This window comes from Burkholderia pyrrocinia (genome assembly GCF_022809715.1).
Lineage (GTDB): Bacteria > Pseudomonadota > Gammaproteobacteria > Burkholderiales > Burkholderiaceae > Burkholderia > Burkholderia pyrrocinia_C.
On the sequence record NZ_CP094459.1, the window covers coordinates 3254592 to 3311222 of the forward strand.

The following is a 56631-nucleotide window of genomic DNA, read 5'->3' on the forward strand; positions in this document are numbered from 1 at the left end:
AGCGCGGTCGGCGCGTGTTCGAGACGGCCCGCGCTCGCATCGACGACGACCTGCGTGCCGTCCGGAATCGCATACAGCGCATCGCCGACCGCGACCAGCGCCGGGATGCCGAGCTGCCGCGCGATGATCGCCGCGTGCGACGTCGCACCGCCGCGCGCCATCACGAGCGCGGTCACGCGCTGGCGATCGAGCGACGACAGGTCCGACGGCGTGAATTCCTCGGCCGCGAGCACGGCCTCGTCGGGCAGCGCACGCGCCGCGCCGTTCGTGTGGCCGAGCGCGCGCAGCACGCGCTTCTCGATGTCGCGCAGGTCGGCCGCGCGTTCGGCGAGCAGCGCGTCGTCGAGCTTCGACAGTGTGTCGATCTGCGTGCGGATCGTCGCGCGCCATGCGAAACCCGCGCTCTTGCCGAGGCTGATCAGGTCGCGTGCCGCGTCGATCAGCGTCGGGTCCTCGAGCAGCACGCGATGCACCGCGAAGATGCCCGCTTCGCCGACCGCGCCGCGCGCCGATGCGCTGCGCACCGTTTCGTCGAGTTCGGCATCGACGGCCTTCAGCGCCTGGTCGAGCTGGCGGCTTTCCGTGGCCGGCGTGCCGGCGGCCTGTTCGGGCGGCACGATTTCCGCATCGTCGAGACGCACCAGCGTGCCGACCGCGATGCCGGGGGCCGCACACACGCCCACGAGCGAGTTCGGGTCGATCGGCGCGCCGACGTTGCGCGCGGCCGTCTGCGGCGCGGGCGACCTCAGCCGCGCCGGCTTTTCCTCGACCTCGCCGTGCGCTTCGCGCAGCAGTTCGTGCTCGACCGCATCGACGGCCTGCTGCGCGTGCGCGCCGCGGCCGACCAGTTCGACCGTCGCGCCTTCGCCGGCGCCGAGGCCGAGCAGGCCGACGACGCTCGCGATCGACGCCTTGCGGCCGTCGAACAGCACGTCGACGGTCGCGTCGAGCCCGCGCACGGCCTCACGCGCACGCGCGGCCGGCCGCGCGTGCAGGCCGCCCGGCTGCGCCAGCACGATTTCGCGGCGCACTTCGTTGTGTGCCGCCGCGCCGGCCTGCGCCGCCTGCGCAGCCGCTTCGCCCTTGCCGCGCAGCGCGAGCAGCGGCGTCTCGCCGGCCGTCGCGAAACCGCTCGCGCGGTCGACGACCTCGAACGCGTCGGAGTTCGCGATCGCGATCACCGACACGAGCGAATGCGCGCTGCGCGCGACCGCGTCCTGGTCGAACTCGATCAGCAGATCGCCCGCTTCGACGCGCGCGCCGGTCTCGACGTGCGCGGTAAAGCCCTGCCCGTTCAGCTCGACGGTGTCGATGCCGATGTGCAACAGCACTTCCGCGCCTTGCGGCGTCGTGATCGTCACCGCGTGGCCCGTGCGCGCGAGATGCGACACGATGCCCGCGCACGGCGCGACGAGCTTGCCCGCGAGCGGGTCGATGCCGATGCCGTCGCCGAACATCCCGCCGGAGAACACCGGATCGGGCACGTCGGCCAGCGGAACGATCGGCCCCGTCAACGGGGCAAGCAGGACGATCTGATCGTGGGTGGGGCTCTTCAACTGGGACTCCTCGGCGCGTCTCATCGGCTGTCTCGGCTATCAGTGCGTTTCGGTGACTTTGTTCAGGTGGCGCGGCGTGTCGGGATTGCGGCCGCGCGCGACGGCGAGATCCGCCGCCATCACGTAGAACGAAAGAATGGCGGCGATCGGGTCGAGCGCCGGATGGGCGGACTGCGCGAGCGGCAGCACCGTGCCCGACAGGCCGGGCGTGCCGGCGGGCGCCGCGAGCAGCACGGCGGCGCCGCGCGCGCGCATGTCTTCCGCGAGTTGCAGCAGGCCGGCCTGTTCGGGCCCCGGCGGCGCGAACACGAGCAGCGGATAGTCGCGATCGATCAGTTCCATCGGGCCGTGACGAACTTCGGCGCTCGAGAACGCCTCGGCCTGGATGCCGGACGTTTCCTTCAGCTTCAGCGCGGCTTCCTGCGCGATCGCGAGACCGAGGCCGCGGCCGATGACGATCATCCGCTCGATGCCCGCGAGCGCGGCAACGGCCTGCGACCAGTCGAGCCGGCCGGCCTGCGCGAGCACGTCGGGCAAGCCGCGCAGCGCGGTCATCAGCGCGGCGTCGCGCTGCCAGTAAGCGACGATCTGCGCGGACAGCGACAGCATCGCGATATAGCTCTTCGTCGCGGCAACCGACAGTTCGGGGCCGGCGAGCAGCGGCAACTGGTGCTCGCACGCATCGGCGAGCGGCGACGGCAGCACGTTCACGGCGGCGACGGTGCGCGCGCCGGCTTCGCGCAGCGCGGCCATCGTGTTGACGAGGTCGGGGCTCTTGCCCGACTGGGAGAATGCGATCGCGAGTTGATCCTGCACCTTCAGCGGCGCCTGCTGCAGCGTCGCGACCGACATCGGCAGCGACGCGACCGGCACGCCGAGGCGGCTCATCGTCAGGCTCGCGAAATAGCTCGCGGCGTGATCCGAGCTGCCGCGCGCGACCGTCAGCGCGACGGCCGGCGGGTGATCGAGCAATTGGCCGGCGAGCGCTTCGACGCGCGTGGTGTCGGCGATTTGCGCGGCGACGACCTGGGCGGACTCGCGCGCTTCCTTAAGCATATTCGACAATCGATTCTCCTTCGACATAGGTCGCGGTGAGGTTCAGGTCGCGATCGAACACCGCGAGGTCGGCCCATGCGCCGCGCTCGAGGCGGCCGCGATCGGCGACGCCGAGGTAGTCGGCCGCATAGCGCGACATCCGGTTCGACACGTCGGCGATCGGCAGGCCGAGCGACACGAGGTTGCGCAGCGCCTGGTCCATCGTCAGCGTGCTGCCGGCGAGCGTGCCGTCGGCGAGCCGCACGCCGCCGAGGCACTTCGTCACGTGCTGGCTGCCGAGCCGGTATTCGCCGTCGGGCATGCCGGTTGCGGACGTGCTGTCGGTCACGACGTACAGGCGCGGGATCGCGCGCAGCGCAGCACGAATCGCGCCCGGGTGCACGTGCAGCAGGTCGGGAATGATTTCCGCGTATTCGGCATGCGCAAGCGCCGCACCCACCAGGCCCGGGTTGCGGTGATGCAGCGGCGACATCGCGTTGAACAGGTGCGTGAAGCCGCATGCGCCGTGCTTGAGCGCGGCGACGGCATCGTCGTAGGTCGCGAGCGAGTGGCCGAGCTGCACGCGCACGCCGCGCGCGGCCATCTCGCCGATGATCTCGATGTGGCCGGCGATTTCCGGCGCGAGCGTGACGACGCGGATCGGTGCGATCGACAGGTACTTCAGCACTTCGTCGAGCACGGCCGACACGGCCGCGTCGGGCTGCGCGCCGAGCTTGCCGGGGTTGATGTACGGCCCTTCGAGGTGCACGCCGAGCACGCGCGCACCACCCGGCGTGCGGGTGCGCGCAACGCTGCCGAGATTGCCGACGACCTTCATCAGTTCGTCGCGCGGCGCGGTCATCGTCGTCGCGAGCAGGCTCGTCGTGCCGAATTGCGCGTGCGTGCGGGCGATCGTCTCGATCGCGTCGCCGCCTTCCATCACGTCGGCGCCGCCGCCGCCGTGCACGTGCAGGTCGATGAAGCCGGGCAGGATGTACGGCGCGTCGTTCTGCGCGGGATCGGCGGGCGTACCGTCGAGCGTGGTGATGCGGCCGTTCTCGCTATCGAGCGAACCGTGAATCCAGCCGTCGGGGGTGAGGATGTTTCCAGTCAGCATGACGTTCTCTTGATGATCTGGTGACGCGGGCATCCGCGTCGTGATTTGCAAATCCGTGTCGTTGCTTCGCGCCCATCGCGTTGCTTGGCGCGCGGGCAGTCTCGCGCGTCAGCGTTTCAGTTCGGCGACGAAGTCGTAATAGTCGTCGCGGCAATACGATTCGGTCACTTCGATCGCGCGCTGGTCGGCGCCGTAGCCGATGCGCGTGATCACGAGCAGTGCCGCACCCGGCTTCACCGCCATCCATTTCGCGATCTCGCGCGTCGCGTTCACCGCGCGAAAGTGCTGCAGTGCGCGCACGACGACCATGCCGCGCGCTTCGAGGTATTCGTACAGCGACGCGCCGAGCGCCTGCGGATCGGGCACCACCGCGGCCGGCAGCGTCGAATGCTCGACGGCCATCACGATGCCGTCCGCGCGGCGCAGCCGTTCGAGCCGCGCAACCGTCGCGCCCGGCGCGAGGCCGAGATGCACGATCTCGTCGCGGCTCGCGGTACGCAACTTGCGCGACAGCCATACCGAATCGGGCATGAAGCCGCGCTGCTGCATCTTCGCGGTGAAGCCGACGAGACGCGACAGCGGATCGGCGACGCGCGGGGTGATGAAGCTGCCCGCACCGCGCGCCCGCGTGATCAGCCCCTGCTCGACCAGCAGCGCGAGTGCGCGGCGGGCCGTGATCCGCGATACGCCGACCGACACCGACAGCAGCCGCTCCGACGGCAGCGCCTCGCCGGCCCGCCACGCGCCGCCGTGAATCGCGCTCGCCAGGTTGCGGGCGAGCTGCAGGTAGAGCGGCGTGTCGCTGAGGGGATCGGGCGCCAGTTCGGACCAGCCGGTTTCCATGTGCCTCCGGGTGTCGGACGACGACCTCGGGCCGTCGAAAGTGAACGCATTATATAACCACAATAATACCAGTCAACGAACTGGTATTAGCTGCGTGAAAATCGCCGAAAGCCTTGCTGCGCAAGCGTTTTAGCGCCGGGAAATCCTTTGTTTACAACGATGTGCGGGATAGGGATTTACCCGAAGTGGTATGCAAAGGGACAGTTCCAGTGCCCGGTTCAGACAGGTTTCGGGTGCGAATATGAGACCGGAATAGAACCAGTTGAGCCGACTGGTATGCATCGTGGGGCGAAGCGCCGCGCGGGCCGGCGGCACGCGTCGGGGGCGTCAGTGGAATTCGCGGCTCGACGTGCGCAGGCCGCCGAGCAGCGGCGTCAGATCCTCGAAATGCTGCGCGACGAGGTGCCTCACGTCGCTCACGACCTGCCACACGCCGGACGCCGCGAGCAGCCGCGAATCGAGGGTTTCGCGGCGCTGCCGCGCGAGCAGTTCGGGCCGGACGATCACGTTCACGCAGCCCGTTTCGTCCTCGAGCGTCATGAACATCACGCCTTTCGCGGTGCCCGGCATCTGCCGCGCGGTCACGAGCCCGCACGCGCGTGCGAGCCGGCCGTCGGGGCGGTCGCGCAGTTCGGCCGCGGACGACAGCCGCTGCGCGCGCAGCGCGGGCCGCAGCAGCGCGACCGGATGGCGGTTCAGCGTGAGGCCGGTGGTGTGATAGTCGGCGAGGATGTCGTCGGCCTCCGACGGCGCACCGAGCGCGGGCTTCTCCGCTTCGTCGATCGGCGCGGCGGCGAGCAGGTCGCGCTCCGGCGCCGCGGCGACGGCCTGCCACAGTGCATCGCGGCGATGGCCGGCGAGCGTCGCGAGCGCATTCGCGGCGGCGAGCGCTTCGAGGTCGCGGCGTTCGAGCTGCGCGCGACGCGCGAGGGTGTCGACGTTCTCGAACGGGCCCGCCGCGCGTGCGGCTTCGATGCGGCGCGCGGCGGCTTCGCCGAGACCGCGCACGAGCGACAGGCCGAGCCGCACGGCAGGCTGGCCGTGCGGCGGCAGCTGGCCGGGCAGCGCTTCGAGCGATGCCTCCCAGTCGCTTTGCGTGACATCGATCGGCAGGACCTGCACACCGTGGCGCTTCGCGTCCTGCACGAGTTGCGACGGCGGGTAGAAACCCATCGGCTGGCTGTTCAGCAATGCGGCGAGGAAGATCGCCGGTTCGTGGCATTTGAGCCAGCTGCTGGCGTAGGCAAGCTTCGCGAAGCTCGCCGCGTGGCTTTCGGGGAAACCGTAATCGCCGAAGCCCTTGATCTGTTCGAAGATCTGTTCGGCGAATTCGGGCGGATAGTCGCGCTCGCGCATCCCGTCGACGATCTTGCGGTGATATTGCTCCAGATTGCCCTTGCGCTTCCACGCGGCCATCGCGCGACGCAACTGGTCGGCTTCGCCGGGCGTGAAGCCGGCCGCGATCATCGCGACCTGCATCACCTGCTCCTGGAAGATCGGCACACCCTGCGTGCGCTCGAGCGCGGGCTTCAGATCTTCCTTCGGGTAACTGACCTTTTCGATGCCCTGCCGCCGCTTCAGATAGGGATGCACCGCTCCGCCCTGAATCGGCCCCGGCCGCACGATCGCCACCTCGATCACCAGATCGTAATAATTGCGCGGCCGCAGGCGCGGCAGCATCGACATCTGCGCGCGCGATTCGATCTGGAACACGCCGACCGTGTCGGCGCGGCAGATCATGTCGTAGGTCGCTTCGTCATCCTGCGGAATGTGTTTCAGCGTGAATGGCTCGCCGCCCGGCTCCGGCGGCCCGCGCCACGCGGTGCGCATGTCGAATGCGCGATGCAGCGCCGACAGCATGCCGAGCGCCAGCACGTCGACCTTCATCAGCCCGAGTGCCTCGAGATCGTCTTTATCCCACTGGATCACGCGCCGCCCGTCCATCGCCGCGTTCTCGACCGGCACGAGCCGCGTGAGCTTGCCGCGGCTGATCACGAAGCCGCCGGAGTGCTGCGACAGGTGGCGCGGGAAATTGAGCAAGCGCCCCGCCAGTTCGGCCCATGCGCGGATCAGCGGCGTTTCGGGATCGAGCCCGGTCGTCGCGAACTTCTGCAGCAGATCGCGGCTGCCGTCGAACCAGCGGTGCCCTTTCGCAACGCGATCGACCAGCATCGGATCGACGCCGAGCGCCTTGCCGGTTTCGCGCAGCACGCCGCGCGGGCGATACGTCGATACGGCAGCGGCGAGCGCGGCGCGATCGTGTCCGTATTTTTCATAGATATGCTGGATCACTTCTTCCCGACGCTGATGCTCGAAGTCGACGTCGATATCGGGCGGCTCGCCGCGTTCCTCGCTGATGAAGCGCTCGAACAGCATCGTGCTCTGTTCGGGGTTCACCTCGGTGATGCCGAGGCAATAACAGACGACCGAGTTCGCTGCCGAGCCTCGGCCCTGACACAGGATGTTCTGGCTGCGCGCGTATTTGACGATGTCGTAGACGGTCAGGAAGAACGGTTCGTAGCTCAGCTTCGCGATCAGGTCGAGTTCATACCGGATCTGTTTCTCCACTTTCTCCGGAATACCCTGCGGATAGCGCTCGGCCGCCCCTGCCTCGGTTTCCTGTTCCAGGTAACTCGCCGGCGTGTGCCCCTTCGGCACGATTTCGTCGGGATACTCGTAGCGCAGCGAATCGAGTTCAAAATGACACGCATCGAGAATCGCGCACGTTTCCGCGATCTCTTCAGGCGAAAACAGTTGCCCGATACGCTGCCGCGAACGCAGGTGCTGTTCGGCATTCGGCGCGAGCGCATAGCCGCATTCCGAAACCGGCATCCCGACGCGGATCGCCGTCATCACGTCCTGCAACGCCTTGCACGAGCGCCGGTGCATCGTCACGTCGCCAAGCGCGACGATGCGCACGCCGCGCCGCGCGCCGGCCGCACGAATCTCCTCGCGCTGCGCACCGTCCAGCGCGCGCTGCAACTGCACGAGCCCTAGCCGCGCACGCTCGCCGAATGTCGTGCGAAACCACGCGACCTGCGCATCGAGTACATCCGCACGCACCGGATATGTGGGCACGAGAATCGCGTAGCAGTCGGGTATTCCGCGCAAGTGCGCAAACTCCTCGGGCGGCACCGACAGCATCCGCGACGTCAGCCGGTACGTGCCCTTCGGCGATGCCATCCGCCGCCACGAAATCAGTTCGGACAGGTTGCCGTAACCCTCGCGGCTCTGCGCGAGCAGCACGAGCCCGAACGCGCCGGGGCCAGGATCGTGGCCCGGCGCGACTTCATCCGGGGTTACTTCGAAATACGAACCGATGACGAGCGACAGCCCTTTCGCCTTCGCCTCGACATGCATGCGCGGCGCGCCTGCGAGCGAGCATTCGTCGGTGATCGCGATCCCGCGATAACCGAGCTCGAACGCGCGCTCGACCAACTCCTCCGCATGCGACGCGCCATGCAGGAACGAGAAGTTCGAGCGGCAAAACAACTCCGCGTAATCGGGCAGCCAACTGAATTCCGCAACCATCACCGTTCACCCGAACAGGCCGTGCAGGAACCAGCGCGGCTCGGACTCGCTCCCCGCCCGCTCCCGGAATACCCAGTAGCACGCACCGGCCTCGTCCTGCGCGACGCAGTAATCGCGCGCAGCGAGCTGACCATCGAACCACCCGGCCTCGATCCGCTCCACCGACGACATCATCCTGAGCGGCGTATGAAATACCGGCCGCTCCCCGCGCATCAGCAACGGCAGCGGCTCGGCCAGCAGCCACGCGGGACGCGGCGGCACGGCCGGCGGACCGGCGGCCGGCTTGCCGGCCTGCGCATCGAGCGGCAGCCAGCGGTTCGCGGCTTCGGGCCGGTGATCGGCAACCGGCGCCGCGCGCAGCACGTTCTCCGCGCCGAGCCGCGCGACCAGCAACTCGAACAGCCGCGCGCGCGTCTCGCGCGTGCCGCCCGGTTCGGGAAACAGATCGTCCGCCGGCGGTGCGACCGATTCGACGCGCGTGGCCTTCAGGCGCACCGCGATCACCGCGGCCGGCAGTTCGACGCGCGCGAGCCGCTCGCCGAGCAGCCGCATGAAGTGCGCCTCGTCGCGTACGGGTGCGGCGAACGCGAGTTCGAGCGGCGTCGGCGGCACGGCCTGGCGGCCGCGCTCGTGCTCGAGATCGAACGTCATTGCGGCCAGCGACAGTTGCCGCGCGGCCAGCCAGCCGCAGAGCTGCACGACGAGCCGCCGCGCGGCGAACAGCACGGCTTCCGCGTATTCGACGCGCTCCGGCAATTCGAGCCGCACGTCGAACACGGGCGGCACCGCCATCCACGCAAGCGGCTCGACCGCGTCGCCGTACGCGCGATCGAGCGCGGCCAGCAGCGCGGGACCGCAGCGGCGCTGCAGCCCCGCGCGCGGCAGGCGGCGCAGATCGGCGAGCGTGCGGCAACCGAGGCCGTCGAACCAGCCCGCATACGGACGCGCATCGGGCAGCAGCACACAGGGCAGCCCGTCGAGCGAGCGGACGAGCGACGCGTGGCCGGCGACGCGGCGCCGGCTGCGCGCGCGCGCCGACGTGCGCGCGAGCAGCCACGCGCCGCGCCCGGTCGGCGCGGCGGACAGGCGCGCCGCATAACCGAGCGCCGCGAGCGTCGCGCGCACCTGGCGGCACAGTGACGGCAAGCCGCCGAACAGGCGCAGGCTCGGGCCGACGTCGACGATCAGCGTGGCTTCGTCGTCGAGCGCGACGCACGGCGAGAAGCGCAGCAACGCGAGCGCGACCGCGCGCTGCGCATCGGCCTCGCGCGCGGGATCGCGTTCGACGAGCTGCGTGTCGGGTGCGAGCGTCAGCACGCCGCCGCGCTTCATGCCCGCACGCACGCCTTGCCGGCGCGCGGCCGCATCGGCGATCAGCACGACGCCTTGCTCGAGCACCGCGCAGCCGGCGCCGCCGGCCGCTGCGTCAGACGGCTGCGGGGCGCACACGTCGAGCGGCAGGCGCGGCAGATGGATGCCGAGCAAGACGCGCATAACGACTCTCCACGATGGGCGACGGCAGGTCGAGCACGAGCGGCTCGCCGCGCGCGGGCCCGCGACGCTTGACGATATCGAGCGACACGCCGCCCGGCACGGGATGCAGCGCGACGCGCAGCACGGCCGGCGACGGCTGCCGCGCGGCCGACAGCGGACGCAGCATCACGAACAGCGTGTCGCCCGTGCGCGCGGCCGCGAGATGCAGGCGCCGCAGCGCATCGGGCCGCGGGTCCTGCCAGAGCAGCAGCGCGCCGCAACAGCCGGTCCTGAGCGCCTGCTCGGCGGCCCACAACGCATCCGTGCGGCTGCCGGCGCGCAGCCACAGCAACGCGTCGGCCGGCACGCCGAGACTGGCGAGCGCGGTCGCATGCGGCGATTGCGGCGGCGCGACGAGCGCGAGCGGACGCCGGGCGCTGACGGTGCGTGCGAGCGCGGGCGCGAGCAGCCGCATCTCGCCGCAGCCCGGCTGCGCGGCCAGCAGTTCGACGAGCCCGCCGACCGGCCAGCCGCCGCCCGGCAGCTCGGCGGACAGCGGCGCGAAGCCGGTATCGATCGTGCGCGGGCCGCCGCACGCGAGCTGCGAGCCGCGCCAGAGCGACGGATGAAGGGATTCGGGAGAAATGGAGGATGCGAGCATGACGCCACCCACAACTGTATGGATATACAGTATATGGCAATGCGCCCGCGTCGCACAGCGCCGGTGCGAAACCGGTTTTTGTCAGAGGAAAAACAGAAGGAAAGCCGGCGCGCCCGTCATGTTACGGTGCGCCGATTCGGGCCGCCCGCACGCCCGCCGCCACGACCATCCGGCCCGATGCGACGCACGCGGGCCGGATCGCCCGGCCGGATCGGCACGCAAACCCTCACGCCAACCGGCACGATGCAACACCGCATCGCGCCGGCTCGCCGCGTGCCGCCCGTCAGGTTAGCTCAGCAACAACGCGTCGTCGTCGAGCTGCTCGTGCCGCACCTTCTCGAACATCTGCAGCAGGTCCGGCACGTCGAGCCCCTTGCGCGCGTCGCCCGACACGTCGAGCACGACCTGCCCCTGGTGCAGCATCACCGTGCGGTCGCCGTAGTCGAGCGCCTGCCGCATGCTGTGCGTGACCATCATCGTCGTCAGCCGGCTCTCGGCGACGATGCGCGCGGTCAGTTCCAGCACGAACGCGGCCGTCTTCGGGTCGAGCGCGGCCGTGTGCTCGTCGAGCAGCAGGATCCGCGACGGCCGCAGCGACGCCATCAGCAGGCTCACGGCCTGCCGCTGGCCGCCCGACAGCAACCCGATCCGGTCGGTCAGCCGGTTTTCGAGGCCGAGGTTCAGCAGCCGCAGCTTGTCGCGGAACAGCTCGCGCGACGGACGGTCGAGCGCGGCCCGGAAGCCGCGCCGCACGCCGCGCGCCGTCGCGAGCGCCATGTTTTCCTCGATCGTCAGCGCCTCGCAGGTGCCGGCCATCGGATCCTGGAACACGCGCGCGACGAGGTGCGCGCGGTCCCACGCGGGCTGGCGCGTGACGTCCGCGCCGTCGATCGCGATGCGCCCCGCATCGACGCGCTGGTCGCCGCTGACCGCATTGAGGAAGGTCGACTTGCCGGCACCGTTCGAGCCGATCACCGCGACGAACTGGCCGTCGGGAATCTCGAGCGACAGCCCGCGCAGCGCGCGCGTCTCGATCGGCGTGCCGGGATTGAACGTGAGTGTCAGGTCTTGTGCGGACAGCATGTCATGCCCCTCCGTTCTTGCGCGCGAACAGCTTCTTGCGCGTCGCCGGCAGCACCAGCGCGATCGTGACGAGCGCGGCCGTCACGAGGTTCAGGTCCTGCGCCTTCAGGCCGATGAATTCGCTGTTCAGCGCGAGCGCGATGAAGAAGCGGTAGACGATCGCGCCGAGCACGACGGCGAGCGTCGTCAGCACCAGCCGGCGCGCGGGCAGCAGCGTCTCGCCGATGATCACCGCGGCCAGCCCGATCACGATCGTGCCGATCCCCATCGAGATGTCCGCGCCGCCCTGCGTCTGCGCGAACAAGGCGCCTGCGAGCGCGACGAGCGCGTTCGACAGCGCCATCCCGGCAAGCGTCGCGCGGCCGGTTGCGATGCCTTGGGCACGCGCCATCCGCGGGTTCGCGCCGGTCGCGCGCATCGCGAGGCCGAGCTGCGACGAGAAGAACCAGTCGAGGCCGAGCTTCGCGACCACGACGACGATCGCGAGCAGCGCCGGGCGCAGCACGTAGTCGGGCATCCAGTCGGGTTGCAGCACGGTGAACAGCGTCGGCTCGGTGATCAGCGGCACGTTCGGCCGGCCCATGATCCGCAGGTTCACCGAATACAGCGCGATCATCATCAGGATGCTGGCGAGCAGATCCATGATCTTCAGGCGCACGTTGAGCCAGCCCGTGATGAAGCCGGCCAGCGCGCCCGCGACGATCGCGAGCACCGTCGCGGAGAACGGGTCGTAGCCGGCCGAGATCAGCGTCGCGGCGACGGCGCCGCCGAGCGGAAAACTGCCGTCGACGGTGAGATCGGGGAAGTTGAGGATGCGAAACGAGATCAGCACCCCGAGGGCGACGAGACTGAAGATCAGGCCGATCTCCAGCGCGCCCAGAAACGAGAACAAAGACATGGTGGGGAAATCCTGTTGCTTCCCGGCCGGACGTGTACGGCCGGGTGAAGCGAACGGGCGGCCCCGGGTGGGAGCCGCCCGTCCGGCGGTGTCGTTCAGGCCCGGATCGGGCCCGCAAGCGCTGCGGTCGGGCCGCGGCTTACTTGATGACCGTCTTCGCGTCCTTCAAGAGATCCGGCGCCAGCGTGACGCCCTGCTTCGCGGCCGCGCCCGTATTCGCGAACAGCTCGAGGTTGCTGCTCGTCTCCGACGCGATCGCGCCCGGCTTCTCGCCCTTCAGGATGCGCGCGACGACCTTGCCCGTCTGGCGGCCGAGGTCGCCGTAGTTGATGCCGAGCGCCGCGATGCCGCCGCGCTTCACGCTGTCGGTGTCGCCGGCGACGAGCGGGATCTTCGCTTCGTTCGCGACCTTCACGAGCGCTTCGTACGCGGACACGACGTTGTTGTCGGTGTTCGTGTAGATCACGTCGACCTTGCCGATCAGGCTCTTCGCGGCCGGGCCGATGTCGACGGTGCGCGGTGCGGCCGCTTCCTTCAGCGTCATCCCCTGCTTCGCGAGGATCTCCTTGAGCTCCTTCACGACGACGACCGAATTCGCCTCGCCCGGGTTGTAGACCATGCCGACCGTCTTCGCATTCGGCACGACGCGCTTGATCAGCGCGACCTGGCGATCGAGCGGCAGCTTGTCGGACACGCCCGTCACGTTGGTGCCCGACGGGCCCCAGCCCTTCACGAGCTGCGCGGCGACCGGATCGGTCACGCCCGAATAGACGACCGGCACGCTCTTCGTCGCCGCGACGACCGACTGCGCGGCCGGCGTCGCGATCGCGACGATCACGTCGGGCTTGTCGCCGACGAACTTGCGCGCGATCTGCGCGGCCGTGCCCGTGTTGCCCTGCGCGCTCTGGTATTCCCACTTGAGCTTGTCGTCGCCGTAGCCTTCCGCCTTCAGTTCGGCGCGCACGCCGTCGCGGATCGCGTCGAGCGCCGGATGGTCGACGATCGACAGCACCTTGACGGTCTGCGCGTGCGCGGCGCCTGCCAGCGCGAGTGCGGCCACGCCGGCCGTGATCGAACGGATCGCGAAAGTCTTGAATCGCTTCATGGGTGAGTCTCCCCCGTATTGTGTCGGTTCTGGATGATGGATTCCCGCCGCCGTCAGGCGGGCACCGCCGCGCGTAAAACTCGGCGGCGGCCGGCCCGCGCGCACCCCGGGAAGGTGCGTAGCGGCGAACGCACGAGGATACCATTTCCGCAGACCACCACCTGACTCCGCCCTTTCACGCGGCGCGCCGGATTGCGCTGCCCGCCGGTGCCCGCGACCGCGCGCGAAGCCCGGCCGGCGGCGGCTCCCGCCGGCATCGGCGCAACGCGTCAGCCGCGTTGACGGCTTTACGTTATGCTGTCGGCCGACCCAGGCGACACCATCGGAGGGCACATGAAACGGGGAGTCCGTGCAATCGTATTCGCCGCCGTCGCGCTGGCGCTGCCGGGCGCGGCATTCGCGCTGACCGACGGTTATGCGCAATACGACGAGTGCATGCTCGGCGCGCTGCGCGAAAGCCGCAACGGCGCCGCGGCCCAGCTGATCCAGCGCTCCTGCGACGCGCTGTACCGCAACAACGCGATGCTGCTGCCGCGCGAGCGGCGCTTTCACGAGTGCGTCGTGCAGTCGCTGCCGGGCGTGCGCGACAGCTATGCGATCCAGCAGATCATGGCGATCTGCTCGCGGCGCGGCGACATGTGAGCCGGCGCTGAACGCGGCGCACCACGCGGCCGTCCACCGGCCGCGCCAATGAAAAAAGGCCTGCGCGATGAATTGACCCCCAAGAGTTGGACATCACTCCAACCCTTGGGGGTTTTTTCATGACGAAGTATGACCCGTCGTTCAAGCAACAATTGGTCAAGGCATATCTGAGCGGCGAAGGCAGTTGCGAGTCGCTCGGCCGGAAGTACGGAGTTGGGTATTCAACACTGCGGCGTTGGGTGAGCGCTTTCCGGGTACATGGCAAAGCAGGGCTGCGCAAGAAGCACGAGACGTATAGCACTGACTTCAAGATGTCGGTGCTGCAACACATGTGGCGCCATGAGCTGTCATACCAGCGCACATGCGCGGTATTCGATTTGCGCGAAGCCAACTGCGTGAGTCGCTGGGAGCGCCAGTATCATGAGGGTGGTTTCGAAGCTCTCATGCCGCGCCGCAAAGGCCGGCCACCCAAGATGTCAAAGCCCAAACAGCCTGCCCAGCCTACTGCCGTGCCCGCAGACGAGCGCTCACGCGAAGACCTTCTTAAAGAGAATGAGTATCTGCGCGCGGAGGTGGCGTACCTAAAAAAGTTGGACGAACTGCTCCGAGCCAAGGAGCAAGCAAAGCCAAAGAAACCGCGCAAATCGTGAACGCCTTGCGTGAGCACCATTCGTTGACGGTCTTGCTCAAGGTTTCAGGCCTGGCGCGTAGTACGTTCTATTACCAAGTGGCAGCGACCAAGGCGGGAGATCGTCACGCCGAGCTCAAGGCGAAGATCGCCGATGTCTTCGCCCAGCATAAGGGGCGTTACGGCTATCGCCGGATCACGCTTGCATTGCGTCGAGCGGGCACTTGGGTCAACCGCAAGACGGTGCAGCGACTGATGTCAGTGCTGCGTCTGAAGTCGCTCGTTCGGCCCAAGAAATATCGGTCCTATCGGGGAGAGCGTGGGCGCATAGCGCCGAATCTACTCAACCGCCAATTCGAAGCCAATAGGCCCAACGAGAAGTGGGTGACGGATGTGACCGAATTCAATGTCGGCGGCAAGAAGCTATATCTGTCGCCGGTTCTGGATTTGTACAACGGCGAGATCATTGCCTGGCAAATGAGCGAGCGCCCTGACTTCGCCATGATCAAAGCCATGCTGGACAAGGCATTCAAGCGGCTGGCACCTGATGAGGCACCGATGCTGCATTCGGATCAAGGCTGGGCTTATCAAATGCGAGAATACTGCGAACAGCTTGCTGAGCGAGGCATGCCGCAGAGCATGTCACGCAAGGGCAACTGCTTGGATAATGCCGCGATGGAAAGCTTCTTCGGCACACTCAAATCCGAGTGCTTCCGGTTGACACACTTCGCAGACGTCCAGAAATTGCGTCGCGCCATTGCCGACTACATCCACTATTACAATCACGACCGCATCAAGCTCAAGCTAAAAGGGCTGAGTCCCGTGCAGTACAGAACTCAGCCCTTGGCGGCCTAATTTACCCGTCCAACTTTACGGGGTCAGCTCACGATGCAGGCCCTTTTCGTTCAGCGGTCCGACCGGTGTGCGGCGTTCAGAACGACGCGACCATCGAGCCCTTGAACTGCTTCTTGATGAATTCCCGCACTTCCGGCGACTGGTACGCCTTGACCAGCTTCTTCACCCACGGCTGATCCTTGTCCTTCGCGCGCACGGCGATCAGGTTCGCGTACGGGCTCGTCAGCGCTTCGAGTGCGATCGCGTCCTTGGTCGGCTGCAGGTTCGCGGCCAGCGCGTAGTTCGTGTTGATCACGGCCGCGTCGACGTCCGACAGCACGCGCGGCAGTTGCGCGGCGTCGAGTTCGGAGATCTTCAGCTTCTTCGGGTTCTCGGCGATGTCGAGCACCGTCGCGTTGTTGCCGCCCGTGCCGGCGCCCGACTTCAGCTTGATCACGCCTTGCGTCTGGAGCAGCAGCAGCGCGCGGTTCTCGTTCGACGGATCGTTCGGCACCGCGAGCTTCGCGCCTTGCGGCAGGTCCTTCAGCGACTTGAACTTCTTCGAGTACACGCCGATCGGCGAGATGTAGGTCAGGCCCGCGCTGACGATCTTGTAGCCGCGCTGCTTCACCTGGCTGTCGAGGTAGGGCTGGTGCTGGAAGCTGTTCGCGTCGAGGTCGCCCGAATCGAGCGCCGCGTTCGGCTGCACGTAGTCGTTGAACTCGATGACCTTCACGTTCAGGCCTTCCTTCTCCTTCGCGACCTTCTGCACGAGCTGCCACACTTCCGCATCCGGGCCGGCAACCGTGCCGACCTTGATCACCTTGTCCTCGGCGTGCGCGCCCGCCGACAGCGTCAGCGCTGCACCGGCAGCCAGCACGGAAAATACCTTCAGGAGACTGCGACGCTTCATCTGTTTCTCGCTTTCTTGCTTACTGGAAATGGGGCGCGATACGGGTATCCCCCGACTCGCTGGAAGGGGCAAATGGTGTCACAGGATCGGCGGGAAGTGAAATACATCCCGCTCATATGGGTATGCACCGCAGCAGTGCTGGCGGCGGATGCGCGGCTTGGCCGTTAGTTGCGTTTGCGTGTGACGCGCATCCGCCAAGTCCGCGTCACGCCACCGCTGCGTCGCCGGCCGCCTTCGTGCCGAACGCGGGTTCGGCCGCCCGCTCGCCGGCCCGCCGCGACGATATGCCGCCTGCATCGCCGACCCGGAACGCGCCGACCGCGTCGCGCAGCCGCGCGGCCTGTTCCTGCAGCGACCCAGCGGCGGCCGCAGCCTCCTCGACGAGCGCCGCGTTCTGCTGCGTCACCTGATCCATCTGCGTGACCGCGCGCCCGACCTGCGTGATGCCGCTCGCCTGCTCCTCGGACGCGGCCGCGATCTCGCCCATGATGTCGGTCACGCGCGCGACGGCCTGCAGGATCTCGCCCATCGTCGTGCCGGCCTGGCCGACCAGCGTCGAACCGTTGCGCACGCGCTCGACCGAATCGACGATCAGCGCGCGGATCTCCTTCGCTGCCGTCGCGCTGCGCTGCGCGAGCGAGCGCACCTCGCCCGCGACCACCGCGAAGCCGCGACCCTGCTCGCCCGCGCGCGCGGCCTCGACCGCCGCGTTCAGCGCGAGGATGTTGGTCTGGAATGCGATGCCCTCGATCACGCCGATGATGTCGGCGATCTTGCGCGAGCTGTCGTCGATCTCGCCCATCGTGCCGATCACGCGGTTCACGACGTCGCTCCCCGTGCGCGCGATGTCCGACGCGTTGTTCGCGAGCCCGCTCGCCTGCCGCGCGTTGTCGGCGTTCTGCTTCACCGTCGCGGTCAGCTGCTCCATGCTCGCGGCCGTTTCCTCCAGCGACGCGGCCTGCTCCTCGGTGCGCTGCGACAGGTCGTCGTTGCCGGCCGAGATCTCGCGGCTCGCCGACGCGATCGATTCGGCCGACTGGCGAATCCCGCCGATCGTCGCCCGCAGCCGAGCCTGCATGTCGCGCATCGCGGCCATCATGCTCGTGCGGTCACCCGCGCGCACGGGCACCGGCTGCGTGAGGTCGCCCTGCGCAATGCGCGTCGCGAGCGCGGCCGCTTCGTCGGGCTCGCCGCCGAGGCTGGCGCGCACGTTGCGGATGATTACCAGCATCGCCGCGCTGATCACGAAGCCGATCACGAACACGACCGCGAGGTGGCCGAGCAGCGTGCGGTAGTAGATGGTGTCGATGTCCTTCAGGAACACGCCGCTCGAGATGTTCCAGTCCCACGGCGCGAAACGCGTGACGTAGCTGATCTTCGGCACGGCGGTTTCGCTGTGCGGCAGCCGCCCGCGATATTCGGCGAAGCCGCTGCCGGTCGCCTTCGCGGCGTTCAGGATCGTGACGAACAGCGGCTTGCCGTCCGGATCGAGCGTGTCGCCGACCTGCGTGCCGACCAGCTTCGGCAGCGTCGGATGCATCAGCACGACCGGCTTCGAGTCCATCACGAACACGTAGCCCGAATCTCCGTAGCGCATCGCGGCAAGGCTCGCGAGCGCGTCGCGCTTCGCATCGGCCTCGGGCAGCGTGCCGCTCTGCGCAAGCGCGTGATACGACTTCACGATGCCGGCCGCCGAATCGACGAGATTCGCGATGCCGGCCCGGCGTTCGGCGAGCATCGTCGCGCGCGTCTCGTAGGCGCTCCAGGCGCCGACGCCCAGCAAACCGATCCATACCAGCGCAAGCGCGAGCCACAGCTTGCGGTTCAAACTCATTCTGCTCATCTGCGTGCCTTTATCGATGTCGGTGCACACGATGCGCACGAACGGCCTGCCGCGCGCAAACGGTTGCCCTTGCATTTACGGCAATGAGGCTTACAACTTGAATACACGCCGGAGCGCAACGGACGGCCCCGGCGCGACAGCCCGCATCCGCTGTGCTACAAAGACCGGCTGGCCGGCGCGCGACGCGCCGGCGCCATTCCGGGGCCATCCATGTACGTCATCGACATCCACTACACCGCATCGCTCGAGCGCATCGACGACGCGCTCGAGCGCCACCGTGCGTATCTGCAGCCGCTGTTCGACAAGGGCATCTTCATCGCGGCGGGGCCGAAGGTGCCGCGCGAAGGCGGCGTGATCCTCGCGGCCCGCATCGATCGCGACGAACTCGACGCGATCCTGAAGACCGACCCGTTCGTCACCGAGGGGCTCGCGACGTATCGCGTGACGGAATTCCGGATCACGCGCGCCGCATCCGGCTTCAACGTGCCGGCGCTGCCGTAACGCGGCATCTGCGCGGCACGCGCGCGTGCCGACGCGCCGCGCGGCGGGCGGCGGGCGGCGCATGCAAACGAAAAGGGAAAAGAGAAAGCGTGACGGCGCGAAACGGCCGTCACACGATCGCCGGGCCGGGCGCTCGGCGAATGCCGGTCACTCGACCAGCAGCTTCAGGTCGTGGACCCACGGGCCGGGGCCCTGGCCGTCGCGCACGAACAGGCGCAGCTTGCCGTCGCGATCGAACACATAGCTCGCGGCGGTGTGATCCATCGTGTAGCTGCCGGGCGTCTTGCCGGGCACTTTCGCGTAGTACACGCGGAAATCCTTCGTGACCTTCTTCAGCGCCGCTTCGTCGGCCGGCCGCAGGCCGACGAACGACGGATCGAACGCGGGCACGTACTGGCCGAGCAGCGCCGGCGTGTCGCGTTCCGGGTCGACGGTGACGAACAGCACCTGCACGCGCTTCGCGGCATCGGGCCCGAGCTGCTTCAGCGCCTCGGACAGTTCGGCCATCGTCGTCGGGCACACGTCCGGGCAGTGCGTATAGCCGAAGAACATTACGACGGCCTTGCCCTTGAAGTCGGCGAGCGTGCGCACCTTGCCGGCCGTATCGGGCAGCGAGAAGTCGTTGCCGAACTGCGTGTTGCCGGTGATGTCGAGGTTCTGGAATTTCGGCGCGTTGTCGCATCCGGCGAGCAGCAGCGCTGCCGTGAATGCGCACGCGAGCATCCAGCCTTGGCGCGCGCGGCGCCCGAACCGTGTATGGAGCATTGCGTTCAAACCGTGCGGTTACACGCCGAGCAGCGGGCGTGCATAGTGATCGACGAGCAGCGCGGCGAACAGCAGCGACAGATAGACGATCGAATAGCGGAAGGCCTTGCGGGCGAGTTCGTCCGAATAATCGCGGTAGATCTTCCACGCATACGCGAGGAACACCGCGCCGAGCAGCACCGCGCTCGTCAGGTAGACAGCCCCGCTCATCCCGGAGATGAACGGCATCAGCGTGACCGCGAACAGGATCACCGTGTACAGCAGGATGTGCAGCCGCGTGAACTTCTCGCCGTGCGTGACGGGCAGCATCGGCAGCCCCGCGCTCTCGTAATCCTTGCGGCGATAGAGCGCGAGCACCCAGAAATGCGGCGGCGTCCACACGAAGATGATCAGCACGAGGATCCACGCGTCGCCGGGCACCGCGCCGGTGACCGCGGCCCACCCGAGCGCCGGCGGCATCGCGCCCGACGCGCCGCCGATCACGATGTTCTGCGGCGTCATCGGCTTGAGCAGCAGCGTGTAGATCACCGCGTAGCCGACGAACGTCGCGATCGTCAGCCACATCGTCAGCGGGTTCGTGAACGTGTAGAGCGTCCATGCGCCGGCGCTGCCGAGCACGGCCGAGAACACCAGGATCTGCGGCGTCGTGATCTCGCCGCGCGCGGACGGGCGCCATGCGGTACGCCGCATCATCGCGTCGATCTTCTGTTCGACGAGGCAGTTGATCGCGAATGCGGCACCGGCCAGCAGCCAGATACCGACCGTGCCGCCGATCAGCACATGCCACGGCACCATGCCCGGTGTCGCGAGGAACATGCCGATCACCGCGCAGAACACCGCGAGCTGCGTGACACGCGGCTTCGTCAGCGCCATGTACTGGGAAAAGCGGCTACCGGGCGATTGGGAGAGGGTGCTTTGCATGGGGGCGGTCACGCCGGGGCGGCGTCGCGCGCAGGCTGCGCGACACGGCCGGGGCGGCTTGAAAGGATGCGAAAGTTTAACATGACGACGAGCAGCAGCAGGATCGCGGCACCGCCGTTGTGCGCGACGGCGACCGGCAGCGGCCACTGCAGCACGATGTTGGTCAGGCCCGTCACGAACTGCAGCAGGACGACCAGCAGCACGCCGTTCGCGGGCCGCCGCAGCGATTCGAAGCGGCGCATCTTCAGCGCGAACGCGACCAGGTACGCGACCACGACGAACGCGAACGTGCGGTGCGTCCAGTGGATCGCGACCAGCGCATCCTGCGTGATCGCGTCGCCGTCCTTCGTCATCCCGAGCGCGCGCCACAGGTGGAAGCCGTGCCCGAAGTCCATCGGCGGAATCCACTGGCCGTTGCAGGTCGGGAAATCGGTGCACGCGAGCACCGCGTAGTTGGTGCTCACCCAGCCGCCGAGCGCGATCTGCACGACCAGCAGCACGAGCGCCGCGAGCGCGGCCGCGCGATAGCGCCCGGCCTCCGGGTCGTGAGACGGCAGCGGCGTCTGCCGCGCCGCGAGCCAGCCGAGTGTGCCGAGCAGCGCGAGGCCGAGCAGCAGGTGGGTCGTGACGATCACGGGCTGCAGCTTCATCGTGACCGTCCATGCGCCGAACACGCCCTGCACGACGATCAGCAGCAGCAGGCTCGTCGGCCACCACGGCGACACGTGCAGCGGGCGGCGACGCAGCCGCGCGGCCCATGCGATCACAACCTGCGCGATGATCAGCACGCCGATCGCCATCGCGAAATAGCGGTGGATCATCTCGATCCACGCCTTCGTCATGCTGACGGGGCCCGTCGGCATCGCCTGGTGCGCGGCCGTGATCGCGGCATGCGCGATGAACGGCGACGACGTGCCGTAGCAGCCGGGCCAGTCGGGGCAGCCGAGCCCCGAATCGGTCAGCCGCGTGAAGCCGCCGAACATCACCAGGTCGAGGGTCAGGAACGTGGTGATCCACACGAGCTTGCGGAACTTGTTGTCGTCGGCCTTCACCCACACGTACGACAGCGGCAGCAGCGCGATGCAGAAGCCGATCAGGCCGAGTTGCAGTAGATACGACATCGGAATGGTGCCTCGCTCTCTTGCCTTAACCGATGCTCGACCACTTCAGCAGCTTCGTCACGTCCGCCTTGATCTTGCTGGGATTCGGGTCTTTCGGGAAACGCATCATCAGGTTGCCGTTCGGATCGACCATGTAGATGTGGTCGCTGTCCTTCGTGCCGGCGTCGGCCGGCAGCCACGCGGCCACCGCGGCCGGATCGGCGACGAGCCGGCGCGTGTCCGGATAGGCTTCCAGCACCTTCTGCGGCATCGCGCCCGCATCGCTGCGCAGCCACACCATCGTGAGCCGGTGCCGTTCGCCGGCCTGCGTGACGCGGATCTGGCGCATGAAATAGAGCTTCTGCGCGCATGCGTCGTCGCACGCGCTGCGGTCCGTCATCACGAACAGCCAGACGCCGCGCAGCGACGACAGCGGCACCGTCTTGCCGGTTTCGTCGGTGACCTGCAGATCGGCCGGGATCGGCCGCTGCGGCTCGATCAGCGTGCCGTAGTTCGTCGAACCGCCCTTCGGCTTGATCACGTAATAGGTGAAGTACGACGCGAGCATCGGCGCCGCGCACACGAGACCCAGCAACACGAGCATCCAGCGGCCGCGCTTGCGGGCCGCCGGCGAGATCGGCGCAGCGGCCGGACCCTGACGGGAAGATTGCATGGACAAATCAGACCTCTCGAAACGAACCCGCGGCGCGTGCGCCGCGTCCTGGCATGGCGCTCACGCGCCGGCCGACTTCTTCGCCGCACGCCGCGCGGCGTACAGGCCGAAGCCGAGCGCGGCCGCCGCCATGGCCCACCACTGAAACATGTAACCGTAATTGCGCTCGACGCCGGTCGCCGCCGCCGGCCAGTCGCGCACGAGCTTGTCGCCGTCGTCGCTCGTCTGCTGGATCACGAACGGCTGCAGCGGCAGCCCCGTTTCCTTCGCATACGCGGCGACGTCCAGGTTCTGCCGGATCTTCTGGTGCGCCGCCGATCCGCCTTCGCCGAGCTCGAACGCACGCGACGCGTCCGCGCGCGCGATGCCCACGATCTCGACGTCGCCCGCGGGCGTCGCGAACGACTCGATCGCCGTGCGATCGGCGATGTTGCGCGGCAGCCAGCCGCGGTTGACGAGCACGACACCGCCGCCCGTGAGTTTAAACGGCATCACGACGTAAAAACCCGGCTGGTCGTTATACGGCCGATTGTCGAGAAACACCGCTTGCTCGGGCAGGAAGCGGCCCTTCGCACGCACGCGATGAAACTCGATCGACGCGAGCGGAATCGGCTGCGCGCCGACCTCGACCGGCGCCGCATGCTCGTAGCGCTCGATGCTCGCCTGCAGCGCTTCCTTCTGGTGCGCGCGGTCGCGCTGCCAGAAACCGAGACGGATCGTGACCGCGACGACGACGAGAATCAGCAGCGCAGGCAGCCAGCGAATCTTCATCGTGCGGCCCGCCGGGCACATTCGCGAAAACGAAGTGCGATAATTATCCTCTTCCTTCCGAATTGCCGTCGTCCGGTTCGCGTCATGCACATACTCGTTCCCATCGCCTTCGTCCTCATCATCGCCAGCATGGGCTCGGCGCTCTACTTCATGATGCACGACCGCGGCCACACGAAACGCATGGTCTGGTCGCTCGCCACCCGCGTCGGGCTATCGGTCTCGCTGTTCCTGTTCATCCTGCTCGCGAACTGGATGGGCTGGATCCATTCGACCGGCCTGCCGATCGGGCGTTGACGCATTTGCCGCCGCGGCCCGCTGCAACCGATGTGACCGCTGTGACATTTAGCCGCACGGCCGCGCCACCAAGTAAAAGCGCCGCCTGACTGAGTCGCGGCGGCGCCAAGGGTGTCGGCTCGCAACTGCCGGGCCGACACCAATGAAAACGGCCCGCGCATTGCTGCGCGGGCCGTTTTTCCATTTACAGCCAGTAGACGACGACGTACAGGCCGAGCCAGACGACGTCGACGAAGTGCCAGTACCACGCGGCGCCTTCGAATGCAAAGTGGTGATCGGGCTTGAAGTGGCCGCGGATCATCCGCACCAGCACCACCGCGAGCATCGTGCCGCCGAGGAACACGTGGAAGCCGTGGAAGCCGGTCAGCAGGAAGAACGTCGAACCGTACACACCCGAGTTCAGCGTCAGGTTCAGTTCGTTGTACGCGTGGAAGTACTCGAAACCCTGCAGGAACAGGAAGCAGATACCGAACGCGAGCGTCGCGGCCAGCCATGCGATCGCCTTCTTGCGATGATCGTCGCGCAGTGCGTGGTGCGAGATCGTCAGCGTCACGCCCGACGACAGCAGGAATGCCGTGTTGATCGTCGGGACCGGCCACGGGCCCATCGTCTTGAAGTGACCGGCAAGCGCGGCGGGGCCTTCGTTCGGCCACACGGCGGAGAAGTCCGGCCAGATCAGCTTGTAGTCGAGGCTGCCGAGCTGGTGCAGCGCGATTTCACGCGCATAGAACAGCGCGCCGAAGAACGCGCCGAAGAACATGACTTCGGAGAAGATGAACCAGCTCATGCTCCAGCGGTACGACTTGTCGACGTTCTTGCCGTAATGACCGCCTTCCGATTCGGCGATCGCGTCGCCGAACCAGTGATACAGCGTGAAGAGCAACCACAGCAGGCCGAGCAGCGCCGTAAACGGCGCCCAGTCGTGACCGTTGATCCACAGCGCCACCGATCCGAGCATGACCAGCAGGCCGACGGCCGCGCTGATCGGATGCTGCGACGGATGCGGCACGAAATAGTACGGGGTCTGGTTTTGACCGCTCATGCTTGATTCTCCACTTCAGTCCAATTTGTGTACCGGAAACCGCTCCGGCTTTATTTCTTGCGCGGCGCGACCGCCACCGCTCTTTCCTGCACGCAGCGCCGCGGCGCTGCGTACTGCATTCTCTCGTGGCCGCGGGCCTCAGCCCACGACCGCACGCACGATCAGGATCAGCACGCCGATGAACACGCCGGCCGCGATCAACGCGACGATCAGCACGTGCAGCGGATTGAGTTGCGTCGCATCGGCTTCCAGGTCGCGCCGCTTGCGCACCCCGAAGAACGACCACAGCACCGCTTTCACCGCCTGGCCGAACGACCCGCCCCGCTTACCCTCCGTCATCGCCCCGTCTCCGTCGTCATGCATCCGGCTTCGCCGCGCCCTGCGCCGCGGTACTGCGCGTCGCCGGCGCCGGCGCCGGCGCGGCCGGCGTATTCAGCTCGAAGAACGTGTACGACAGCGTGATCGTCTTCACGTCCTTCGGCAGTTTCGGATCGATCACGAACACCACCGGCATCTTGCGCGACTCGTGCGCGGCCAGCGTCTGCTGCGTGAAGCAAAAGCATTCGATCTTCTTGAAGAACTCCGTCGCCTGCTTCGGCGCGTAGCTCGGAATCGCCTGTGCAACGACCGGCCGGCCCTGCCCGTTCGTCACGTCGTATACGATCGTCGTCAGCTCGCCCGGATGCACGTCGAGACTGTTGTGCTCCGGCTTGAAACCGAGCGGGCCGCGCGCGTTCGCATCGAACTCGACCGACACCGTGCGGCTGGTGTCGACCTGCGAGTTCTTCACCTCGCGCTCGCTGACGTCGCGCTGCACCAGGTTGTTGATGCCGGTGATCTGGCAGATCGCCCGATACATCGGGATCAGCGCGAAGCCGAAACCGAACATCAGCCCGGCCACGACGAAGAGCTTCACCAGCATCGAACGATTGAACGCGCGATCGACGGCGCCCTCTTCCGGCTTCGACATACGACAACTTCCTCGCTACTGCGTCAGTTACTGCATCAGTGAGTGGACAGCCACCACTGCTTGATCACGACACCCACAAAAAAAACGGCGGCGATGACGAGCAGGATGAGGCCGAGCCGCTTGTTGCCCGCGCGGATCTGCTCGGGCGTTCGTCTTTCTTGTGGATTCCGGTTCATCTGACACTTCGGTTCGGCGCCCGCCGCGCCTGCCTGCGCGGCAGGCAGCGGCTAAGCGCACTGTGAAACTTACTCGACGTGCGGCGGTTGCTCGAACGTGTGGAACGGAGCCGGGCTCGGCACCGTCCACTCGAGGCCCGTCGCGCCGTCCCACGGCTTGTCCGACGCCTTTTCCAGATCGCCGCCGCCACGGTAGGCCGGCAGCGCGACCGCGAACAGGAAGTACACCTGCGCGAGGCCGAAGCCGAATGCGCCGATCGTCGCCACCTGGTTGAAGTCCGTGAACTGCGCCGGGTAGTCCGCATAACGACGCGGCATGCCCGCGAGGCCGACGAAGTGCATCGGGAAGAACGTCAGGTTGAAGAAGATCATCGACGCCCAGAAGTGGATCTTGCCGCGCGTCTCGTTGTACATCCAGCCCGTCCACTTCGGTGCCCAGTAGTACCAGCCCGAGAACAGCGCGAACAGCGAGCCGGCCACCAGCACGTAGTGGAAGTGCGCCACCACGAAGTAGGTGCCGTGATACTGGATGTCGAGCGGCGCCATCGCGAGCATCAGGCCCGTCAGGCCGCCGAACGTGAACACGAACAGGAAGCCGATCGCGAACAGCATCGGGGTTTCGAGCGTCATCGAGCCGCGCCACATCGTCGCGAGCCAGTTGAACACCTTCACGCCCGTCGGCACGGCGATCAGCATCGTCGCGTACATGAAGAACAGCTGACCGGTGACCGGCATGCCCGTGGCGAACATGTGGTGTGCCCAGACCATGAACGACAGGATCGCGATCGAAGCCGTCGCATACACCATCGAGCTATAGCCGAACAGCGTCTTGCGCGAGAACGCCGGGATCACCTGCGACACGATCCCGAACGCCGGCAGAATCATGATGTACACCTCGGGGTGGCCGAAGAACCAGAAGATGTGCTGGTACATCACCGGGTCGCCGCCGCCTGCCGCGTTGAAGAACGACGTGCCGAAGTGGCGGTCGAACAGCACCATCGTGATCGCGCCTGCCAGAACCGGCATCACGGCGATCAGCAGGTAGGCCGTGATCAGCCACGTCCACGCGAACATCGGCATCTTCATCAGCGTCATGCCAGGTGCGCGCATGTTCAGGATCGTCACGACGATGTTGATCCCGCCCATGATCGACGACGCGCCCATGATGTGCACCGCGAAGATCGCGAAGTCCATGCCCGGGCCCATCTGCGTCGACAGCGGCGCGTACAGCGTCCAGCCGGCGGCCGTCGCGCCGCCCGGCGCGAAGAACGAGCCGACCAGCAGCACTGCCGCGACCGGCAGCAGCCAGAAGCTGAAGTTGTTCATCCGCGCGAACGCCATGTCGGACGCGCCGATCTGCAGCGGAATCATCCAGTTCGCGAAGCCGACGAACGCCGGCATGATCGCGCCGAACACCATGATCAGGCCGTGCATCGTCGTGAGTTCGTTGAAGAACTCCGGACGCATGATCTGCAGGCCCGGCTCGAACAGTTCGGCACGGATGCCGAGCGCCATCACGCCGCCCGACAGGAACATGATGAACGAGAACAGCAGGTACAGCGTACCGATGTCCTTGTGGTTGGTGGCGAACAGCCAGCGCCGCCAGCCGTGCGGCATTTCGTGCGCGTGGTCGTCGTGCGCGTGGTCCGCGGCTACGTCGTGCCCGATGCTAGACATGAGAATCTCCTAATGCGAATACGTCGACTAACTCAGCGACACGTCAAGCCGCCGGCCCGATCTCGACACGCCGGGCTTCCTTCGCGTCTGCCCCGCCCGAGATCGTTTCCGGCTTTTTGAGAATAATGTGGTCTTCCGCCACGCCTGCTGCCTTCAGCGCGTCGCGCACGGCTTGTGCGCGGTGCTTCGCCAGTTCGGCGTTCGCGTCGGCCGAGCCCGTCTTGTCGGTGAAGCCCGACAGCGCGAGCTTCGCGTCCGGATGTGCCTTCGCATAGTCGGCCGCGGCGGCGATCGCCGCTTTCGCGTCGGCCGGCAGCACGCTCTTGCCCGTCTCGAAGTAGATCGTCGACAACGCGGCCGATGCCGCTGCCGATGCTGCCGCCGGCTGCTCGGCCGCGCCCGACGCGGCTTGCGCCGGTGCCGAAGCCGCTTCGGCCGACGCCGCTGCGCCCGCCGCGTCTTCCGGCATCTTGCCGTTGCGCGCGTCAGCCACTTGCTTCGGCTGCAGCAGGTCGTTCTTGTGGTTGCCCCACGAATTGCGCTCGTACGTGATGACCGATGCGATGTCGAGGTCCGACAGCGACGCCCACGACGGCATTGCGCCCTTGCCCAGCAGCACGCGCTCGACGTGGCCGGCGATCGGGCCGTTCACGATCGGGCTGCCGTCCATCGCCGGGAATGCGCCGAGGCCCTTGCCGCTCACCTGGTGGCAGGCCGCGCAGTTCGCCTTGTAGACTTCCTCGCCGTGCGCGACGAGTTCGGCCATCGTGTAGACCTTGTTCGGATCGACCGCCGCGCCGGCCAGCTTGGCCTTCTGCGCGGTGACCCACTTCGCGTAGTCGTCTTCCGACAGGACTTCGACGACGACCGGCATGTACGCGTGTTCCTTGCCGCACAGCTCGGTACAGAAACCGCGGAAGGTGCCGACCTTGTCGGCCTTGAACCACGTGTCGCGCACGAAGCCGGGAATCGCATCCTGCTTCACGCCGAACGCGGGCACGTACCACGAGTGGACGACGTCGTTCGCGGTCGTGATGATGCGGATCTTCTTGTTGACCGGCACGACGAGCGGGTTGTCGACTTCCTGCAGATAGGTGTCGGTGATCGGCTTCTTGCCCATCACTTCGTCGCGCGGGGTGGTCAGCGTCGACAGGAAGCCGATGCCCTCGCCCGGGCCCTTCACGTAGTCGTAGCCCCACTTCCACTGGTAGCCGGTGACCTTGATCGTGAGATCGGCGTTGGTCGTGTCCTTCATCGCGACGACGGCCTTCGTCGCCGGCAGCGCCATCAGCACGACGATGACGAACGGCACGATCGTCCAGATGATCTCGACGGTCGTGCTTTCATGGAAATTGGCGGCCTTGTGGCCTTTGGATTTGCGGTGCGCGAAGATCGAATAGAACATCACGCCGAACACGCCGACGAAGATCACCGTACACAGGATCAGCATCATCGTGTGGAGATCGTAGAGCTCCTCGGCGATTTTCGTGACCGGCGGCTGAAAGTTGATCTCGTTGACGCGGGGGCCGCCCGGGCTATCACCGACCGCCAGGGCGGCACCGGCAAAGAGCAATCCGCTGCATGCCAGCACGCCCGTGAGGGCTCGCTTGATTGTTTTCATAGCATCCTTACCCAAAATTTCCATTCAAACCCTCCCCCGTCGCAAGCCGCCGGCCTGTTCCCGGCCGGTGCCCGCGCCTCGTCAGCCGCAGCGCCTGAGCGACATGCGCAGTTCGTCGGCGAACTGCGCACGCTTGTACTGCGCGAGATGCTGCCCGATTACGACGGTCTGCCCGCGCGATACCAGCCGAATCGGATCGCGTGGCGTCGCGCCCGGTTCGACCCGCACCCAGCGCGGGTTGAATTCGATCTGCGTGAGCCGCTCCGCATCCATCCGCTCGATCACGAGCCGGTGCGGGAACAGCCTGATGCGTTCGTAATCGACCGCATGGCGAGCATAGATCGCGAATGCGACACCCACAGCCAGCAACTCGATTCCGGTGAAGGGCATGACGAGCCAAGCCCCCCGCCACATCAGCAACGTCGCGATCACCAGCGAGAAGCCAGCGAGCGACGCGTAAAACAGCACGAACTGGCGCGGCGACGCCGAACAGTTGCGTTTCATGAGCCAGTCTTCGAGGACCGGCTCGCCGTTCGTCGTCTCCGCCAAAACCCTCGCTGCTTCCATCGCCGCCTCACGCGAATGGCATGCGATGCATGCCTGCATCGGACTCGTCGCCCCGTATTGCGGGGACCCCGGGACGACAAGCTGACGCATTATAGGCGGGTTCAATGGCATCCACAAGCAAGCGCCTATCGCCCGCCAAGCCAAGCGCGACAAGCTTTCCGGCCATTTTTGGCGCCAATTCGACCCCGCTTTGCGCCGCTAATTTCGGACATAACAAAACCCCTCTTTACCGCTTTACCGATTCTTCGGACGCCCCTTTCCGATGTCCTCGATGCGCACGATCCCGTGCCCTTCGGCGGTCGTGCGCGGCACGGCCTTCCATGCGTGGCCGTAGATCACCTCGAAGGTCAGCGCAATCGTGCCGTCCGCGCGCCGGCGCGCTTCCAGCGCGTCGCCGAGCGCCGCGCGAAAGCGTCGCGTCGCGCGCTGCGGCGCCGCCCGCTCGAACGGATAGGCGCCCCAGCGGCGCACGTCGGCCAGCAGGGAATCGGGGGATTTGTACGTGACGGTCAGCACTTCCTGATCCATCACGGGAATCTCGAAGCCGCTCTCGACGAGCATGTCGCCGAGGTCGTGCATGTCGACGAAATCGATCACGCGCGCGGCGGGCGGCGCAATGCCGAGCGCCGCTTCGGCGTCCGCGCAGGCCGCGCGCAGCTCGCGCAGCGTGTCGGGGCCGAGCGTGCTGAACATCAACAGCCCGTTCACGCGCAGCACGCGCTGCCATTCGGGCAGCACCGCGTCGGGGCGCGAATGCCAGTGGAGCGCGAGATTCGACCAGATCAGGTCGAACGCGCCGCCCGAAAACGGCAGCGCAGCGAAGTCGGCCTGCGCGACGCGCGGGCCGCGCTGGCCCAGCGCCCGGCCGAGCGAGGCCGGCAGCCAGCGGCGCCAGCTCGCCTGCTCGACCTCGCGCTGACCGGCCCGCGCAAGCATCGCGCCGGACAGGTCGACGCCGAATACGGGCGCTTCAGGAAAGCGCGCGCGCAGCGCCGGCAGATCGTCGCCCGGGCCGCAGCCCGCATCGAGCACAGCCGTGGGGCTCACCTTGATGTATTCGAGACGCTCGTTCATCCGCTGCGCGATCTCGCGCGGCAGGAACGCGACCGCGTCGAACGTGGCGGCACGGCGATCGAAGATCCGCCGCAGGCGCCTGGCGTCATTGGCCGGACGGCCGGTTGAAGTCGAAGCTGGGGACATGTCGGGCACACTGGCGAAGAGCCCGAAGTATACTCGCTCGCCCCGCAGGCTTCATCGAGGCGGGGCCGCCAGGAGTGTTCGCGATGATCCGCAGTTCTGCTCCGCGCACGATGCGCGTCGTTTTGTCGCAGGTTCGCGCGCTGGCTGCGCGCGTCGCCGCGATCGCGCTGCCGAATCGCTGCGCACTGTGCGGCAATTTGTCACACGCCGTGATTTGCATTGCCTGCGACGCCGCGTACTGGAATGAAGCGCGGCTGCGCTGCGACATCTGCGCGCTGCCGCTAAGTGTCGGGCAGCCGCGTTCGCGCCCGCTCCGTGGCGGGCACGGCCGCGCGGCCGCGTACCGTTGCGACGCGTGCCGCACGGCGGCGCCGCCGTTCGACGCGACGCTCGCGCTCGCGGATTACCGCGCGCCGCTCGACGGGCTCGCGCGCGGTCTGAAGTTTCACGCGCGGCTCGCGCTCGGCGCCGAATTCGCGGCCCGGCTCGCCCGGCTGGTCGACGATACGCGCGGCACCGGCGGCTTCGACCTGGTCGCGCCGGTGCCGCTGTCGCACCGGCGGCTCGTCGCACGCGGCTACAACCAGGCATGGGCGATCGCGCGGCCGCTCGCGCGCCGGCTCGGCGTGCGCGCGGATGCGGCACTGCTCGCGCGCGTCGCCGACACCGCGCCGCAGTCGCGGCTCGCCCTGCGCGCGCGGCGCGACAACGTGATGTCGGCGTTCGCGGTGGCCGGCGACGTCACTGGCCGCCACGTCGCGCTCGTCGACGATGTGATGACGTCCGGCGCGACGCTCGCGGCCGCCGCGCACGCACTGAAGGCGGCGGGCGCCGCGCGCGTGACGAATCTGGTTGCGCTGCGCACCGCCAGGGATTAATTAATTAGAGAGGCCGGCCGCCTGCACGCGGCCGCGGCCGTCACGAACCGGCCGGCCGGGAACGAGCGCGCATTGCTCCGCACCGGCCGGCCCAGCCAAACCGAAACATGTTCAACGTCGTCCTCGTCGCTCCCGAAATTCCGCCGAACACCGGCAACGTGATCCGCCTGTGCGCCAACACCGGCGCGCACCTGCACCTGATCGAGCCGCTCGGCTTTCCGCTCGACGACGCACGGATGCGCCGTGCCGGCCTCGACTATCACGAGTATGCGCAGATGCGCGTGCACCGCGACTGGGACGCGTTCGTCGCGGCCGAATCGCCCGATCCCGCGCGGATGTTCGCGTTCACGACACGCGGCTCGGGCCGCTTCCACGATCATGCGTTCCTGCCGGGCGACTGGTTCGTGTTCGGCTCGGAGACGCGCGGCCTGCCCGCCGCGCTGCTCGAACGCTTCCCGAACGAACAGCGCGTGCGCCTGCCGATGCGGCCGGACAACCGCAGCCTGAACCTGTCGAACACGGTCGCGGTGGTCGTGTTCGAGGCGTGGCGCCAGGCCGGCTTCGAAGGCGGCGCGTGATGCGTACGCGGCGCGAGCCGCGTCAGTTGCGCGCGAGCCGCGCGCGATACAGGTCGTGGATGTCGGGGGAAAAGCACGCGAACACCACGCGTGCGAGGCTCGGCGCCTGCGGCAGCATTTCGACGACGGTGCCGACTGCAATGTCGACGGCCTCGCCGGCCGGATAACGATAGATGCCGCAACTGATCGCCGGAAACGCGATCGACGTCGCGGCCACCTCTTCGGCCAGCTCGATCGCGCGCCGGTAGCACGATGCGAGCAGGTCGGGCTCGCCGCGATCGCCGCCGTGCCACACCGGCCCGACCGCATGGATCACGTAGCGCGCCGGCAGCCCGTGGCCGCGCGTGAGCTTCGCGTCGCCCGTATCGCAGCCGCCGAGCGTGCGGCACTCGGCGAGCAGGCCGGGGCCGGCAGCGCGGTGAATCGCGCCGTCGACACCGCCCCCGCCGAGCAGCGAGCCGTTCGCGGCGTTGACGATCGCGTCGACATCGAGCGTCGTGATGTCGACGAGTTGCGCGTCGAGCGTGGTGGATTGGATCTGCAGCATGACAACCTCCCGAAACGCCGGAGACTGTTCAAGCGTAGTGCGCTTTGGCGCCGCGCGCTTGACGCGACCGCACCGGGCGGCGCCCGGCCGCGCTACTCGGCGCGCGCGTCGCGCCGCAGCAGGCCGCTGACGGCGTCGCGCGGCGCGATGCCGTCGAACAGCACGCCGCACACGGCTTCGGTGATCGGCATCTCGATCGATTGCGCGTGCGCGATCGCCAGCACGGCCTGCGCGCAGCGCACGCCTTCGGCCACGTGGCCGAGCGCACCGAGGATGTCGTTCAGCGTGCGGCCGGCCGCCAGTTGCAGGCCGACCGTGCGGTTGCGCGACAGGTCGCCCGTCGCGGTGAGGATCAGGTCGCCGAGGCCCGTGAGGCCGGTGAAGGTTTCCGCGCGGCCGCCGAGCGCGACGCCGAGCCGTGACATTTCGGCGAGGCCGCGCGTGATCAGCGCGGCGCGCGCGTTCAGCCCGAGGCCGAGGCCGTCGGAAATGCCGGTCGCGATCGCGAGCACGTTCTTCACCGCGCCGCCAACCTCGACGCCGACCACGTCGTCGCCCGTATAGATCCGCATCGCGCCGTGATGGAACGCGGCGAGCGTGCGCTCGCGGCATTCGGCGGACGTGCTCGCCACCGTCAGCGCGACGGGCAGCGACTGTCCGACCTCGCGCGCGAAGCTCGGCCCCGACAGCACGCCGTTGCTGCGCTGTTCGGGCAGCTCGGCCGCGATCACCTGATGCGGCAGCAGATGCGTGTCGGCCTCGAAGCCCTTGCAGACCCAGACGATGTGCGCGGGCACGCAGCCTGCGTCGTGCATCGCGTGGCACAGCGTGCGCAGCCCGGCCACGGGCGCGGCGATCACGCACAGCGCGTCGTCCGCGGCGCCATGCGCGAGCGCGGCGCCGAGATCGGCGTCGTAGCGCAATGCGTCAGGCAGCGCGATGCCGTCCAGATAGCGGGAATTTTCGTGCCGGGCCTGCAGCCCGGCGATGAGCGCGGCGTCGCGCGCCCACAGAAGCGTATCGTGCCGCGCGGCCAGATGGCCCGCGAGCGCGGTGCCCCAGGCACCGGCGCCGAGAACGGCTACTTTCATACCCAGCACCGGTCCGTGTGAAACGTCAGTTCAGCGTCGTGCCGTTCGGCGCGCCTGCGGCGCCGGCCTGCTGCTGAAGCTGCGCGAGACGCTGCTCGTACAGCGCCTGGAAGTTGATTTCCGCCAGGTGGATCGGCGGGAAGCCCGCACGCGTGATCGCGTCGGCGATGTTCGAGCGCAGGTACGGGAACAGGATCGTCGGGCAAGCGATGCCGACCAGCGGGTCGAGCTGTTCGTCCGGAATGTTGCGAATGTCGAAAATGCCGGCCTGCTTCGCTTCGATCAGGAACGCGACCTTGTCCTTCACCTTCGCGGTGACGGTACCCGACACGACGACTTCGAACACGCTTTCCGCGAGGCGGTCGGCCTTGACGTCGACTTCGACTTCAACCGACGGCATGTCCTGCTCGAGGAAGATGGCCGGCGAATTCGGCTGCTCGAGCGACATATCCTTCAAGTAGACGCGCTGGATGTTGAAGAACGGTTGGTTTTCGACGTCGGACATGGTGTTTCCCAAAAAAGTGGTGACGGAGCGGCCCGGCTTCTCGCCGGCCGCCACGGATGAATCCTGCGCGCCCAAGCCGCGGCGCGGCCGGCGGCCATTCTGCCCTAATCAGGCCGCTTGCAGAAGCGGCGCAAGCCCGCCTTCGCGATCGAGCTTCGACAGATCGTCGTAGCCGCCGACGTGCGTGTCGCCGATATAGATCTGCGGCACCGTGCGGCGCCCCGTGCGCGTCATCATTTCCTCGCGGCGCGCCGGATCGCGGTCGATCAGCACCTTTTCGATCTGCTCGACACCGCGCAGCTTCAGCAGGCGCTCGGCCTGCATGCAATACGGACACACCTGCGTGCTGTACATCAAAACCTTGTTCACTTCGCCACTCCTTGTTTGACGACCGGCATCCCGGCCTGCTGCCAGGCAGCCACGCCGCCCTCGAGCACGTGCACCTCCGCATAGCCCGCCGCCTCGACCTCGCGCGCCGCCTTCTGCGACTGCTGGCCATTCTGGCAGACGAGCAGCACCGGCGTGCTCTTGTTCTTCGCGACCTGCGCGATCTTCGCGCCGATCTCGCCCGCCGCGACCTGACGCGCCGACGGCAGGTGGCCGGCGGCGAAATCGGACGCGGCGCGCACGTCGATCACGACCGCATTGCGGCGGTTGATGAGCTGGGTGGCCTCCGCGGCCGACAGGCCGCCGCGGCCGCGGCGCAGGGCGGGCCACGCCAGCAGGCCGCCGGATACCAGCAGGATCGCGATGAGGGCCAGGTTCGTGTAATCGGTAAAGAACGTCACGGAATTCCGCCGGAAAAAGAGAAATCGGATGAGGACAATCCCGCCATTATAAAATAACCGCCTTGCGCGATGGCGGGCCCGGGTCGGGTGCCGCGCGACGCGCACCGCTTCCTTCACTACCGACCGCAAGATCCATGTACAAACTCGTTCTCATCCGCCACGGCGAATCGACGTGGAACAAGGAAAACCGCTTCACCGGCTGGGTCGACGTCGACCTGACCGAACAGGGTCGCAACGAGGCCTACCAGGCCGGCGAATTGCTCAAGGAGGCCGGCTACACGTTCGACATCGCGTACACGTCGGTGCTCAAGCGCGCGATCCGCACGCTGTGGCACGTGCAGGACCGGATGGACCTCATGTACCTGCCGGTCGTCCACTCGTGGCGCCTGAACGAGCGCCACTACGGCGCGCTGTCTGGGCTGAACAAGGCGGAAACGGCCGCGAAGTTCGGCGACGACCAGGTGCTCGTCTGGCGCCGCAGCTACGATACGCCGCCGCCCGCGCTCGAACCGACCGACGAGCGCGCGCCGTTCAACGACCCGCGCTATGCGAAGGTGCCGCGCGAGCAACTGCCGCTCACCGAGTGCCTGAAGGACACGGTCGCGCGCGTGCTGCCGCTGTGGAACGAGTCGATCGCGCCCGCGGTCCGCGCCGGCAAGCAGGTACTGATCGCCGCGCACGGCAACTCGCTGCGCGCGCTGATCAAGTACCTCGACGGCATCTCGGACAGCGACATCGTCGGCCTGAACATCCCGAACGGCGTGCCGCTCGTGTATGAACTCGACGAGAACCTGAAGCCGATCCAGCACTATTACCTCGGCGACCAGGACGCGATCGCGCAGGCGCAGGCCGCCGTCGCGAAGCAGGGCAAGGCGGGCTGACGCCCGTCGCGCCGGGCGTGCCGCGTCCGGCGCGGCACGCCGCGCGAACCTTCGCGGCCCCGCTGCGGTCGAACCCGCTTTCGAACCCGCAGCGCGCCCGGCGGCGCCCCGCCGGGCCTGCTCCGGGCCCGGCCCATGGCACCTGTTCGCCGCTTTTCGCGGCGTTCCACTGAGTTATCGGACGAACAGTTATACTTGTCCGCTACATCCCCGCTACCGCCACGCGCTTCCCGACCGCACCAGACTCTCTATGCGAATGAAATTGAAGAACATCGGCCTGATTGCCGCGGGCCTCGCCACGGGCGTGTTCGCCACGCTGCAGATTTCCGCGTCGGCCGAGCAGACCGCCACGGCGCCGCTTCCCCTCGACCAGCTCCGCCTGTTCGCGGAAGTATTCGGCCAGATCAAGCGCGAGTACGTCGAACCGGTCGACGACAAGAAGCTGCTGACGGCGGCGATCAAGGGCATGGTGTCGAGCCTCGATCCGCACTCGTCGTTCCTCGACAAGACCGACTATGACGAGCTGCAGGAGCAGACGAAGGGCCGCTTCGCGGGTCTCGGCATCGAGATCTCGCAGGAAGACGGCCTCGTCAAGGTGATCTCGCCGATCGAGGACACCCCCGCATTCCGCGCCGGCATCCGTCCGGGCGACCTGATCACGCGCATCAACGACAAGCCGGTGCGCGGCATGACGCTCGACAAGGCCGTCAAGCAGATGCGCGGCGAGCCGGGCACCAAGGTCACGCTGACGATCTTCCGCAAGAGCGACGACCGCACGTTCCCGGTCACGGTCACGCGCGCGATCATCAGGGTCCAGAGCGTAAAGATGAAGATGCTCGACCCCGGCTATGCGTATATCCGCATCACGAGCTTCCAGGAGCGCACGACGCCCGATCTCGCCGCGAAGCTGCAGGACATCGCGCGCCAGCAGCCGAACCTGAAGGGCCTGGTCCTCGACCTGCGCAACAACGGCGGCGGCCTGCTGCAGAGCGCGGTCGGCGTGGCCGGCGCGTTCCTGCCGCCCGACTCCGTCGTCGTGTCGACCAACGGCCAGATCCCCGATTCGAAGCAGGTCTACCGCGATACGTACGACAACTATCGCCTGCCGTCCTTCGACGGCGATCCGCTGAAGAACCTGCCGCCGGTCTTCAAGACCGTGCCGATGATCGTGCTGACGAACGCGTATTCGGCGTCCGCGTCGGAAATCGTCGCCGGCGCGCTGCAGGATTCGAAGCGCGCGCAGATCATGGGCAAGACGACGTTCGGCAAGGGCTCGGTGCAGACTGTCCGCCCGATGACGGCCGACACCGCGCTGCGCCTGACGACCGCGTACTACTACACGCCGAGCGGCCGCTCGATCCAGAACAAGGGCATCACGCCCGACGTGCCGGTCGATCAGTACGCGGACGGCGATCCGGACGACGTGCTCGTGACGCGCGAGGTCGACTACACGAACCACCTCGCGAACACGCAGGACCCGAACGAGAAGAAGGAACAGGAAGAGCGCGAGCAGCGCCGGATGGATCAACTGCGCATCCTCGAAGAGCAGAACGACAAGAAGACGCCGGAGCAACGCCAGAAGGACCGCGATCGCAAGCCGATCGAGTTCGGCAGCGCCGACGACTTCATGATGCAGCAGGCGCTCAACAAGCTCGAAGGCAAGACCGTCCAGGCATCGAAGTCGCTGCTCGCCGAGAGCACGACGAAGAGCCCGGCCGGCAAGGCTGCCGCGGTCTCGAAGGCATCGGGCGCGAGCGCGAAGCCGGCTTCCGCACCGAAGCCCGCGTCGGCGCCGAAGTAAGCGCCGGCCGGCATCCGACGGGCCATCGCGGGAAGACCGCGATGGCCCGTTTTTCATGTGCGCCTAGAATACGCAGATACCGTCCGCGGCATGCTTCGCCCGATCTCCCCATGAACGACGATCAACTCCTCCGCTACTCCCGCCACATCCTCGTCGACGAAATCGGCATCGACGCGCAGCAGCGCTTTCTCGACGCGCACGCGATCGTCGTCGGCGCGGGCGGCCTCGGCTCGCCCGCCGCGATGTACCTCGCGGCATCGGGAGTCGGCACGATCACGCTCGTCGACGCCGATACGGTCGACCTCACGAACCTGCAGCGGCAGATCCTGCACGTGACGTCGTCGGTCGGCCGCAGCAAGGTCGAATCGGGGCGCGACGCGCTCGCGCAACTGAACCCCGACGTGAAGGTGAACGCGGTCGCGGAGCGCGTCGACGACGCGTGGCTCGACGCGCACGTGCCGGCCGCGACCGTCGTGCTCGACTGCACCGACAACTTCGCGACGCGGCACGCGATCAACCGCGCGTGCGTCGCGCACGGCGTGCCGCTCGTGTCGGGCGCCGCGCTGCGCTTCGACGGACAGATCAGCACGTTCGATTTCCGCGATGCAACTGCACCCTGCTATGCGTGCGTGTTTCCGGAAGACCAGCCGTTCGAGGAAGTCGCGTGCGCGACGATGGGCGTGTTCGCGCCGACGGTCGGGATCATCGGCGCGATGCAGGCCGCCGAAGCGCTGCGCGTGATCGGCGAAATCGGCACGACGCTCAACGGGCGGCTGATGATGCTCGATTCGCTGCGGATGGAATGGACGACGATGAAAATCGCGCGCCAGGCCGACTGCCCCGTCTGCGGGGGCCGGCACTGACGCGCGTCGGATGCATGCGCCGGCCGGCGCATGCACGACACTTCACGGCAGTTAGCGGCGCCGCGGGCGCCTGAGCGGCATAAGCGACCTAAGCGGCCGCATCCGCGCGCGGCTCGGCGACCGACAGCCGCTTCAGCGCCGCCTGCACTTCCTCCGGCTCGAATGCGGCAAGCACGTCGGCCGTCGGTTTCTCGAGCGCCTTCAGGTGCGCGCGCAGGATCTCCTGCTTCACGACGAGCAGCTGGCTCGGGTGCATCGAGAACTCGGTGAGCCCCATCCCGAGCAACAGGCGCGTGAGCGCCGGATCGCCCGCCATCTCGCCGCACACCGACACGGACACGCCCGCGCGCTTCGCTTCGCGCAACGTATAGGAGATCAGGTGCAGCACGGCCGGATGCAGCGGGTCGTACAGGTGCGCGACCGCGTTGTCCGCGCGATCGATCGCGAGCGTGTACTGGATCAGGTCGTTCGTGCCGATCGACAGGAAATCGAACCGCTTCAGGAACAGCGGCAGCGCGATCGCCGCGGCCGGAATCTCGATCATCGCGCCGATGCGCACGTTCGGATCGTATGCGAGCCCCGCGTCGTCGAGCTGGCGCTTCGCCTCGCGGATCAGGTCGAGCGTCTGGTCGATCTCCTGCGCGTGCGCGAGCATCGGGATCAGGATCTTTACCTGGCCGAACGCGGACGCGCGCAGGATCGCGCGCAACTGCGTGAGGAACATCTGCGGCTCGGACAGGCTCCAGCGGATCGCGCGCAGGCCGAGCGCCGGGTTCGGCGCCGTCTCGTAGCCCTCGTCGAGCGCCTCGAGCGGCTTGTCCGCGCCGACGTCGATCGTGCGGATCGTCACCGGCATGCCCTTCATCCACTCGACGGCCCGCTTGTATGCGGCGAACTGCTCCTCCTCTTCCGGCATCTCCTTCTGATGCATGAACAGGAACTCGGAGCGGAACAGGCCGACGCCGACCGCGCCGGCGTCGACGGCCGCCTTCGCATCGTCGGGCAGCTCGATGTTCGCGTACAGGTCGATCTTGGTGCCGCACAACGTTTGCGTCGGCGAGAATTTCAGGCGCTGCAGCTTGCGTTGCTCGAGCAGCTTCTCGGACTGGCGGTACGAGTATTCCTCGAGGACGATCGGCGCCGGATCGACGATCACGATGCCCTGGTCGCCGTCGACGATGATCAGGTCGTCCTGGCGGATCAGCGCGCTCGCGTGCTGCACGCCGACCGCGGCCGGAATGCCGAGGCTGCGCGCGACGATCGCCGTGTGCGACGTGCGGCCGCCGAGGTCGGTGACGAACGCCTGGAACGACTGCGTCTTGAACTGCATCATGTCGGCCGGCGCGATGTCGTGCGCGACGACGATCATCTCGTTGGTGCCGTTCGCGGCCGCGCGGTCGAGCGCCTGCGACGCGGACGGCGCACCGGCGAGCGCCTTCAGCACGCGCTCGACCACCTGCTCGATGTCGGCCTTGCGCTCGCGCAGGTATTCGTCCTCGATGTCGTCGAAGTGGCGCGTGAGCAGCTCGAGCTGCTCGGTCAGCGCCCACTCGACGTTGTAGCGGCGTGTGCGGATCAGGTCGATGGTTTCCTGCACGAGCATCGCGTCGCTCAGGATCATCATGTGGACGTCGATGAATGCGCCCACTTCGCTCGGCGTGTCGTCGGTCAGGTCGGCGCGCAGCGCTTCGAGTTCGTGATGCACGACGTCGAGCGCCGTGCGGAAACGCTCGACTTCGGCATCGATCTGGTTCGCCTCGATCAGGTAATGGGCGACGTCGAGCGCCGCCGGCGCGATCAAATACGCTCGCCCGATCGCGATACCTCGTGAGACGGGAATGCCTTGCAGCGTGAAGGACACGCGCACCTCCTCTGTACAAGTAAAGCCGCGGCACACTGCTGCGATGCGCTTATGACCCCGGTTAGCGATTATAAATTCCGCGACTCCCTGTTGACTGCATGCAGCGCAACATTGCGCATTCCGCATCAATGCTTTCGACGAAAAAAATGCCGCGAAATCCGCGGCATTCTGGCTGGAAACGGCAACGATCCCGCGCGACGATCACTGGCCTTCGCCGAACTTGTCGGCGATCAGCTTCAGCAGCGCGTCCATCGCTTCCCGCTCGTCGGGCCCTTCGGTCTCGATCGTCACGGTGCTGCCGATGCCCGCCGCCAGCATCATCACGCCCATGATGCTCTTCGCATTGATCTTGCGCCCGTTGCGTGTCATCCAGACTTCCGACTGGAAGTTGCCGGCCAGTTGCGTAAGCTTGGCCGATGCGCGCGCATGGAGCCCCAATTTATTGACGATAGTGGTTTCTTGTTGAAGCATGATTCTCGGTCGGGTCGGTCGGAGCCGCCGGCGGTGCGCGTCGGCGGTGCTGTCTAAAACGAAAAACGCAGTGATCAGTGCGATTCGGTGCGCGGCTGCGGTTCGGGCGGAATCGGCGCGCACTGGCCGCAGCCGGCTTCCGTCGGCGGCGGCGGCGTGCCGGCCGCCACTTCGTGGACGCCCTTCGCGCCGCCGGACAGCGCCTTGTCGACGAGCTTGTCGAGCGGCACGGTGCGATAGCAGACGGCCCGCACGAGCATCGGCAGGTTCACGCCCGCCAGCACGCGCACGTTGTCGATCTTCGCGAGCTGGCCCGCGATGTTCGCGGGCGTCGCGCCGTACATGTCGGTCAGCACGACCACGCCGTTCTCTTCCTTGAGCCGCGCGAGTTCCGCGTGCGCGAACGCCATCACCTGGGTCGGATCGCTGTCCGCCATCACGTCGATACAGCCGATGCGCGCGGGCACGCCGCCGTAGATGTGCGCGATGCAGTCCCGCAGCGCGGTGGCGAGCGGTGCGTGCGCGATGATCAGGATCCCGGCCATGTCAGATCGCTCCCGGCCGCCCCTGGCGGGCCGATACCCCGCGGCGGGGCAAAAAGCGTAGCGAGTGTGGGAAGCGTTTCATGTTCAGCCTTGCAACAGTGTCGGCCCGACCGCCGGGCCTTCGGTGCGCCGATCTCGGCACCGGGCAAGCGGGCATTGTAGCAGGCCGGTCAAGCTGCTCCGGCGACGGGGGACCTGCGCGGGCCGCCGCCGGGGTTGCGCGGGAAAACGGCCTACGCGGCCGCGCGCTCCAGCGCGTCGATGAACATCGCGGCGACGTCGAAGCCGGTCTGCTCCATGATCTCGCGGAAGCACGTCGGACTCGTGACGTTCACCTCGGTCAGCCAGTCGCCGATCGCATCGAGGCCGACCAGCAGCAGCCCGCGCGACGCGAGCACGGGCCCGAGCGTCCCGGCGATCTCGCGATCGCGGGCAGTCAGCGGCTGCGCGACGCCGAGCCCGCCCGCGGCGAGATTGCCGCGCACCTCGCTGCCCTGCGGAATCCGCGCGAGCGAATACGGCACGGGCTCGCCCGCGATCAGCAGGATCCGCTTGTCGCCGGCCTTGATCTCGGGAATGAACTTCTGAATCATCAGCGAGCGCGTGCCGTCGTGGCCGAGCATCTCGATGATCGCGCCGAGATTCATCCCGTCGGCCTTCACGCGGAACACGCCCATCCCGCCCATGCCGTCGAGCGGCTTCACGATCACGTCGCCGTGCTCGGCGTGGAACGCGCGCAACCGCGCGGCATCGCGCGTGACCAGCGTCGGCGCGACGAATTGCGGAAACTCGCCGATCGCCAGCTTCTCCGAATGGTCGCGGATCGACTGCGGCTTGTTGAACACCCGCGCGCCCGCGCGCTCGGCCAGTTCGAGCATCCACGTGGCCGTCACGTACTCCATGTCGAACGGCGGATCCTTGCGCATCAGCACCGCGCCGAACGACGTCATTTGACGGGATTCATGCGCGGCCGCCTCGTACCACGGATGACGATGCAGGTCGGCCGTATCGCCGACGATCGTCACGCGCTGCACGTCCGCCTCGACGCCCGACCCGGTCCACGCAAGCTGGTGCGGCTCGCACGTGTAGATCACGTGCCCGCGCCGCGCGGCCTCCGCCATCATCGCGTAGGTCGAATCCTTGTAGATCTTGAAGCGCTCGAGCGGGTCGGCGATAAAAAGAATGTCCATGCGGGTCCTGTACGTAGCGAAGGTCCGTTACACCTGGATGGCTTCGGGATCGGTCTTTTCCAGTTCGATCGACGACGCGATCAGCGACAGCCGCGCGACGACGCCGTACATGTAGAAACGGTTAGGCGGCGCGGCGCCCGGCTTGGCGCCGGCATCCGGCAGCGCGGTGTGCTCGAAGCCGAGCGGCACGTAGTGCATGCCGGGCGCGTTCAGGTTCTGGTCGCGCTCGCGGCCGCCGTGCGTGCGGTAGAAGCCGCCGACCACATAGCGGTCGATCATGTATACGACGGGCTCGGCCACTTCGTCGCCGACGCGCTCGAACGTATAGACGCCTTCCTGCACGATCACGTCGCGCACCGCGAGGCCGGCCTTCGACTCGGCCATCTGCGCGCGCTCGGCCTTCGACATGCGGCCGATCTCGGCCGCGTCGTGCACGGTCATCACGCCGCGCCCCGCCGTGCCCGCGTCGGCCTTCACGACGACGTACGGCTTTTCGCTGATCCCGTATTCGCGGTACTTGCGCGCGATCTTCTTCAGCACGCCGTCGATCGCGTCGGCGAGCGCCTGCTCGCCTTCATGCGCCTGCCAGTCGACACCCTCGACGTGCGCGAAATACGGATTCACCATCCACGGATCGACGCCGACCATCTTCGCGAACTTCTTCGCGACGTCGTCGTAGCACGAGAAGTGCGTCGACTTGCGGCGCACGGCCCAGCCCGCGTGCAGCGGCGGCAGCAGGTACTGCTCGTGCAGGTTTTCCAGCACGGCCGGGATACCGGCCGACAGGTCGTTGTTCAGCAGGATCGAGCACGGATCGAAATTCTTCAGGCCGAGGCGGCGCTGCGAACGCTCGAGCGGTTCGAGCACGATCTTCTGCCCGTCGGCCAGCGTGATCGGCGTCATGTCGGTGATGCTCGGGTCGAGCGAGCCGAAGCGCACGTTCAGGCCGGCCTGGCGCATGATCGTCGCGAGCCGCGCGACGTTTTCCAGGTAGAACGCGTTGCGGGTCGGCAGCTCGGGGATCACGAGCAGGTTCTTCGCGTCCGGGCAGATCTTCTCGATCGCGGCCATCGCGGCCTGCACGGCGAGCGGCAGCACTTCGGACGGCAGATTGTTGAACGCGCCGGGGAACAGGTTCGCGTCGACGGGCGCCAGCTTGAAGCCGGCGTTGCGCAGGTCCACCGAACAATAGAACGGCGGGGTATGTTCCTGCCATTCGAGCCTGAACCAGCGTTCGATCGCAGGCGTCGCGTCGAGGATCTTCCGCTCGAGTTCGAGCAGTGGACCGTTCAACGCGGTAACGAGGTGGGGAACCATGAATCACTCGCGAGCGGGAGAATGAAGATTGTAGAGCAATTGCCCTGTCCATTTGGGGATTGTTCCCGGCTTCGCAAGGGTTTGGAGGAAGTTTTCGGCTATTGACCCGATAGCGCGAAGGGTTATGCGCTACGGCAGCACGCGGCAGGAGAAAAAAAGCCCGCCGGGTGGGCGGGCCGAAGTCGCTGCGCTCATTCGTGGCGGGCGCCGTCTCCGCGGCGGCCCGCCGTGCATCCTTATGACTTATTCGACATGCTCGCCGTGCAGGATCACGTCGAGGCCTTCGCGCTCTTCCTCTTCGGACACGCGCAAGCCCATCGTCAGGTCGATCAGCTTCAGCAGCACGAAGCTCAGCACGCCGCTGTAGACCAGCGTGATCAGCACGCCCTTCGCCTGCAGCAGCAGGCTGCCGTCGAAGCCGCCGATGTCCTTGACCGCGAACACGCCCGTCAGCAGCGCGCCGAGAATCCCGCCCACGCCGTGCACGCCGAACGCGTCGAGCGAATCGTCGTAGCCGAGCTTCGACTTGAGCCACGTGGCCGACCAGAAGCAGATCACGCCTGCCGCGATGCCGATCACGAGCGCACCGGCGACGCCGACGAAGCCGGCAGCCGGCGTGATCGCCACGAGACCCGCGACCGCGCCCGACACGATACCGAGCACCGACGGCTTGCCCTTCGCGATCCATTCGGCAAACATCCAGCCGAGCGCCGCGCAGGCCGTCGCCACTTGCGTGGTCAGCATCGCGAAGCCGGCACGGCCATCAGCCGCGACCGCCGAGCCCGCGTTGAAGCCGAACCAGCCGACCCACAGCATCGAGCCGCCGATCATCGTCAGCACGAGGTTGTGCGGCGCCATCGATTCGCGACCGTAGCCGACGCGCTTGCCGAGCACCAGGCACGACACGAGGCCCGCGATACCGGCGTTGATGTGCACCACCGTGCCGCCCGCGAAGTCGAGCACGCCGTCGGCCGACAGCCAGCCGGTCGGCTCCCACACCATGTGCGCGATCGGCACATAGACGATCAGCGACCAGAGCGTCATGAACACGAGCATCGCCGAGAACTTCATCCGGTCGGCGAACGCACCGCAGATCAGCGCCGGCGTGATGATCGCGAACGTCATCTGGTAGACGAAGTAGACCGATTCCGGAATCGTCGTCGCCAGGTGGCTGACGGTCAGCGTCGTCGCCTTGTCGCCCTTGATGTAGTTCATCCCGTGCAGGAACACGCGCGACAGGCCGCCGATGAAACCGTTGCCCGGCGTGAACGCGAGGCTGTAGCCGACCACCGTCCACAGCACCGTGATCACCGCGGTGATCGCGAAGCTCTGCATCACGGTCGCGAGCACGTTCTTCTTGCGGACCATGCCCGCGTAGAACAGCGCGAGGCCGGGGATCGTCATGAACAGCACGAGCGCGGTGGAGGTCAGCATCCACGCGGTGTCGCCGGCGCTGATCTTCGACGAATCGACGGAGAACGGCGCGGTCGGCGCGGCGGGTGCGGCCGGCGCGGACGCAGCGGCGGCGGCCGATGCGTCGGCGGCGCCCGAAGCCGGTGCGGCGGCGGCCGCTGCAGCGGATGCGTCAGGCGCGGCGCTTGCCGTCGCGGCGGGTGCCGCGGCAGCCGATGCGTCGGAAGCCGTTGCGGCGGGCGCGGACGCAGCCGCGGCGGACGCCGCGTCGTCGGCGAGCGCGGGGCCGACGCCGGCCGCGATCAGCGAGCCGGCCATCAGCAGGGACATCAGAAGTTTGCGCATCTTGGGTTTCCTCTTGTCGCTTGTCTTGTCTGTTCTGTTACAGCGCGTCAGCGCCCGTCTCCCCGGTGCGAATCCGGATCACTTGTTCGATCGGCGTCACGAAGATCTTGCCGTCGCCGATCTTGCCGGTGCGCGCGGCCCGCTCGATCGCCTCGACCGCCTGGTCGACGAGATCGTCGGACACGGCCGCCTCGATCTTCATCTTCGGCAGGAAATCGACCACGTATTCGGCGCCGCGATACAGCTCGGTATGCCCTTTCTGGCGCCCGAACCCTTTTACCTCCGTCACCGTGATACCCGAGACGCCGAGCGCCGACAGCGCTTCGCGCGTCTCATCGAGCTTGAACGGCTTGATGATTGCGGTAATGAGTTTCATGAAGTCCTCTCGCTGGGTTGTCCCGTCGAATTGGTTGGAATGTTGTAACGGACTCTTCTCAGCAACTCGCATGCCATGTTCGTCCGAGCGCCGTCTCGAAGGGCTCAGTAACGGGGTCGCATCCTGTGATGTAAGGTGCGGAAGCCCGGCCGAATGGCCAACATGGCCCGGTTTGCTGGCGCGGCGAAAGGATCGTTGCTAGAGTGCACGCACGTCCCGGCTCGCCGGGACATTCACCCATGCGGGCGCCATGCCCGGATTTCGCGCTCCGGGCGCACCATTTCCGGTCATGCGTGCATCATGGGCACGTACGCAACTGAAGATGCACAATTTTTGTGCAAGGAAGGGGAATCACATGAAGCAACCCAGCGACGTTTTCCACGATCTGCAGTCGCGCGTCAGCGACCTGCTGAAAAACTCGCCGGCCAAGGACGTCGAGCGCAACGTGAAGGCCATGCTGTCGCAAGGCTTCTCGAAGCTCGATCTCGTCACGCGCGAGGAATTCGACACGCAGGCGCAGGTGCTCGCCCGCACCCGCGTGCGCCTCGAGGAACTCGAAAAGCGCGTCGCGGAGCTCGAGCAGAAGCTCGCGGCACCGCAGGCCTGACGCCCGCCACCCGACCGCAAGGTCCGGGCGCGGGCCGCCTCGCGCGGCCCGCGCCCGCCGCCCCGAAGCCGTACCGCCGTTCTTCGTAGTCCATCGTTCTTCGCAGCTCCCCGCTCTTCGCTGTTCATCGCTCTTCGCAGTCCGTCGTTCCGCAGTCCCTCGTACTTTCCCCGCGCCACGCCGGCAAGCGCGCACCGATTCCTCCGATTCCCGCGGCATGCGGCCCCGAACGGCCGTCGCCCGTCTGTTTACAGGAGCCTCGCCATGTCGCTCGCCGTGGTGCGCAGTCGCGCGCCCGCATCCGGCCGCGCGCCGGACGTTACCGTCGAAGTCCATCTCGCCAACGGGTTGCCGTCGTTCTCGATCGTCGGCCTGCCCGATCTCGAAGTCCGTGAAAGCCGCGAGCGCGTCCGCGCCGCGCTGCAGAACTGCGGCTTCGAGTTCCCCGTGCGCCGCATCACCGTCAACCTCGCGCCGGCCGATCTGCCGAAGGAGTCGGGCCGGTTCGACCTGCCGATCGCGCTCGGCATTCTCGCCGCGAACGGCCAGATTCCGGCCGACGCGCTGGCCGGCCGCGAATTCGCTGGCGAGCTGTCGCTGACCGGCGCGCTGCGGCCGATGCGCGGCGCGTTCGCGATGGCGTGCGGCGCGGCGCGGGACCGGCGCGCGGGCGAAACCGGATCGGGCCTCGGTTCCGGCCCGGGCCCGGATTCGGTCGCCCTGTCCGGCTCCGCGGCAACGGCGCGTCCGCCCGAGCTGTACCTGCCGCTCGACAGCGCGGCCGAGGCGGCGCTCGTGCCGGGCGTCACGGTATTCGGCGCGCCCGACCTGCCCGCGCTGTGCGCACACCTCGCCGATGCGCCCGACGGGCGACTGATGCCGGTCGCGGCGCCCTGCCTCGACGGCCTGCCGGCGCCGGCCGCGCCCGACCTCGCGGACGTGATAGGCCAGCGCGGCGCCCGGCGCGCGCTGGAAGTCGCCGCCGCGGGCGGTCATCACATGCTGATGGTCGGCCCGCCGGGGGCAGGCAAGTCGATGCTGGCCGCGCGGCTGCCTGGCCTCCTGCCGCCGCTGACCGACGACGAGGCGCTGACGTCGGCCGCGCTCCTTTCCGCGAGCCGCCTCGGCTTCTCGCCCGCGCAATGGCGCCGGCGGCCATTCCGCGCGCCGCATCACTCGTCGAGCGCCGCCGCGCTGGTCGGCGGCCGCAACCCGCCGCAGCCGGGCGAAATCACGCTCGCGCACCTCGGCGTGCTGTTCCTCGACGAACTGCCGGAATTCGACCGGCACGTGCTCGAGATGCTGCGCGAGCCGCTGGAAGCCGGCCGCATCACGATCTCGCGCGCGGCGCAGCAGGCCGACTTCCCGGCCGCGTGCCAGTTGATCGCCGCGATGAACCCGTGCCCGTGCGGCTGGCACGGCGATCCGTCCGGGCGCTGCCGCTGCACGCCGGACGTCGCCGCGCGCTACCTGCGCAAGCTGTCTGGGCCGCTCGTCGACCGCATCGACATCCAGATCGACCTGCCCGCGCTGTCGCCGGCCGAACTCGCGTCGCGCGCGTCGGCGCCCGGCGAACCGAGCGCCGCGGTGGCCGCGCGGGTTGCGCAGGCGCGCGCGCTGCAGCTCGGCCGGCAGGGCAAGACGAATCACATGCTGAGCGGCCGCGAGACCGACGACCTGTGCCGGCCGACCGACGAAGGCGAGCGGCTGCTGCGCGAAGCCGGCGAGCGCTTCGGCTGGTCGGCGCGCGCGTATTTTCGCGTGCTGAAGGTCGCGCGGACGATCGCCGACCTGGCCGGCGACCCGCTGCCGACGGCCGCGCAAATCGCCGAGGCGATCCGCTACCGGCGCGTGCTTACGTCGCTCTGAGCGCCCTCGGAGGACAAAATCCGGCTGTCAAGACTTGACTTATGCACAATTTCGCGAATCTGGCCCCGGATCATGGCTCGCCGGGGCTCGCTCATCGCAAAATTCGTATCCCTTTGTTTTTATTGATATTTCCCCAAACCCGGACGAGCGGCAAAACGGGCCGGAGGGCCGCCCGGTGCGGCTCAGCGGGAAATCCGGCCGACTTTTCAACAAAGTTATCCACATGCGCTGTGGATAGCCGAAAAAACCTCGCAAAATCCGGCGACTAGCGCCGAAAGCTGCGAATGAACTTTCAGTTGTCACGCAGTGTCTGAGCGCCCTCTCCGGCCGTCGTCAGTCGAGTTTGAACGAGCCGAAAAACTGGTCGAACTGCTCCTGGGCGAGCGGCCCGTCGGCGATCACGACAGCCTGGTACGCGTGCCGGCCGCGCGCGGCAAGCCGCGCGACGATCGTCTTGCGGGCGCGATCGCCGCCGGCGGCCGCGCCCGCGATGCGCAGCTCGAGCCCGTTCACCGCGCCGCCGGCCGCCAGCGGCACGGGCACCGAAGCCGTCTGCGGCGTACCTTCGAGATTGCGCGACAGCCCGGCGCGCAGGAACTCGAGCGCCGCGCGGCGCGTGTCGTCGCGGTCGTCGGGCAGCGTCAGCGTGCCGACCGCGAACACCGCGCCGTCGACGTGCGCGGCCTGCATCCGCATCGGCATCGACGTGCCGCCGATCGCAACCGGCTGCTCCTCGACGGTCGGCTTCGCCGGCAGGTCGATCGTGTAGCCGGCGTCGTTGTGGAGCGTGCGCCAGTCGTACGACGGCGAGCACGCGGCCAGCACGGCGCTCGCGCAGGCGAGCGCGGCGAAGTGTCGCAGCGGACGAAACAGGGGGCGCAACGAATCGAAGACTTCCTTCGGCATGGCGTGGATCGGGCAGGCAAAAAGGGCCATTATCCGCCGAACGTGAAAACCGGGATGCGTGGCCGCCGCCGGTGCGCGCACCGCATTCGCGCTAAAATGGGCGCCGAATTTCGACGTCCTTTGCATTGATCCGCGTCATCGACCGACTCCGAGAGCACCGCAGATGAACACCACGCCTCCCGCCCGCCGCAGCGCCGGCCCCGCCCGCTACATCGTCGCGGCCGTCGTCGTCGCGGCCATCGCCGTAGCCGGCTTCTTCGCGTTCAACGGCAAGTCCAGCGCGCCGGACGCGACGTTCACGCTGCTGTCGGGCCAGAAGGTCTCGACCTCCGGCGACCTGAAGGGCAAGGTCTATCTCGTGAACTTCTGGGCGACGAGCTGCGCGACCTGCATGCAGGAAATGCCGCAGATGGTCGATACCTATAACCGCTTCAAGGGTCAGGGGCTGGAATTCGTCGCGGTCGCGATGAACTACGATCCGCCGATGTACGTCGCGAACTATGCGCAGACGCGCCAGTTGCCGTTCAAGGTCGCACTCGACGACGGCAGCGTCGCGAAGCAGTTCGGCAACGTGCAGCTCACGCCGACGACCTTCGTCGTCGACAAAAACGGCAAGATCCTGAAGCGCTACGTCGGCGCCCCGCAGTTCGCGGAACTCGACGCGCTGCTCAAGAAGGCGCTCGACGGCAACGCGGCCTGAGCGCCGCCTGATCCGGATCGAAGGGCCGCGCGCAGCGCCCTTCCCCGCCAACGGACCGCACGACCGGCCAGCCCGGTTCCGCGGTCCGTTTGCTTTTCAGCGCTCGGTTTCGCCTTTCGCCGACAGCCCGTAGCGCTTCATCTTCTCGTACAGCGTCGCCTTGCCGACATGCAGCCGGTCGGCCGTCGCGGCGACCGCGCCGCCGGTCTGATTCAGCGCCTCGGCGATCACCGCGCGCTCGAACTGCTCGATGCGCTCCTTCAGCGTCTGCTCGTTGTCGGCAGCGTCGCCGCCCGCGCCCGTTTCCTGCGGCATGTCGGCCACGCCGAGCACGAAGCGGTCGGCCGCGTTGTGCAGCTCGCGCACGTTGCCGGGCCAGTCGCGCTGCATCAGGCTCGCGCGCTGCCGGTCGGTCAGCACGGGCGCGGGCCGCCCGTAGCGCACGGCCGCATCGAGCATGAAGTGCTCGAACAGCGGCACGATGTCCTCGCGGCGCTCGGCGAGCGGCGGCAGCGCGATCGTCACGACGTTGAGCCGGTACAGCAGGTCGCGCCGGAACGTACCGGCCGCGACGAGTTCGCTCATGTCGCCCTTCGCGGCCGCGACGACGCGGCAGTTCACGCGGATCGGCTGGTTCGAGCCGAGCCGCTCCAGCACGCCGTCCTGCAGCACCCGCAGCAGCTTCACCTGCAGTGCGAGCGGCATGCTTTCGATTTCGTCGAGGAACAGCGTGCCGCCGGACGCGTATTCGAGCTTGCCGACGCGCCGCTTCGCGGCGCCGGTGAACGCGCCGGGCTCGTAGCCGAACATCTCCGACTCGAACATCGGCTCGGGCAGCGCGCCGCAATTCACCGCGATGAACGGCTTGTCGCGGCGCGGCGACAGCTCGTGCAGGCTGCGCGCGATCAGTTCCTTGCCGGCACCGGTGTCGCCGTTGATCAGCACCGACGCATCGGTCGGCGCGACGTTCGCGATCAGCTTGCGCACCTGCTCGATCGCGGGGCTGCGGCCGATGATGCGCGGCGCGACGACGTTCTGCCCGGCCAGCTCGCGCCGCAGCGCATGGTTCTCGAGCACGAGCTCGCGCCGCTCGAGCGCGCGGCGCACCGTCTCGATCAGGCGCTCGGCCGCGAACGGCTTTTCGATGAAGTCGTATGCGCCGTCGCGCATCGCCTGCACGGCCATCGAGATGTCGCCGTGCCCGGTGACGAGGATCACGGGCACGTCGGGCACGCGCTCGCGGCACTGCGCGAGCACGTCGAGCCCGCTTGCGCCGGGCAGCCGGATGTCGCTGACGATCGCGCCCGCGGTGTCCGCGACGATCGCCTTCTCGGCCGCTTCGGCCGACTCGAAGCCGGCGACGTCGAAGCCCGCCAGCTGAAGGCTCTGCACGCTCGCCCGGCGAACGAGCGCATCGTCTTCGATATAGATCACTTGCAGCCGGTTGGCCATCGTACTCACTTGCTCCTGACGGGCCGCGCGGCAGTGTTGCGCGCGCGGCGGCGTTGATGCCGGTCGTTCGCCGACCGGGCCTAGTGCGAGCCCGCCGGCTCGGACACGGAGTCCGGATGATGCGTGCGCGCGCGCCGCAGCGTCAAGACGAACAGCGCGCCGCCCGACGGCGCGTTGCGCGCGGTCAGCGCACCGCCCGCGTCGCTCGCGATCGACGACGAGATCGCGAGGCCGAGCCCGAGCCCGCGCCCCATTTCCTTGGTCGTGAAGAACGGCTCGAACAGGCGCGGCAACAGGTCGGGCGCGATGCCGGGGCCGTTGTCGCGCACCTCGACCGCGAGCGTCGCGGCCGACACCACGATCGTCACTTCGATCGCGGGCGCCGCGATGCCCGCGACCGCGTCGAGTGCGTTGCCGAGCAGGTTGATCAGCACCTGCTCGAGGCGCAGGTCCTCGCAACGTGCGACAAGCTCGGGGTAGTCGCGCGCCAGATCGAGCGGCACGCCGTGCGCGGGCGATACGGTCGCGTCCTGCAGCGTCAGCGTGAGTGCGACGCCGCGCAGGCGATCGCCGAGCAGCGACAGTACGCTGCGCAGCGCACGCACGACGAGCGCCCGCTCGTTGCGCGGCTTCGCACGGCCGACGAACAGCTTCAACTGGTTCGTGATCTTGCCCATCCGCTCGGTGAGCGCGGCGATCGCCTCGAGGTTCTCGCGCGCGGCCGCCTGCTCGCCGCGATCGAGCAGCACGCGCGTGTTGTCCGAGAAGCTGCGCAGCGCCGCGAGCGGCTGGTTCAGTTCATGCGTGATGCCGGCCGCCATCTGGCCGAGCGCGGCCAGCTTGCTCGCCTGGATCAGTTCGTCGTGCGCGGCGCGCAGCTCCTGCTCCGCGCGGATCCGGTCGCCGACTTCCTTCTGCAACTGCTCGTTCGCTTCCGACAGGTCGGCCGTGCGTTCCTCGACGCGCCGGTTCAGCTCCGCGTACGCCTGCTGCAGCAGCGCGCGGCCGCGGATCATTTCGCGCACGCGCGCGCGGCGCATCCGCCAGTAGAACGCGAGCAGCGCGACCGACACGAAACCGAAGCCCGTGACGATCGTCGCGTTGCGCGCATCGGCGTCGATCGGCGCGATCGGTGCGAGCGTGACGAGCAGCCAGTCGGGCTCGCCGATCCGGCGCTTGCTGGCCAGGAAACGCGGCGCGCGCAGGCCCGCGCCCAGGCGCACGATCTCCGCATCGGCGCCGAGCGTCTGCTCGATGCGCAGCGGCAGCGGTGTGACGGGCTGCTGCGCGTACTGGCGCGTCTCGTAGATCGACGCGGCGACGGGCCCCGTCAACGGCCGCAGCGTGTGGTATTTCCACGCGGGCACCGACGACAGGAACACGACGCCGTGATCGTCCGCGACGACGAGCGGCTCGGACGCGTCAGCGCCCTGGAACCATTCGAGATTGAGCTTCACGACCACGACGCCCGCGATCTTGCCGTCGCGCCATACGGGCTGCGAGATGTAGTAGCCGGGATCGCGCGAGATCGTGCCGATCCCGAAGAAGCGGCCGACCCGGCCGTTCATCGCGTCGAGGAAGTAGGGGCGGAAACGGTATTCGATCCCGACGAAGCTGTCGGGCGCGCGCCAGTTGCTGGCGGCGACGCACAGGCCGTCCGCGCCGATCACGTAGGTGACGGTCGCGTGCGCGTGTTCGTTGAGATCTTCGAGATAGCGGTTGACGCGTGCGGTGTAGTCGCCGCGCTTCGGCTCGGCGAGCAGGTCCTGCACATACGGATGGCTGCCGAGCAGATAGGGCAGCGATTCGTAGCGGTCGAGCGTGCTCTTGAGCGCGTTGGTGGTGCGGTCGACGCGCACCGCGGCGTTGCGCTGCAGCTCGGCGACGCCGCGTTGCCAGGTAATCGTCCACGTCAGCGCGCACGCCGCGACGAGCGCGGCGGCAAGCACGACGAGGATGAGCAGGCGGCGCTTCACGGTCGAGGCTTCCTGGCGATGCGGATCGCCTATTGTGTCATAGGCCTCCCTGTCAACGCCTCGGCCGCCGCGTGCCGCGCCGCCGGCGGGCGGTGCCGCCGCCTGCTCCTTCACGACGTCAGACGCCGGCCGTCTCGGTCGCCGAGACTTCGCCGCCGCCCTTCAGCGCCTGGCGCAGCTTGTTGCGGTCGAGCTCCTTCTCCCAGGCGGACACGACGACCGTCGCGACGCCGTTGCCGACGATGTTGGTCAGCGCGCGGCATTCGCTCATGAAGCGGTCGATGCCGAGGATCAGCACCATGCCCGACAGCGGGATCGTCGGCACGACGGCCAGCGTCGCGGCGAGCGTGATGAAGCCCGCGCCCGTCACGCCGCTCGCGCCCTTCGACGTCAGCATCGCAACCGCCAGCAGCGTGAGCTGCTGCATCCACGTCAGTTCGATGTTGGTCGCCTGCGCGATGAACAGCACGGCCATCGTCATGTAGATGTTGGTGCCGTCGAGGTTGAACGAATAGCCGGTCGGCACGACGAGGCCGACGACCGAACGCGAGCAGCCGGCCTTCTCGAGCTTTTCCATCAACTGCGGCAGCGCGGCTTCCGACGAGCTCGTGCCGAGCACGATCAGCAGCTCTTCCTTGATGTAGGACACGAAGCGGATGATCGAGAAGCCCGTGAAGCGCGCGATCGCGCCGAGCACGACGAGCACGAACACGACCGACGTCAGGTAGAACGTGCCGATCAGCTTGAGCAGCGGCACCAGCGAGCCGACGCCGTACTTGCCGATCGTGAACGCCATCGCGCCGAACGCGCCGATCGGTGCCAGCTTCGTGACGATGTGCACGATGCCGAACAGCACGCGCGTGAGCCCGTCGATGAAATCGGTGACGACCTTGCCGCGCTCGCCGAGGTGCGCGAGCACGCTGCCGAACAGCAGCGCGATCAGCAGGATCTGCAGGATTTCGCCCTGCGCGAACGCATCGACCATCGTGTTCGGGATGATGTGCATCAGGAAGTCGACCGTCGACTGCCCGTGCGCCTTCGCCGCGTACGACGCGACGGCCTTGCCGTCGAGCGTCGCCGGGTCGATGTTGAAGCCGACGCCCGGACGCAGGATGTGCGTGGCCGCGAGGCCGAGCAGCAGCGCGAAGGTCGACACGACCTCGAAGTACAGCAGCGCCTTGCCGCCGACGCGGCCGACCTTCTTCATGTCCTCCATGCCGGCGATGCCGGTGACGACCGTACAGAAGATGATCGGACCGATCACCATCTTGATCAGCTTGATGAACCCGTCGCCGAGCGGTTTCATGTCGGTGGCGAGCGCCGGGTAGTAGTGGCCGAGGATCACGCCGACGATGATGGCGAAGATCACCTGCACATAGAGCACTTTGTAGAAGGGTTTCTTCTTCACGATGGTTCCTGCTGAAGTAGATGAGCCGGTGGATACGGCGTCACGCGCGCAGGCGAATGTCAGGGGAAGAGCATTCGCCCGCGCGGCTGCCGTGCCGCAACAAGCGATGCCTCACGACATCCGGAGGGGGAGGAAGGCAGTGGTCATCGATTGTCTCCTGTCGACCCGAGTTAGCGCTTCAGCGCTTACTTGGGTCCCATGCAACGCTTGGTTTAATAGTCAGGCCGAGTGGGCGGCCGTGCGTTTTATATCGCAAGGTCGATGCCAGGTTTCCGTAACCCCTCAAACCATTGTTTTCATTGTATTTCTCATAATGCGGCAGGCAAGGAAATCCGGGATTCCGGATTTCCGGAAAATATCCGTCCGGCGATCCGGACGGATTGGCACTTTGATCAGACGAATCAGTGCTGCACGGCCTCGCCGGCCAGCAGGCCGGTTTGCGCGTAGAACTCCTGCTGCGCGAACGCGTCGCGCTCGCGCTGCGCGCGCTCGCCGCGATCCGCGAGCGAGCCGACGACGATCCCGATGAACGCGAGCGGCACCGACACGAGCGCCGGGTTGTCGAGGAACACCGGCGCGTGCGCGTGGTGCAGCACGTCGACCCACACCGACTTCGACAGCACCGTGAGCACCACCGCCGACGCGAGGCCGAGGCCGCCGCCGAGCACCGCGCCGCGCGTCGTCATCCCGCGCCAGAAGATCGACATCGCGAGCACCGGGAAATTCGCGCTCGCGGCCACCGCCGCGACGAGCCCGACCATGAACGCGACGTTCACGTGCTCGAACAGGATCGACAGCCCGATCGCGACGGCCGACAGCACGATCGTCGCCGCGCGCGAGATGCGCATCTCCAGGCGCTCGTCGGGCTTGCCGCGCGCCCACATCTGCGCATACAGGTCGTGCGAGATCGTCGTCGCGCCGGCGAGCGTCAGGCCCGCGACCACCGCGAGGATCGTCGCGAACGTGACGGCCGCGATGAAGCCGTAGAACCAGTTCCCGCCGACCGCCTGCGCGAGCTTCACCGCGACCATGTTCGAGCCGCCGAGCAGGTCGTGCGTGAGGTTGAACGTGCCGTTCGCGCCGAGCTTGAAGAACTCGGGATGCTGCGCGAGCAGCACGATCGCCGAGAAGCCGATCACGAAGGTCAGCAGGTAGAAGTAGCCGATGAAGCCGGTCGCGTAGAGCACCGACTTGCGCGCCTCCTTCGCGTTCGGCACCGTGAAGAAGCGCATCAGGATGTGCGGGAAGCCGGCCGTGCCGAACATCAGCGCGATGCCGAGCGACAGCGCGTTGGCCGGATCGCGGATCAGTTTGCCGGGCCCCATGATGCCGAGCGCGCCCGGATGCACGGCCACCGCGCGGCGGAACATCTCGTCGACGCTGAAGCCGAATTCGCCGAGCGCGAGCAACACGAGCAGCGTCGCGCCGCACAGCAGCAGCACGGCCTTGATCACCTGCACCCAGGTGGTCGCGGTCATCCCGCCGAAGAACACGTAGACGACCATCAGCACGCCGACGATCAGCTCCGCCGTGCCGTACGACAGCCCGAACAGCAGCTGGATCAGCTTGCCCGCGCCGACCATCTGCACGACGAGGTACAGCACGACGATCGTCAGCGCGTTCGCGGAGGTCAGCAGCCGGATCGGCCGCTGCGCGAAGCGGTACGCGACGACGTCGACGAACGTGAACTTGCCGAGGTTGCGCAGCGGCTCGGCGATCAGGAACATCACGAACGGCCAGCCGACCAGAAAGCCGATCGAGTAGATGAGCCCGTCGAAGCCGAACATGAACACCATGCCGGACAGCCCGAGGAACGACGCGGC

At 67.6% G+C, this 56631-nt stretch carries 54 protein-coding genes (2 of these 54 running past the window's edge); 12 read left to right on the forward strand and 42 right to left on the reverse strand.

The window, feature by feature from the left end:
* From ptsP (MRS60_RS15055) to MRS60_RS15100, 10 genes are all read right to left on the reverse strand, one after another.
* Nucleotides 1-1580, reverse strand: partial view of a phosphoenolpyruvate--protein phosphotransferase gene (gene ptsP, locus MRS60_RS15055; protein WP_243564925.1) — the 5' portion only. 1003 nt of this gene lie to the left of the window's left edge; only the first 1580 of its 2583 coding nucleotides appear in the window; it begins with the start codon at nt 1578-1580; its stop codon lies beyond the left edge, outside the window.
* Nucleotides 1581-1595: 15 nt separating this feature from the next.
* The gene (locus MRS60_RS15060) at nt 1596-2612 is read right to left on the reverse strand and encodes an SIS domain-containing protein (protein ID WP_217590815.1); all 1017 of its coding nucleotides are present in this window, start codon (nt 2610-2612) and stop codon (nt 1596-1598) included.
* Nucleotides 2605-3708, reverse strand: a complete 1104-nt coding sequence (gene nagA, locus MRS60_RS15065; RefSeq protein WP_034179088.1) for an N-acetylglucosamine-6-phosphate deacetylase — start codon at nt 3706-3708, stop codon at nt 2605-2607. Before nagA ends, MRS60_RS15060 begins: the two co-directional genes overlap by 8 nt.
* A gap of 108 nt (nt 3709-3816) precedes the next feature.
* Nucleotides 3817-4551: a GntR family transcriptional regulator gene (locus tag MRS60_RS15070; RefSeq protein WP_034179089.1), complete on the reverse strand. Its 735-nt coding sequence runs from the start codon at nt 4549-4551 to the stop codon at nt 3817-3819.
* A gap of 327 nt (nt 4552-4878) precedes the next feature.
* Nucleotides 4879-8082 carry an error-prone DNA polymerase gene (locus MRS60_RS15075; protein ID WP_243564926.1) on the reverse strand — a complete coding sequence of 1068 codons (3204 nt, stop codon included), beginning with the start codon at nt 8080-8082 and terminating at the stop codon, nt 4879-4881.
* 6 nt (nt 8083-8088) lie between these two features.
* On the reverse strand, nt 8089-9576 hold the full coding sequence (locus tag MRS60_RS15080) for a Y-family DNA polymerase (protein ID WP_243564927.1): 1488 nt from the start codon (nt 9574-9576) through the stop codon (nt 8089-8091).
* Nucleotides 9509-10216 carry a translesion DNA synthesis-associated protein ImuA gene (gene imuA / locus MRS60_RS15085; RefSeq protein WP_131947499.1) on the reverse strand — a complete coding sequence of 236 codons (708 nt, stop codon included), beginning with the start codon at nt 10214-10216 and terminating at the stop codon, nt 9509-9511. Before imuA ends, MRS60_RS15080 begins: the two co-directional genes overlap by 68 nt.
* Before the next feature lie 288 nt (nt 10217-10504).
* A complete protein-coding gene (locus MRS60_RS15090) occupies nt 10505-11299 on the reverse strand; it encodes an ABC transporter ATP-binding protein (RefSeq protein WP_034179093.1) in 795 nt (264 codons plus the stop codon).
* A gap of 1 nt (nt 11300) precedes the next feature.
* Complete coding sequence (locus MRS60_RS15095; protein ID WP_105393573.1) at nt 11301-12197, reverse strand: ABC transporter permease; 897 nt, start codon at nt 12195-12197, stop codon at nt 11301-11303.
* A gap of 139 nt (nt 12198-12336) precedes the next feature.
* Complete coding sequence (locus MRS60_RS15100; protein WP_034179095.1) at nt 12337-13302, reverse strand: ABC transporter substrate-binding protein; 966 nt, start codon at nt 13300-13302, stop codon at nt 12337-12339.
* Between the two features lie 333 nt (nt 13303-13635).
* Between MRS60_RS15100 and MRS60_RS15105 the strand changes: the two genes are divergently transcribed.
* Nucleotides 13636-13944 carry a VF_A0006 family four-cysteine protein gene (locus MRS60_RS15105; RefSeq protein ID WP_034179439.1) on the forward strand — a complete coding sequence of 103 codons (309 nt, stop codon included), beginning with the start codon at nt 13636-13638 and terminating at the stop codon, nt 13942-13944.
* 119 nt (nt 13945-14063) lie between these two features.
* Nucleotides 14064-15427 (forward strand): IS3 family transposase gene (locus tag MRS60_RS15110; RefSeq protein ID WP_243564928.1). Its coding sequence is split into 2 segments (ribosomal slippage): nt 14064-14541 and nt 14541-15427, totalling 1365 coding nucleotides; the frame shifts between segments, so codons are not numbered across the junction.
* A gap of 76 nt (nt 15428-15503) precedes the next feature.
* Here MRS60_RS15110 and MRS60_RS15115 read toward each other — a convergent pair.
* Entirely contained in the window at nt 15504-16319 is an 816-nt protein-coding gene (locus tag MRS60_RS15115) for a MetQ/NlpA family ABC transporter substrate-binding protein (RefSeq protein ID WP_034179096.1), read from the reverse strand.
* Nucleotides 16320-16524: 205 nt separating this feature from the next.
* The gene (locus MRS60_RS15120; protein ID WP_243564929.1) at nt 16525-18162 is read right to left on the reverse strand and encodes a methyl-accepting chemotaxis protein; all 1638 of its coding nucleotides are present in this window, start codon (nt 18160-18162) and stop codon (nt 16525-16527) included.
* A gap of 210 nt (nt 18163-18372) precedes the next feature.
* Between MRS60_RS15120 and MRS60_RS15125 the strand changes: the two genes are divergently transcribed.
* Nucleotides 18373-18663, forward strand: a complete 291-nt coding sequence (locus MRS60_RS15125) for a YciI family protein (protein WP_034179097.1) — start codon at nt 18373-18375, stop codon at nt 18661-18663.
* A 147-nt stretch (nt 18664-18810) separates the two neighbouring features.
* Here the strand turns inward: MRS60_RS15125 and MRS60_RS15130 are convergent, their stop codons facing one another.
* Genes MRS60_RS15130 through MRS60_RS15150 form a run of 5 tightly spaced genes read right to left on the reverse strand, consistent with a single transcriptional unit; the run spans nt 18811 to nt 22893 of the window.
* Nucleotides 18811-19428, reverse strand: a complete 618-nt coding sequence (locus MRS60_RS15130; RefSeq protein ID WP_243564930.1) for an SCO family protein — start codon at nt 19426-19428, stop codon at nt 18811-18813.
* An 18-nt stretch (nt 19429-19446) separates the two neighbouring features.
* On the reverse strand, nt 19447-20349 hold the full coding sequence (gene cyoE, locus MRS60_RS15135; protein WP_034179099.1) for a heme o synthase: 903 nt from the start codon (nt 20347-20349) through the stop codon (nt 19447-19449).
* A gap of 8 nt (nt 20350-20357) precedes the next feature.
* On the reverse strand, nt 20358-21470 hold the full coding sequence (locus MRS60_RS15140) for a COX15/CtaA family protein (protein ID WP_034179100.1): 1113 nt from the start codon (nt 21468-21470) through the stop codon (nt 20358-20360).
* A gap of 25 nt (nt 21471-21495) precedes the next feature.
* The gene (locus MRS60_RS15145; protein WP_034179101.1) at nt 21496-22122 is read right to left on the reverse strand and encodes an SCO family protein; all 627 of its coding nucleotides are present in this window, start codon (nt 22120-22122) and stop codon (nt 21496-21498) included.
* A 60-nt stretch (nt 22123-22182) separates the two neighbouring features.
* Entirely contained in the window at nt 22183-22893 is a 711-nt protein-coding gene (locus MRS60_RS15150; protein WP_034179102.1) for an SURF1 family protein, read from the reverse strand.
* An 84-nt stretch (nt 22894-22977) separates the two neighbouring features.
* Here MRS60_RS15150 and MRS60_RS15155 point away from each other — a divergent pair, with 84 nt between their 5' ends.
* Nucleotides 22978-23187 carry a twin transmembrane helix small protein gene (locus MRS60_RS15155; RefSeq protein ID WP_034179103.1) on the forward strand — a complete coding sequence of 70 codons (210 nt, stop codon included), beginning with the start codon at nt 22978-22980 and terminating at the stop codon, nt 23185-23187.
* Nucleotides 23188-23371: 184 nt separating this feature from the next.
* Here the strand turns inward: MRS60_RS15155 and MRS60_RS15160 are convergent, their stop codons facing one another.
* From MRS60_RS15160 to MRS60_RS15195, 8 genes are all read right to left on the reverse strand, one after another.
* Entirely contained in the window at nt 23372-24229 is an 858-nt protein-coding gene (locus MRS60_RS15160; protein ID WP_072437276.1) for a cytochrome c oxidase subunit 3, read from the reverse strand.
* A 138-nt stretch (nt 24230-24367) separates the two neighbouring features.
* Nucleotides 24368-24568: a DUF2970 domain-containing protein gene (locus MRS60_RS15165; RefSeq protein WP_047899090.1), complete on the reverse strand. Its 201-nt coding sequence runs from the start codon at nt 24566-24568 to the stop codon at nt 24368-24370.
* A gap of 16 nt (nt 24569-24584) precedes the next feature.
* Nucleotides 24585-25199, reverse strand: a complete 615-nt coding sequence (locus tag MRS60_RS15170; RefSeq protein WP_243564931.1) for a cytochrome c oxidase assembly protein — start codon at nt 25197-25199, stop codon at nt 24585-24587.
* A 35-nt stretch (nt 25200-25234) separates the two neighbouring features.
* Complete coding sequence (locus tag MRS60_RS15175; protein ID WP_006760728.1) at nt 25235-25375, reverse strand: cytochrome oxidase small assembly protein; 141 nt, start codon at nt 25373-25375, stop codon at nt 25235-25237.
* Nucleotides 25376-25444: 69 nt separating this feature from the next.
* Complete coding sequence (gene ctaD / locus MRS60_RS15180; RefSeq protein ID WP_034179108.1) at nt 25445-27052, reverse strand: cytochrome c oxidase subunit I; 1608 nt, start codon at nt 27050-27052, stop codon at nt 25445-25447.
* A gap of 43 nt (nt 27053-27095) precedes the next feature.
* On the reverse strand, nt 27096-28697 hold the full coding sequence (gene coxB / locus MRS60_RS15185) for a cytochrome c oxidase subunit II (RefSeq protein ID WP_243564932.1): 1602 nt from the start codon (nt 28695-28697) through the stop codon (nt 27096-27098).
* 57 nt (nt 28698-28754) lie between these two features.
* Nucleotides 28755-29279, reverse strand: coding sequence for a DUF2244 domain-containing protein (locus MRS60_RS15190; RefSeq protein WP_051983603.1), 525 nt, complete (start codon nt 29277-29279; stop codon nt 28755-28757).
* Nucleotides 29280-29474: 195 nt separating this feature from the next.
* Nucleotides 29475-30440: a methyltransferase domain-containing protein gene (locus MRS60_RS15195; RefSeq protein WP_034179111.1), complete on the reverse strand. Its 966-nt coding sequence runs from the start codon at nt 30438-30440 to the stop codon at nt 29475-29477.
* Nucleotides 30441-30523: 83 nt separating this feature from the next.
* Between MRS60_RS15195 and MRS60_RS15200 the strand changes: the two genes are divergently transcribed.
* Together MRS60_RS15200 and trmL are read left to right on the forward strand one after the other, a co-directional pair.
* Complete coding sequence (locus MRS60_RS15200; protein ID WP_243564933.1) at nt 30524-31318, forward strand: phosphoribosyltransferase family protein; 795 nt, start codon at nt 30524-30526, stop codon at nt 31316-31318.
* Nucleotides 31319-31425: 107 nt separating this feature from the next.
* Nucleotides 31426-31896, forward strand: a complete 471-nt coding sequence (trmL, locus tag MRS60_RS15205) for a tRNA (uridine(34)/cytosine(34)/5-carboxymethylaminomethyluridine(34)-2'-O)-methyltransferase TrmL (RefSeq protein WP_034179112.1) — start codon at nt 31426-31428, stop codon at nt 31894-31896.
* Nucleotides 31897-31918: 22 nt separating this feature from the next.
* Here trmL and MRS60_RS15210 read toward each other — a convergent pair whose 3' ends face one another.
* The 5 genes from MRS60_RS15210 to MRS60_RS15230 form a co-directional block, all read right to left on the reverse strand.
* Entirely contained in the window at nt 31919-32443 is a 525-nt protein-coding gene (locus tag MRS60_RS15210; RefSeq protein ID WP_243564934.1) for an O-acetyl-ADP-ribose deacetylase, read from the reverse strand.
* A gap of 92 nt (nt 32444-32535) precedes the next feature.
* Complete coding sequence (locus tag MRS60_RS15215; protein ID WP_034179114.1) at nt 32536-33534, reverse strand: NAD(P)H-dependent glycerol-3-phosphate dehydrogenase; 999 nt, start codon at nt 33532-33534, stop codon at nt 32536-32538.
* Nucleotides 33535-33559: 25 nt separating this feature from the next.
* On the reverse strand, nt 33560-34039 hold the full coding sequence (secB, locus tag MRS60_RS15220; protein WP_034179115.1) for a protein-export chaperone SecB: 480 nt from the start codon (nt 34037-34039) through the stop codon (nt 33560-33562).
* Nucleotides 34040-34147: 108 nt separating this feature from the next.
* On the reverse strand, nt 34148-34408 hold the full coding sequence (gene grxC / locus MRS60_RS15225; RefSeq protein ID WP_034179116.1) for a glutaredoxin 3: 261 nt from the start codon (nt 34406-34408) through the stop codon (nt 34148-34150).
* Nucleotides 34405-34827 carry a rhodanese-like domain-containing protein gene (locus tag MRS60_RS15230; protein ID WP_034179117.1) on the reverse strand — a complete coding sequence of 141 codons (423 nt, stop codon included), beginning with the start codon at nt 34825-34827 and terminating at the stop codon, nt 34405-34407. Before MRS60_RS15230 ends, grxC begins: the two co-directional genes overlap by 4 nt.
* Nucleotides 34828-34961: 134 nt before the next feature.
* Here MRS60_RS15230 and gpmA point away from each other — a divergent pair, with 134 nt between their 5' ends.
* The 3 genes from gpmA to MRS60_RS15245 all read left to right on the forward strand — a co-directional run bounded on the left by gpmA (nt 34962) and on the right by MRS60_RS15245 (nt 38372).
* Entirely contained in the window at nt 34962-35708 is a 747-nt protein-coding gene (gpmA, locus tag MRS60_RS15235) for a 2,3-diphosphoglycerate-dependent phosphoglycerate mutase (protein ID WP_105389624.1), read from the forward strand.
* 250 nt (nt 35709-35958) lie between these two features.
* On the forward strand, nt 35959-37509 hold the full coding sequence (locus MRS60_RS15240; protein ID WP_243564935.1) for a S41 family peptidase: 1551 nt from the start codon (nt 35959-35961) through the stop codon (nt 37507-37509).
* Nucleotides 37510-37619: 110 nt separating this feature from the next.
* Entirely contained in the window at nt 37620-38372 is a 753-nt protein-coding gene (locus MRS60_RS15245; RefSeq protein ID WP_243564936.1) for a HesA/MoeB/ThiF family protein, read from the forward strand.
* A gap of 88 nt (nt 38373-38460) precedes the next feature.
* Here MRS60_RS15245 and ptsP (MRS60_RS15250) read toward each other — a convergent pair whose 3' ends face one another.
* From ptsP (MRS60_RS15250) to MRS60_RS15280, 7 genes are all read right to left on the reverse strand, one after another.
* The gene (gene ptsP / locus MRS60_RS15250; protein ID WP_072437651.1) at nt 38461-40233 is read right to left on the reverse strand and encodes a phosphoenolpyruvate--protein phosphotransferase; all 1773 of its coding nucleotides are present in this window, start codon (nt 40231-40233) and stop codon (nt 38461-38463) included.
* 201 nt (nt 40234-40434) lie between these two features.
* Nucleotides 40435-40704 (reverse strand): HPr family phosphocarrier protein, encoded by a 270-nt coding sequence (locus tag MRS60_RS15255; RefSeq protein ID WP_006477716.1) that lies wholly within the window; start codon nt 40702-40704, stop codon nt 40435-40437.
* A 74-nt stretch (nt 40705-40778) separates the two neighbouring features.
* Nucleotides 40779-41249 (reverse strand): PTS sugar transporter subunit IIA, encoded by a 471-nt coding sequence (locus tag MRS60_RS15260; RefSeq protein ID WP_034179121.1) that lies wholly within the window; start codon nt 41247-41249, stop codon nt 40779-40781.
* A gap of 233 nt (nt 41250-41482) precedes the next feature.
* Entirely contained in the window at nt 41483-42439 is a 957-nt protein-coding gene (gene gshB, locus MRS60_RS15265) for a glutathione synthase (protein ID WP_034179122.1), read from the reverse strand.
* A 27-nt stretch (nt 42440-42466) separates the two neighbouring features.
* On the reverse strand, nt 42467-43756 hold the full coding sequence (gshA, locus tag MRS60_RS15270) for a glutamate--cysteine ligase (protein ID WP_034179123.1): 1290 nt from the start codon (nt 43754-43756) through the stop codon (nt 42467-42469).
* Nucleotides 43757-43999: 243 nt separating this feature from the next.
* On the reverse strand, nt 44000-45514 hold the full coding sequence (locus MRS60_RS15275) for an ammonium transporter (protein WP_034179124.1): 1515 nt from the start codon (nt 45512-45514) through the stop codon (nt 44000-44002).
* Nucleotides 45515-45551: 37 nt separating this feature from the next.
* Nucleotides 45552-45890, reverse strand: coding sequence for a P-II family nitrogen regulator (locus MRS60_RS15280; protein ID WP_006398175.1), 339 nt, complete (start codon nt 45888-45890; stop codon nt 45552-45554).
* A gap of 355 nt (nt 45891-46245) precedes the next feature.
* Here MRS60_RS15280 and MRS60_RS15285 point away from each other — a divergent pair, with 355 nt between their 5' ends.
* Together MRS60_RS15285 and MRS60_RS15290 are read left to right on the forward strand one after the other, a co-directional pair.
* Nucleotides 46246-46497, forward strand: a complete 252-nt coding sequence (locus tag MRS60_RS15285) for an accessory factor UbiK family protein (protein ID WP_034179125.1) — start codon at nt 46246-46248, stop codon at nt 46495-46497.
* A gap of 264 nt (nt 46498-46761) precedes the next feature.
* Nucleotides 46762-48366 carry a YifB family Mg chelatase-like AAA ATPase gene (locus MRS60_RS15290; RefSeq protein WP_105389621.1) on the forward strand — a complete coding sequence of 535 codons (1605 nt, stop codon included), beginning with the start codon at nt 46762-46764 and terminating at the stop codon, nt 48364-48366.
* A 333-nt stretch (nt 48367-48699) separates the two neighbouring features.
* Here MRS60_RS15290 and MRS60_RS15295 read toward each other — a convergent pair whose 3' ends face one another.
* A complete protein-coding gene (locus MRS60_RS15295) occupies nt 48700-49272 on the reverse strand; it encodes a hypothetical protein (RefSeq protein ID WP_105389619.1) in 573 nt (190 codons plus the stop codon).
* A 163-nt stretch (nt 49273-49435) separates the two neighbouring features.
* Here MRS60_RS15295 and MRS60_RS15300 point away from each other — a divergent pair, with 163 nt between their 5' ends.
* Nucleotides 49436-49972 carry a peroxiredoxin family protein gene (locus MRS60_RS15300; RefSeq protein WP_034179128.1) on the forward strand — a complete coding sequence of 179 codons (537 nt, stop codon included), beginning with the start codon at nt 49436-49438 and terminating at the stop codon, nt 49970-49972.
* Between the two features lie 96 nt (nt 49973-50068).
* Here MRS60_RS15300 and MRS60_RS15305 read toward each other — a convergent pair whose 3' ends face one another.
* The 4 genes from MRS60_RS15305 to MRS60_RS15320 form a co-directional block, all read right to left on the reverse strand.
* Nucleotides 50069-51424, reverse strand: a complete 1356-nt coding sequence (locus tag MRS60_RS15305) for a sigma-54-dependent transcriptional regulator (RefSeq protein ID WP_034179129.1) — start codon at nt 51422-51424, stop codon at nt 50069-50071.
* Nucleotides 51425-51504: 80 nt separating this feature from the next.
* Entirely contained in the window at nt 51505-53514 is a 2010-nt protein-coding gene (locus MRS60_RS15310) for a sensor histidine kinase (protein ID WP_243564937.1), read from the reverse strand.
* Nucleotides 53515-53518: 4 nt separating this feature from the next.
* Entirely contained in the window at nt 53519-54808 is a 1290-nt protein-coding gene (locus tag MRS60_RS15315; RefSeq protein ID WP_034179131.1) for a dicarboxylate/amino acid:cation symporter, read from the reverse strand.
* Between the two features lie 401 nt (nt 54809-55209).
* Nucleotides 55210-56631: the 3' portion of a cation acetate symporter gene (locus MRS60_RS15320; protein ID WP_175748958.1), read on the reverse strand. Its footprint extends 264 nt past the window's final position; only the last 1422 of its 1686 coding nucleotides appear in the window; the start codon falls outside the window, past its right edge; its stop codon occupies nt 55210-55212.

Coding starts and splice junctions, on each gene's coding strand:
- MRS60_RS15060 (WP_217590815.1), bottom strand. CDS start 2,612: ATGCTTAAGGAAGCGCGCGAGTCCGCCCAGGTCGTCGCCGCGCAAATC.
- nagA (WP_034179088.1), bottom strand. CDS start 3,708: ATGCTGACTGGAAACATCCTCACCCCCGACGGCTGGATTCACGGTTCG.
- MRS60_RS15070 (WP_034179089.1), bottom strand. CDS start 4,551: ATGGAAACCGGCTGGTCCGAACTGGCGCCCGATCCCCTCAGCGACACG.
- MRS60_RS15075 (WP_243564926.1), bottom strand. CDS start 8,082: ATGGTTGCGGAATTCAGTTGGCTGCCCGATTACGCGGAGTTGTTTTGC.
- MRS60_RS15080 (WP_243564927.1), bottom strand. CDS start 9,576: ATGCGCGTCTTGCTCGGCATCCATCTGCCGCGCCTGCCGCTCGACGTG.
- imuA (WP_131947499.1), bottom strand. CDS start 10,216: ATGCTCGCATCCTCCATTTCTCCCGAATCCCTTCATCCGTCGCTCTGG.
- MRS60_RS15090 (WP_034179093.1), bottom strand. CDS start 11,299: ATGCTGTCCGCACAAGACCTGACACTCACGTTCAATCCCGGCACGCCG.
- MRS60_RS15095 (WP_105393573.1), bottom strand. CDS start 12,197: ATGTCTTTGTTCTCGTTTCTGGGCGCGCTGGAGATCGGCCTGATCTTC.
- MRS60_RS15100 (WP_034179095.1), bottom strand. CDS start 13,302: ATGAAGCGATTCAAGACTTTCGCGATCCGTTCGATCACGGCCGGCGTG.
- MRS60_RS15105 (WP_034179439.1), top strand. CDS start 13,636: ATGAAACGGGGAGTCCGTGCAATCGTATTCGCCGCCGTCGCGCTGGCG.
- MRS60_RS15115 (WP_034179096.1), bottom strand. CDS start 16,319: ATGAAGCGTCGCAGTCTCCTGAAGGTATTTTCCGTGCTGGCTGCCGGT.
- MRS60_RS15120 (WP_243564929.1), bottom strand. CDS start 18,162: ATGAGCAGAATGAGTTTGAACCGCAAGCTGTGGCTCGCGCTTGCGCTG.
- MRS60_RS15125 (WP_034179097.1), top strand. CDS start 18,373: ATGTACGTCATCGACATCCACTACACCGCATCGCTCGAGCGCATCGAC.
- MRS60_RS15130 (WP_243564930.1), bottom strand. CDS start 19,428: ATGCTCCATACACGGTTCGGGCGCCGCGCGCGCCAAGGCTGGATGCTC.
- cyoE (WP_034179099.1), bottom strand. CDS start 20,349: ATGCAAAGCACCCTCTCCCAATCGCCCGGTAGCCGCTTTTCCCAGTAC.
- MRS60_RS15140 (WP_034179100.1), bottom strand. CDS start 21,470: ATGTCGTATCTACTGCAACTCGGCCTGATCGGCTTCTGCATCGCGCTG.
- MRS60_RS15145 (WP_034179101.1), bottom strand. CDS start 22,122: ATGCAATCTTCCCGTCAGGGTCCGGCCGCTGCGCCGATCTCGCCGGCG.
- MRS60_RS15150 (WP_034179102.1), bottom strand. CDS start 22,893: ATGAAGATTCGCTGGCTGCCTGCGCTGCTGATTCTCGTCGTCGTCGCG.
- MRS60_RS15155 (WP_034179103.1), top strand. CDS start 22,978: ATGCACATACTCGTTCCCATCGCCTTCGTCCTCATCATCGCCAGCATG.
- MRS60_RS15160 (WP_072437276.1), bottom strand. CDS start 24,229: ATGAGCGGTCAAAACCAGACCCCGTACTATTTCGTGCCGCATCCGTCG.
- MRS60_RS15165 (WP_047899090.1), bottom strand. CDS start 24,568: ATGACGGAGGGTAAGCGGGGCGGGTCGTTCGGCCAGGCGGTGAAAGCG.
- MRS60_RS15170 (WP_243564931.1), bottom strand. CDS start 25,199: ATGTCGAAGCCGGAAGAGGGCGCCGTCGATCGCGCGTTCAATCGTTCG.
- MRS60_RS15175 (WP_006760728.1), bottom strand. CDS start 25,375: ATGAACCGGAATCCACAAGAAAGACGAACGCCCGAGCAGATCCGCGCG.
- ctaD (WP_034179108.1), bottom strand. CDS start 27,052: ATGTCTAGCATCGGGCACGACGTAGCCGCGGACCACGCGCACGACGAC.
- coxB (WP_243564932.1), bottom strand. CDS start 28,697: ATGGAAATTTTGGGTAAGGATGCTATGAAAACAATCAAGCGAGCCCTC.
- MRS60_RS15190 (WP_051983603.1), bottom strand. CDS start 29,279: ATGCAGGCATGCATCGCATGCCATTCGCGTGAGGCGGCGATGGAAGCA.
- MRS60_RS15195 (WP_034179111.1), bottom strand. CDS start 30,440: ATGTCCCCAGCTTCGACTTCAACCGGCCGTCCGGCCAATGACGCCAGG.
- MRS60_RS15200 (WP_243564933.1), top strand. CDS start 30,524: ATGATCCGCAGTTCTGCTCCGCGCACGATGCGCGTCGTTTTGTCGCAG.
- trmL (WP_034179112.1), top strand. CDS start 31,426: ATGTTCAACGTCGTCCTCGTCGCTCCCGAAATTCCGCCGAACACCGGC.
- MRS60_RS15210 (WP_243564934.1), bottom strand. CDS start 32,443: ATGCTGCAGATCCAATCCACCACGCTCGACGCGCAACTCGTCGACATC.
- MRS60_RS15215 (WP_034179114.1), bottom strand. CDS start 33,534: ATGAAAGTAGCCGTTCTCGGCGCCGGTGCCTGGGGCACCGCGCTCGCG.
- secB (WP_034179115.1), bottom strand. CDS start 34,039: ATGTCCGACGTCGAAAACCAACCGTTCTTCAACATCCAGCGCGTCTAC.
- gpmA (WP_105389624.1), top strand. CDS start 34,962: ATGTACAAACTCGTTCTCATCCGCCACGGCGAATCGACGTGGAACAAG.
- MRS60_RS15240 (WP_243564935.1), top strand. CDS start 35,959: ATGCGAATGAAATTGAAGAACATCGGCCTGATTGCCGCGGGCCTCGCC.
- MRS60_RS15245 (WP_243564936.1), top strand. CDS start 37,620: ATGAACGACGATCAACTCCTCCGCTACTCCCGCCACATCCTCGTCGAC.
- MRS60_RS15255 (WP_006477716.1), bottom strand. CDS start 40,704: ATGCTTCAACAAGAAACCACTATCGTCAATAAATTGGGGCTCCATGCG.
- MRS60_RS15260 (WP_034179121.1), bottom strand. CDS start 41,249: ATGGCCGGGATCCTGATCATCGCGCACGCACCGCTCGCCACCGCGCTG.
- gshB (WP_034179122.1), bottom strand. CDS start 42,439: ATGGACATTCTTTTTATCGCCGACCCGCTCGAGCGCTTCAAGATCTAC.
- gshA (WP_034179123.1), bottom strand. CDS start 43,756: ATGGTTCCCCACCTCGTTACCGCGTTGAACGGTCCACTGCTCGAACTC.
- MRS60_RS15275 (WP_034179124.1), bottom strand. CDS start 45,514: ATGCGCAAACTTCTGATGTCCCTGCTGATGGCCGGCTCGCTGATCGCG.
- MRS60_RS15280 (WP_006398175.1), bottom strand. CDS start 45,890: ATGAAACTCATTACCGCAATCATCAAGCCGTTCAAGCTCGATGAGACG.
- MRS60_RS15285 (WP_034179125.1), top strand. CDS start 46,246: ATGAAGCAACCCAGCGACGTTTTCCACGATCTGCAGTCGCGCGTCAGC.
- MRS60_RS15290 (WP_105389621.1), top strand. CDS start 46,762: ATGTCGCTCGCCGTGGTGCGCAGTCGCGCGCCCGCATCCGGCCGCGCG.
- MRS60_RS15295 (WP_105389619.1), bottom strand. CDS start 49,272: ATGCCGAAGGAAGTCTTCGATTCGTTGCGCCCCCTGTTTCGTCCGCTG.
- MRS60_RS15300 (WP_034179128.1), top strand. CDS start 49,436: ATGAACACCACGCCTCCCGCCCGCCGCAGCGCCGGCCCCGCCCGCTAC.
- MRS60_RS15305 (WP_034179129.1), bottom strand. CDS start 51,424: ATGGCCAACCGGCTGCAAGTGATCTATATCGAAGACGATGCGCTCGTT.